The organism is Ancylobacter pratisalsi (genome assembly GCF_010669125.1).
GTDB lineage: Bacteria > Pseudomonadota > Alphaproteobacteria > Rhizobiales > Xanthobacteraceae > Ancylobacter > Ancylobacter pratisalsi.
The window spans coordinates 3,785,953-3,842,878 of the sequence record NZ_CP048630.1; the positions used below are offsets into that span (position 1 = coordinate 3,785,953).

At 64.8% G+C, this 56,926-nt stretch carries 52 protein-coding genes, 1 tRNA gene and 1 pseudogene (2 of these 54 running past the window's edge); 42 read left to right on the forward strand and 12 right to left on the reverse strand.

Annotation, left to right across the window (positions count from 1 at the left end; translation table 11 throughout):
* The 3 genes from pqqE to G3A50_RS17750 form a co-directional block, all read left to right on the forward strand.
* Nucleotides 1-37, forward strand: the 3' portion of a protein-coding gene (pqqE, locus tag G3A50_RS17740) for a pyrroloquinoline quinone biosynthesis protein PqqE (protein ID WP_425483480.1). 1,082 nt of this gene lie to the left of the window's left edge; 37 of the gene's 1,119 nt are visible here — the last part of the coding sequence; its start codon lies off the left edge, out of view; it ends in the stop codon at nt 35-37.
* 92 nt (nt 38-129) lie between these two features.
* A complete protein-coding gene (locus G3A50_RS17745; RefSeq protein ID WP_163076486.1) occupies nt 130-846 on the forward strand; it encodes a hypothetical protein in 717 nt (238 codons plus the stop codon).
* Nucleotides 843-1,289, forward strand: a complete 447-nt coding sequence (locus G3A50_RS17750; protein ID WP_170308647.1) for a hypothetical protein — start codon at nt 843-845, stop codon at nt 1,287-1,289. The genes G3A50_RS17745 and G3A50_RS17750 overlap by 4 nt, the downstream gene beginning before the upstream one ends.
* A 102-nt stretch (nt 1,290-1,391) precedes the next feature.
* Here G3A50_RS17750 and G3A50_RS17755 read toward each other — a convergent pair whose 3' ends face one another.
* The gene (locus G3A50_RS17755; protein WP_246251835.1) at nt 1,392-2,252 is read right to left on the reverse strand and encodes a quinoprotein dehydrogenase-associated SoxYZ-like carrier; all 861 of its coding nucleotides are present in this window, start codon (nt 2,250-2,252) and stop codon (nt 1,392-1,394) included.
* Nucleotides 2,253-2,532: 280 nt separating this feature from the next.
* Between G3A50_RS17755 and gltS the strand changes: the two genes are divergently transcribed.
* From gltS to G3A50_RS17840, 17 genes are all read left to right on the forward strand, one after another.
* Nucleotides 2,533-3,738 (forward strand): sodium/glutamate symporter, encoded by a 1,206-nt coding sequence (gltS, locus tag G3A50_RS17760; RefSeq protein ID WP_163076487.1) that lies wholly within the window; start codon nt 2,533-2,535, stop codon nt 3,736-3,738.
* 37 nt (nt 3,739-3,775) lie between these two features.
* Nucleotides 3,776-4,090: a YXWGXW repeat-containing protein gene (locus G3A50_RS17765; protein WP_163076488.1), complete on the forward strand. Its 315-nt coding sequence runs from the start codon at nt 3,776-3,778 to the stop codon at nt 4,088-4,090.
* A 226-nt stretch (nt 4,091-4,316) separates the two neighbouring features.
* Nucleotides 4,317-5,321 carry a glucose-6-phosphate dehydrogenase (coenzyme-F420) gene (gene fgd, locus G3A50_RS17770; RefSeq protein ID WP_163076489.1) on the forward strand — a complete coding sequence of 335 codons (1,005 nt, stop codon included), beginning with the start codon at nt 4,317-4,319 and terminating at the stop codon, nt 5,319-5,321.
* Between the two features lie 3 nt (nt 5,322-5,324).
* Entirely contained in the window at nt 5,325-6,080 is a 756-nt protein-coding gene (cofE, locus tag G3A50_RS17775; protein WP_163076490.1) for a coenzyme F420-0:L-glutamate ligase, read from the forward strand.
* Nucleotides 6,077-7,009: a 2-phospho-L-lactate transferase gene (cofD, locus tag G3A50_RS17780; RefSeq protein WP_163076491.1), complete on the forward strand. Its 933-nt coding sequence runs from the start codon at nt 6,077-6,079 to the stop codon at nt 7,007-7,009. Before cofE ends, cofD begins: the two co-directional genes overlap by 4 nt.
* Entirely contained in the window at nt 7,006-7,704 is a 699-nt protein-coding gene (gene cofC, locus G3A50_RS17785) for a 2-phospho-L-lactate guanylyltransferase (protein WP_163076492.1), read from the forward strand. Before cofD ends, cofC begins: the two co-directional genes overlap by 4 nt.
* Nucleotides 7,705-7,720: 16 nt before the next feature.
* On the forward strand, nt 7,721-8,461 hold the full coding sequence (locus G3A50_RS17790) for an alpha/beta fold hydrolase (protein WP_163076493.1): 741 nt from the start codon (nt 7,721-7,723) through the stop codon (nt 8,459-8,461).
* 164 nt (nt 8,462-8,625) lie between these two features.
* Complete coding sequence (locus G3A50_RS17795; protein WP_163076494.1) at nt 8,626-9,726, forward strand: ABC transporter ATP-binding protein; 1,101 nt, start codon at nt 8,626-8,628, stop codon at nt 9,724-9,726.
* Complete coding sequence (locus tag G3A50_RS17800) at nt 9,723-10,859, forward strand: ABC transporter ATP-binding protein (protein ID WP_163076495.1); 1,137 nt, start codon at nt 9,723-9,725, stop codon at nt 10,857-10,859. The genes G3A50_RS17795 and G3A50_RS17800 overlap by 4 nt, the downstream gene beginning before the upstream one ends.
* Before the next feature lie 39 nt (nt 10,860-10,898).
* Entirely contained in the window at nt 10,899-12,320 is a 1,422-nt protein-coding gene (locus G3A50_RS17805; protein ID WP_163076496.1) for an extracellular solute-binding protein, read from the forward strand.
* Between the two features lie 102 nt (nt 12,321-12,422).
* Complete coding sequence (locus tag G3A50_RS17810) at nt 12,423-13,346, forward strand: carbohydrate ABC transporter permease (RefSeq protein ID WP_246251838.1); 924 nt, start codon at nt 12,423-12,425, stop codon at nt 13,344-13,346.
* Between the two features lie 13 nt (nt 13,347-13,359).
* The gene (locus G3A50_RS17815; RefSeq protein WP_163076497.1) at nt 13,360-14,196 is read left to right on the forward strand and encodes a carbohydrate ABC transporter permease; all 837 of its coding nucleotides are present in this window, start codon (nt 13,360-13,362) and stop codon (nt 14,194-14,196) included.
* A gap of 9 nt (nt 14,197-14,205) precedes the next feature.
* Nucleotides 14,206-15,153: an acetamidase/formamidase family protein gene (locus G3A50_RS17820; protein WP_163076498.1), complete on the forward strand. Its 948-nt coding sequence runs from the start codon at nt 14,206-14,208 to the stop codon at nt 15,151-15,153.
* Nucleotides 15,154-15,165: 12 nt separating this feature from the next.
* Complete coding sequence (locus G3A50_RS17825; RefSeq protein WP_163076499.1) at nt 15,166-16,335, forward strand: LLM class flavin-dependent oxidoreductase; 1,170 nt, start codon at nt 15,166-15,168, stop codon at nt 16,333-16,335.
* A 15-nt stretch (nt 16,336-16,350) separates the two neighbouring features.
* Complete coding sequence (locus G3A50_RS17830) at nt 16,351-16,848, forward strand: hypothetical protein (RefSeq protein WP_163076500.1); 498 nt, start codon at nt 16,351-16,353, stop codon at nt 16,846-16,848.
* Between the two features lie 39 nt (nt 16,849-16,887).
* A complete protein-coding gene (locus G3A50_RS17835; RefSeq protein ID WP_163076501.1) occupies nt 16,888-18,450 on the forward strand; it encodes a GMC family oxidoreductase in 1,563 nt (520 codons plus the stop codon).
* Between the two features lie 87 nt (nt 18,451-18,537).
* The gene (locus tag G3A50_RS17840; protein WP_246251841.1) at nt 18,538-19,260 is read left to right on the forward strand and encodes a phosphoribosyltransferase; all 723 of its coding nucleotides are present in this window, start codon (nt 18,538-18,540) and stop codon (nt 19,258-19,260) included.
* On the opposite strand, the gene G3A50_RS17845 is transcribed toward G3A50_RS17840, so the two are convergent.
* Complete coding sequence (locus G3A50_RS17845; protein ID WP_163076502.1) at nt 19,257-21,545, reverse strand: xanthine dehydrogenase family protein molybdopterin-binding subunit; 2,289 nt, start codon at nt 21,543-21,545, stop codon at nt 19,257-19,259. The two genes, G3A50_RS17840 and G3A50_RS17845, sit on opposite strands and share 4 nt — an antisense overlap.
* Nucleotides 21,546-21,698: 153 nt before the next feature.
* Here G3A50_RS17845 and G3A50_RS17850 point away from each other — a divergent pair, with 153 nt between their 5' ends.
* Genes G3A50_RS17850 through G3A50_RS17860 form a run of 3 tightly spaced genes read left to right on the forward strand, consistent with a single transcriptional unit; the run spans nt 21,699 to nt 26,091 of the window.
* Entirely contained in the window at nt 21,699-24,104 is a 2,406-nt protein-coding gene (locus G3A50_RS17850) for a xanthine dehydrogenase family protein molybdopterin-binding subunit (RefSeq protein WP_163076503.1), read from the forward strand.
* Nucleotides 24,101-24,916: an FAD binding domain-containing protein gene (locus G3A50_RS17855; protein WP_163076504.1), complete on the forward strand. Its 816-nt coding sequence runs from the start codon at nt 24,101-24,103 to the stop codon at nt 24,914-24,916. Before G3A50_RS17850 ends, G3A50_RS17855 begins: the two co-directional genes overlap by 4 nt.
* On the forward strand, nt 24,913-26,091 hold the full coding sequence (locus tag G3A50_RS17860; protein ID WP_163076505.1) for a xanthine dehydrogenase family Fe-S subunit: 1,179 nt from the start codon (nt 24,913-24,915) through the stop codon (nt 26,089-26,091). Before G3A50_RS17855 ends, G3A50_RS17860 begins: the two co-directional genes overlap by 4 nt.
* A gap of 336 nt (nt 26,092-26,427) precedes the next feature.
* Here the strand turns inward: G3A50_RS17860 and G3A50_RS17865 are convergent, their stop codons facing one another.
* Entirely contained in the window at nt 26,428-27,249 is an 822-nt protein-coding gene (locus tag G3A50_RS17865) for an MBL fold metallo-hydrolase (RefSeq protein WP_163076506.1), read from the reverse strand.
* A 97-nt stretch (nt 27,250-27,346) separates the two neighbouring features.
* On the reverse strand, nt 27,347-27,982 hold the full coding sequence (locus G3A50_RS17870) for an MBL fold metallo-hydrolase (RefSeq protein ID WP_163077804.1): 636 nt from the start codon (nt 27,980-27,982) through the stop codon (nt 27,347-27,349).
* A 115-nt stretch (nt 27,983-28,097) separates the two neighbouring features.
* Here G3A50_RS17870 and lepA point away from each other — a divergent pair, with 115 nt between their 5' ends.
* Nucleotides 28,098-29,903: a translation elongation factor 4 gene (lepA, locus tag G3A50_RS17875; RefSeq protein WP_163076507.1), complete on the forward strand. Its 1,806-nt coding sequence runs from the start codon at nt 28,098-28,100 to the stop codon at nt 29,901-29,903.
* A gap of 73 nt (nt 29,904-29,976) precedes the next feature.
* On the forward strand, nt 29,977-30,165 hold the full coding sequence (locus G3A50_RS17880) for a YegP family protein (RefSeq protein WP_163076508.1): 189 nt from the start codon (nt 29,977-29,979) through the stop codon (nt 30,163-30,165).
* A 64-nt stretch (nt 30,166-30,229) separates the two neighbouring features.
* On the opposite strand, the gene G3A50_RS17885 is transcribed toward G3A50_RS17880, so the two are convergent.
* Nucleotides 30,230-30,613, reverse strand: coding sequence for a PRC-barrel domain-containing protein (locus G3A50_RS17885; protein ID WP_163076509.1), 384 nt, complete (start codon nt 30,611-30,613; stop codon nt 30,230-30,232).
* 161 nt (nt 30,614-30,774) lie between these two features.
* On the opposite strand from G3A50_RS17885, the gene G3A50_RS17890 reads away from it, so the two are divergent.
* The gene (locus G3A50_RS17890) at nt 30,775-31,863 is read left to right on the forward strand and encodes a L,D-transpeptidase (protein ID WP_246251844.1); all 1,089 of its coding nucleotides are present in this window, start codon (nt 30,775-30,777) and stop codon (nt 31,861-31,863) included.
* 67 nt (nt 31,864-31,930) lie between these two features.
* Nucleotides 31,931-32,812, forward strand: coding sequence for a penicillin-insensitive murein endopeptidase (mepA, locus tag G3A50_RS17895; RefSeq protein ID WP_163076510.1), 882 nt, complete (start codon nt 31,931-31,933; stop codon nt 32,810-32,812).
* 90 nt (nt 32,813-32,902) lie between these two features.
* Here mepA and G3A50_RS17900 read toward each other — a convergent pair whose 3' ends face one another.
* The 3 genes from G3A50_RS17900 to G3A50_RS17910 all read right to left on the reverse strand — a co-directional run bounded on the left by G3A50_RS17900 (nt 32,903) and on the right by G3A50_RS17910 (nt 36,464).
* Entirely contained in the window at nt 32,903-34,525 is a 1,623-nt protein-coding gene (locus G3A50_RS17900; RefSeq protein WP_163076511.1) for a GMC family oxidoreductase, read from the reverse strand.
* Between the two features lie 141 nt (nt 34,526-34,666).
* Nucleotides 34,667-35,524 (reverse strand): lytic murein transglycosylase, encoded by an 858-nt coding sequence (locus tag G3A50_RS17905; RefSeq protein WP_425483416.1) that lies wholly within the window; start codon nt 35,522-35,524, stop codon nt 34,667-34,669.
* Nucleotides 35,525-35,600: 76 nt separating this feature from the next.
* On the reverse strand, nt 35,601-36,464 hold the full coding sequence (locus G3A50_RS17910) for a DUF3750 domain-containing protein (protein ID WP_425483417.1): 864 nt from the start codon (nt 36,462-36,464) through the stop codon (nt 35,601-35,603).
* Nucleotides 36,465-36,499: 35 nt separating this feature from the next.
* Here G3A50_RS17910 and G3A50_RS17915 point away from each other — a divergent pair, with 35 nt between their 5' ends.
* The 4 genes from G3A50_RS17915 to G3A50_RS17930 all read left to right on the forward strand — a co-directional run bounded on the left by G3A50_RS17915 (nt 36,500) and on the right by G3A50_RS17930 (nt 41,841).
* A complete protein-coding gene (locus tag G3A50_RS17915; protein WP_163076512.1) occupies nt 36,500-37,846 on the forward strand; it encodes an Nramp family divalent metal transporter in 1,347 nt (448 codons plus the stop codon).
* A 97-nt stretch (nt 37,847-37,943) separates the two neighbouring features.
* Complete coding sequence (locus G3A50_RS17920; protein WP_163076513.1) at nt 37,944-39,326, forward strand: malonyl-CoA decarboxylase; 1,383 nt, start codon at nt 37,944-37,946, stop codon at nt 39,324-39,326.
* Between the two features lie 43 nt (nt 39,327-39,369).
* On the forward strand, nt 39,370-40,518 hold the full coding sequence (locus G3A50_RS17925) for a sensor domain-containing diguanylate cyclase (protein ID WP_163076514.1): 1,149 nt from the start codon (nt 39,370-39,372) through the stop codon (nt 40,516-40,518).
* Between the two features lie 87 nt (nt 40,519-40,605).
* On the forward strand, nt 40,606-41,841 hold the full coding sequence (locus G3A50_RS17930; protein WP_163076515.1) for an SAM-dependent methyltransferase: 1,236 nt from the start codon (nt 40,606-40,608) through the stop codon (nt 41,839-41,841).
* A gap of 56 nt (nt 41,842-41,897) precedes the next feature.
* Here the strand turns inward: G3A50_RS17930 and G3A50_RS17935 are convergent, their stop codons facing one another.
* Nucleotides 41,898-42,557, reverse strand: coding sequence for a TetR/AcrR family transcriptional regulator (locus G3A50_RS17935; RefSeq protein ID WP_163076516.1), 660 nt, complete (start codon nt 42,555-42,557; stop codon nt 41,898-41,900).
* 126 nt (nt 42,558-42,683) lie between these two features.
* Here G3A50_RS17935 and G3A50_RS17940 point away from each other — a divergent pair, with 126 nt between their 5' ends.
* From G3A50_RS17940 to G3A50_RS22705, 4 genes are all read left to right on the forward strand, one after another.
* Nucleotides 42,684-43,868, forward strand: coding sequence for an HlyD family secretion protein (locus G3A50_RS17940; protein ID WP_163076517.1), 1,185 nt, complete (start codon nt 42,684-42,686; stop codon nt 43,866-43,868).
* Between the two features lie 17 nt (nt 43,869-43,885).
* Nucleotides 43,886-45,451, forward strand: coding sequence for a DHA2 family efflux MFS transporter permease subunit (locus G3A50_RS17945; protein WP_163076518.1), 1,566 nt, complete (start codon nt 43,886-43,888; stop codon nt 45,449-45,451).
* Between the two features lie 403 nt (nt 45,452-45,854).
* The gene (locus G3A50_RS17950; protein WP_163076519.1) at nt 45,855-47,441 is read left to right on the forward strand and encodes a 2-isopropylmalate synthase; all 1,587 of its coding nucleotides are present in this window, start codon (nt 45,855-45,857) and stop codon (nt 47,439-47,441) included.
* 224 nt (nt 47,442-47,665) lie between these two features.
* On the forward strand, nt 47,666-48,421 hold the full coding sequence (locus tag G3A50_RS22705; protein WP_246251847.1) for a DUF930 domain-containing protein: 756 nt from the start codon (nt 47,666-47,668) through the stop codon (nt 48,419-48,421).
* Nucleotides 48,422-48,423: 2 nt separating this feature from the next.
* Here the strand turns inward: G3A50_RS22705 and G3A50_RS17960 are convergent, their stop codons facing one another.
* The 3 genes and pseudogenes from G3A50_RS17960 to pabB form a co-directional block, all read right to left on the reverse strand.
* Nucleotides 48,424-49,233 (reverse strand): aminotransferase class IV, encoded by an 810-nt coding sequence (locus G3A50_RS17960; RefSeq protein WP_163076520.1) that lies wholly within the window; start codon nt 49,231-49,233, stop codon nt 48,424-48,426.
* 134 nt (nt 49,234-49,367) lie between these two features.
* Nucleotides 49,368-49,934: pseudogene (locus G3A50_RS17965) on the reverse strand (anthranilate synthase component II); the annotation flags it as partial.
* 11 nt (nt 49,935-49,945) lie between these two features.
* On the reverse strand, nt 49,946-51,346 hold the full coding sequence (pabB, locus tag G3A50_RS17970) for an aminodeoxychorismate synthase component I (protein WP_163076522.1): 1,401 nt from the start codon (nt 51,344-51,346) through the stop codon (nt 49,946-49,948).
* Between the two features lie 200 nt (nt 51,347-51,546).
* Here pabB and G3A50_RS17975 point away from each other — a divergent pair, with 200 nt between their 5' ends.
* From G3A50_RS17975 to G3A50_RS18005, 7 genes are all read left to right on the forward strand, one after another.
* Complete coding sequence (locus G3A50_RS17975) at nt 51,547-52,533, forward strand: tripartite tricarboxylate transporter substrate binding protein BugD (RefSeq protein WP_163076523.1); 987 nt, start codon at nt 51,547-51,549, stop codon at nt 52,531-52,533.
* A 110-nt stretch (nt 52,534-52,643) separates the two neighbouring features.
* Entirely contained in the window at nt 52,644-53,123 is a 480-nt protein-coding gene (locus G3A50_RS17980; RefSeq protein ID WP_163076524.1) for a tripartite tricarboxylate transporter TctB family protein, read from the forward strand.
* Nucleotides 53,124-53,138: 15 nt separating this feature from the next.
* Nucleotides 53,139-54,638, forward strand: coding sequence for a tripartite tricarboxylate transporter permease (locus tag G3A50_RS17985; protein ID WP_163076525.1), 1,500 nt, complete (start codon nt 53,139-53,141; stop codon nt 54,636-54,638).
* A gap of 88 nt (nt 54,639-54,726) precedes the next feature.
* A tRNA-Lys gene (locus G3A50_RS17990) sits at nt 54,727-54,802 on the forward strand.
* Between the two features lie 471 nt (nt 54,803-55,273).
* Nucleotides 55,274-55,630, forward strand: coding sequence for a hypothetical protein (locus G3A50_RS17995; RefSeq protein WP_163076526.1), 357 nt, complete (start codon nt 55,274-55,276; stop codon nt 55,628-55,630).
* Between the two features lie 63 nt (nt 55,631-55,693).
* Entirely contained in the window at nt 55,694-56,584 is an 891-nt protein-coding gene (locus G3A50_RS18000; protein ID WP_163076527.1) for a transglutaminase family protein, read from the forward strand.
* Nucleotides 56,585-56,637: 53 nt separating this feature from the next.
* Nucleotides 56,638-56,926, forward strand: partial view of an HXXEE domain-containing protein gene (locus G3A50_RS18005; RefSeq protein ID WP_163076528.1) — the 5' portion only. Its footprint extends 185 nt past the window's final position; only the first 289 of its 474 coding nucleotides appear in the window; its start codon is at nt 56,638-56,640; its stop codon lies beyond the right edge, outside the window.

The window sequence follows — 56,926 nt, forward strand, 5'->3', positions numbered from 1 at the left end:
TGATTATCGGCGCTATCTGACGGAGCGGGACGGATGACAGCTGCCCGCCCGCCGAGCCGGCGTTCCCGCTCTTCCGCCCGTGCGTACCTGCCGTCGCGGATTACAGAAGTCTTGAGAGTCAGGTGTTCCATGCTGCGTGTTCCCGCCCGTTTTACCGCGGGTTTCTCGGCCGGTGTTCTGGCCCTCGCCCTTGCCGCCATGCCCGCTGTCGCGGCGCCCAGTGCCAAGGCTCTTTTCTTCGACGCTCCCTATCTGTCGAGCGTCGCGCCCGGCACCACGCTGAACTACACGTACAAGCACATGGCCAGCGAAGAGCGCCTCGGGCAGAGCTTCGATGAAACCATGGCGATGGATGTCGAGGCCGCGCCGGAAGACGCCGCCGGACGCGTCGTTGATGTGGCCATCACGCGGGGTACTCAGGAAAGCGAGGCTGGCCCGTTCCCCACCATGAACGGCAATCCGATCGCGCTGGTTCTGCTGGAGCGCGAAGTGCGCGAGATGGCGCAGCTCACAAAGGGCAGCCCGTTCTACCTGCGCAACCGGCTGCGCGAGCATCTCGCCAGCGGCAAGGTGGAACCGGCGAGCTTTGAATATGACGGCAAGAAGGTGGAGGGCTGGCGCATGACCATGGTTCCCTTCGCCGACGATCCGAACAAGGACAAGCTCGCCGAATTGGCCGGGCGGCATTACGAGTTTCTTTTCTCCGATGCTGTGCCGGGCGGGCTTTATTCCATCAATGTCGTCACGCCCAAGGCGGATGGAGCGGGCAACATCATCGAAACAAGCCTCACTCTGACCGGCACGACGGTGTCGGCCGCAAAGCAGGCGGGAGGAAAAGCCCCATGAGCGACGTTAAACCCCACGTCATGCACCTGATTGCGGGCGCCATGCTCGCCCTCTCTCTGGCCGCGGGACCCGCGCTGGCGCAGGACGCCTCTTCCGGTACGACATTGGCGCCGGTGCCGGCGGGGGCGAGCAAACCCGCCCCCAAGGCGCCCTCGGCGGGGCTGGTGAACGACTACCCAACCGTTGCACGCGCGGACTATGTGTTTGGCTGCATGGCCGCGAACGGCCAGACGCGCCAGGCGCTGGAAAAATGTTCCTGCTCCATCGACACCATCGCGACGATCCTGCCCTACAAGAAATATGAGGATGCGGAGACGATCCTCAGTGTCGGTCAGGTTGCGGGGCAGCAGTCGGAAATCTTCCGTTCCACCGCGATGTTCCGCGATATCGTCGCCGATCTGCGCCGCGCGCAGGCCGAGGCCGAAGTCACCTGTTTTTACTGACGATACCTGCTTCGGCGGACGCAGCATCCTCGCCGCGAGGCCGGCGGGGGGCGGCCTCGTCCCGCTCGGCCGCAAGCGAGCGGGACTTGGCAAATGTCGGGGTCAGCTCGCCGGCTTCAAAGCACCTTCGAACTTGCGTCCGTCGGTATCTCCGGCGTCGACGTGGATCGCCTTGCCCGAAGGTTCGTAAGAGAACTGGATCGCGGGATCCTCGCTCAGCGAAATGCCGCCGACCATGGAAAACACCAGATCATCGCCCTGCTTGACCTCGATATTGTCGACGAATTTCGCGGGAATATAGAGCCGCGTCACCTGGTCCATCTGCAGCCCCGAATAGTTGGGGTGCCGGATCATGAGCTGAAGCTGTGAAAACCGGCTCGCCTTGGTCGCGTCACCCTGCTTGGTGGGTTCGAGAACCCTCAGCTTCATCTTGCCGATGTTCTGCAGTGCGACCTCTTCGTCCTTCAGCGCCGGAGCCGAGCAGCCGCCCGAGGCCTTGACGAAGCGCTCGCTCATGTGGAGCCCACCATCGCTCAACTCGGCGATGGCGCGGATATACGAATAGGAATTGACCCTGAGCCGGGTGCCGAGTGTCACATCGTGGCGCTCGCCGCCGAAGGTGAAGGTCGCGGCGACAGGGGCGGGGTTCTCGTCGACGATCAGGGTGAGCTTCTTTACGGTCCGAGGGTCGCCCTCGGGCAGGGCAACCTCGATCGTGATCGGCACCATCGCCGCATCCTCGGCCCGGGTCGGGGCATCCAGACGCACCAACGGGCTACTGTCGGCGATCGGCCGTTCACCGAACACGTCGGGCTTCAGCGCGTTCCAGCTTTCTTCGGCGTTCGCCTCTTGCGCTCCGGCCGCGGAAACGGTGAGCGCGGAGAACAGGGCGACGGCGAGGACGAGGCGCAACCGATTGCGCAGGGTGCGCGGCGGGGTGATGTGCGTGGCTTGGCGACGCATGGCTTGGCTCCCGGAAATTCGCCAGGTCGATTTAGCTATCGTCTTCCGCCCGGCTGTTGGGCTCGATCATACGCTTGAACGGCGTGAAATACAGGCACAATGACGCGAGCCGCAAAAGACGCGCGCAGAGGTGCGCGAGCGCGCGCCGTCAAAGCGTGGGTGACTTTGCGGCCGGACTGCGGCAAAAGCGTTTTGACGAGATATCTCGATCTCGTTCGGGGCCGCGGGCCCGGGCTGTGTGGCCCGGCCGGTCGCGGTTCGTGAAACCGCGCGAGGCACAATGACGACGCTTCAGACACCGGCCCTTCTGAGCTTCACCATAGCGATCCTTGTGTTCTTCGCGGGGGCGGGCATTAACCGGGCGATCCCGGTACTGCGTGCCTTCAACATTCCGGAAGCGGTGACAGGCGGCCTTCTGGCGGCGCTGGTCACTCTCATTGCCTATCGCTTCTTCGGCATGGAGATCAGCTTTGCGCTGGAAGCGCGCGACATGCTGCTGCTGTATTTTTTCACCGGCATCGGCCTCAATGCGAAGCTGGACGATCTCATTTCCGGGGGGCGTCCGCTTATCATTCTCCTCGCCCTGACGCTGGTCTATCTGCTGGTTCAGAATCTCATCGCGGCCGCCAGCGTCGCGGTCCTCAGCCTGCCCCAGGGCCTGGCCGTATTTCTCGGTTCCGCATCGCTCATTGGCGGGCACGGCACCACCATCGCCTGGGCGCCGCTGATCTCGGAGCGTTTCAATCTCTCCAATGCGCTGGAGGTTGGCATCGCCACGGCAACACTCGGCCTCGTGGTGGCCAGCCTGGTCGGTGGCCCGATCGCGCGTTATCTGATCACGCGCTACAAGCTCAAGGGGCCGCGCACCGAGGTCGACGTCATCGGCCTGCAGCAGCGGGATAACGAGGCGGCGCACAACGATGTCAGCCATGTGAGCCTGCTGCGCACGGTGCTGGTGCTCAATGTGGCGATTCTGATTGGTTACGCGGTTGACGAGCTGATGGCGGAAGTCGCGCTGAAGCTACCGCTTTTCGTGGTCTGCCTGCTGGTGGCGATCGTGCTGACCAACACGCTGCCGCGTCTCTTCCCGCGCATGGCCTGGCCGACGCGCACCCGCGCCCTGGCGCTGGTCTCCGACCTGTCGCTGAACGTCTTTCTGTCGATGTCGCTCATGAGCATGCAGCTCTGGACGCTGGGTGGGCTGGGCCTGGCGCTGGCGCTGGTTCTGGCGGTGCAGACGGTGGTGGCCGTCGTCTACATCCTTTTCATCGTGTTCCCGGCCATGGGCAGGACCTACGAAGCCGCCGTGATCTCTGCGGGTTTCACCGGTATCAGCCTGGGGGCCACACCGACCGCGATCGCCAACATGACGGCGGTGACGAAAACGCATGGAGCAGCGCCGAGGGCGTTCATTATTTTGCCGCTGGTTTCCGCCTTCTTTATCGATATCGCCAACGCGGCAGTCATTGGCTACCTCGCCCGTTGAGCGGATTTCTGCGTCGATTCGGTCAAGGAACCCGACCATGCTGACACGCCGTTCGCTCCTCTCCTTGCTTGCAACCGCCGTCGCCGCCGTTCCCCTGGGCCTTGCCGCCACCGATGAGGTGGAGGCGCAGGTCGTCATGATGGCGCCGCCGCCGCTCCGGCGCGAACCCCGTCCGGCCGCCCGGCGCGGCTGGGTATGGGTGCCGGGCTACTGGACATGGTCGCGTGGGCGATGGGTGTGGGAGCCCGGCCGTTGGGTTCGCGCCCGTCCGGGCTTCCGCTATGCCGGCCCGAGCTGGGTGCGCCGTCGTGGCGGCTGGGTCTATGTGCCCGGACGCTGGGTGCGCATCTGACCCTGCGGACCTTCGTGGAGCGTGGCGTGTTCCCCGTTCCCACGAGGAGATATCAACGCCTCTCCGGCCGGCGCTGTGTCCGGCCGGAGGGGGCATTCACACGGGGGCGGCGCCGTAAACGCGTTGCGGCGGCGTTGATATGACGTTGTCATAAAAACATAAATCGCCATATTGTGCTGCACATATATATCACTCTATCATGCCGTTGCAGCGGTGGAGGAATGATGTGCTGAAACTGGGTTACAAGGCGTCGGCCGAGCAGTTCGACGCGCGTCAACTGATCGACTTCACCGTTTCGGCGGAGCGCTACGGCTTCGATTCGGTGTTCATCAGCGACCATTTTCAGCCCTGGCGGCATACCGGCGGCCATGCTCCGGCGGCGCTCGCCTGGTTGGGGGCGGCGGGGGCCTCGACCTCGCGCATCGCACTCGGCACCAGCGTTCTCACGCCGACTTTCCGCCACCATCCCTCCATGGTCGCGCAGGCTTTCGGCACGCTCGGCCAGCTTTTTCCGGGGCGGATCATTCTCGGCGTCGGGTCGGGTGAATCTCTGAACGAGGTTCCCGCGACCGGCGCGGCTTGGCCGGAGATGAAGGAACGCTTCGCCCGGCTTCGTGAGGCGGTGCGCCTGATCCGGCAGCTCTGGACCGAGGAGCGTGTGACCTTCGAAGGCGAGTACTACCGCACCGAGCGCGCGACCATCTATGACCGTCCCGAGCAGCCGGTTCCGATCTACATCGCTGGCGCGGGCCCGATGGTGGCGAAGTTCGCCGGGCGGCTCGGCGACGGCTTCATCTGCACCAGCGGCAAGCCGATGGAGCTGTATAGCGAGACCTTGCTGCCTAATGTCGCCGCGGGACTTGAAGCTTCGGAGCGCGCGTCTGACACTTACGATCGCATGATCGAGATGAAGGTTTCCTTCGACACTGACAAGGCGCGCGCTCTGGCGGACACGCGCCTGTGGGCGGCGCTTGCGCTGTCGCCGGAAGAGAAGATGTCGGTGGAAGACCCGCTGCAGATGGAGGCGCTGGCCGATGCGCTGCCGGTGGACCGCGCGGCGCGGCGTTGGATCGTCTCGGACGATCCCGACGAGCATGTCGAGAAGATCCGTCCCTATGTGGAACTGGGTTTCCGCCATCTCGTCTTTCACGCCCCGGGTGAGGATCAGGAGCGCTTCCTGAAGCTCTATTCCGAACAGGTCCTGCCGCGTCTGCGCGCCGCGTTCGGCTGAGCGATGGCCTCGCCCGCCCGCCTCGAACTGATCGCCTTGCCTGGCCTGCCCCTGGTTCGTCCGGGCGACGATCTGGCGGTGCTGGTCAAGGTCGCGCTCGCCCAGGCGGAACTGCAGCTTGTCGCGGGCGACGTGCTGGTCCTGGCGCAGAAGATCGTCTCCAAGGCCGAAGGGCGGCTTGTGCGGCTCGACACCGTCTCGCCCTCGGCGCACGCGAAGGCCGTGGCCGAGGCGGTCGGCAAGGACCCGGCGCTGGTGGAACTGATCCTGTCCGAGAGCCGGCGCGTCGTGCGCCAGCGGCCGGGCGTGCTGATCGTCGAGCACCGGCTCGGTTTCATCATGGCCAATGCGGGCATCGACCAGTCCAATGTCGGGGAGGGGATGGCCCTGCTGCTGCCGGAAGATCCCGACGCCAGCGCCGAGCGTCTGCGCGCATCGCTTGCCTCGTCTGCCGAGATTGGGGTGGTCATCAATGACAGTTTCGGGCGACCTTGGCGGCTGGGCACGGCGGGTGTCGCGATCGGCGCCGCTGGCCTTCCCGCGATTGTGGACCGGCGTGGGGAGGTGGATCTTTTCGGCCGGCCACTTGAAGTGACCATGATCGCCTTCGCCGACGAAATCGCCGCTGCCGCTTCCCTGCTCATGGGCCCGGCTGCAGAAGGCCAGCCGGCGGTGCTGGTGCGGGGCCTCTCCTGGACCGCGCCGGCACACCCCGCGCGTGCGCTGATCCGCGCCGAAGGCGAGGATCTCTTTCGATGAAGGTGGTGGCGATCTCCGGCGGAATCGGCGGGGCGAAGCTTGCCCTTGGCCTCGACCGGGTGCTGCCACCGGGCGCGCTGACGGTGATCGCCAATACCGGAGACGATTTCCGTCATCTGGGCCTGCACATTTCGCCTGATATCGATACGCTGCTCTACACGCTTGCTGGTCTCGACGATCCGGTGCGTGGCTGGGGGCGGCGGGATGAGACCTGGACGTTCATGCAGGCGCTGGAGCGGCTGGGCGGGGAGACATGGTTCCGGCTCGGCGATGGCGATCTCGCCACCCATGTTGAGCGCACCCGCTCGCTGGATGGAGGGGCAACGCTGAGTGCGGTCACGGCGGAACTCGCCGCGCGGCTTGGCATCGGCTCGGCCATTGTGCCGATGAGTGACGCTCCGGTGCGCACGCGGGTTGAAACCGACGAAGGCTGGCTCGATTTCCAGCATTATTTCGTGCGTCGGCAGTGCCAGCCCCGTGTGGTCGCGCTCGCCTTCGAGGGGGCGGCCTCCGCGCGGCCTGCGGCGGCCGCGCTGGCGGCGCTGGCCGATCCTGAACTGGCCGCCATCGTGATCTGCCCGTCCAATCCCTATCTCAGCGTCGACCCCATTCTTTCCGTCCCGGGTATGGCCGAGGCTCTGAGGGCGAGCCCGGCACCGGTGATCGCGGTGTCACCGATCATCAAGGGGCAGGCGGTGAAGGGGCCGACGGCCAAGCTGATGGACGAGATCGGGCTCGTTCCCTCGGCCGCGACGGTGGCGGCGCATTACGGAAGTCTCGTCGATCTTTTCGTCCTGGATGAAGCCGACGCCGGGCTCGATCTCGGCACGCAGATGGCGTGTGTGAGCGCACCCACGCTGATGCGCACCCTCGACGACAAGGTGAACCTCGCGCGCCGCGTGCTGAAGCTTGCGGAACGGGCGACATGAGCGCCGCCGAACCATCGGGTATCTGGGCGGTGGTTCCGGTAAAAAGTTTCGCCGCCGCCAAGCAGCGTCTGGCGGGCGCTTTCTCGCCCCGGCAGCGGCATGCGCTGGTGCGGGCGATGATGCGGGACGTGCTGGTGGCCCTGCGCGCCACGCGCGGGCTGGACGGCATTGTTGTCGTTACCGCCGATCCGGAGGCGGGACTGCTGGCGCGCGAGCATGGGGCGCAGCTTATTTTCGAGCGGGATGTGCTTGGGCTGAACACGGCCGTAGCGGAAGCTGCAGGTCGCCTCGCGGCACAGCGTGTCGGAGGCATGCTGGTGGTGCCCGGCGATGTTCCCATGGCGACGCCGGTTGAGATTTCGGCACTCGTCTCCTCGCATCCGCCGGGGGTTGCCGTGAGCCTGGTGCCCGCGCATGACGGGCAGGGGACCAACGCGCTTCTGGTGTCGCCGCCGGACGTGATGGCCTTCTCCTACGGCCCGCTCAGCTGCGCGCTCCACGTGGCGACCGCCGAGATGCTGACGATCGAGCCGATGGTCCATGATCCTGCGGGCTTCCCTGGCCTGGCGCTCGATATCGATCTGCCGGCGGACATCGAGCGGCTCGGTCGGCTTGCACCCGCCTCCCATACGCGCAGGCTGTTGGAAGCCGAGGGATTGCTGGGCGTGGCGTCCGGGGCGCGGTCGACCGGTTGAATGGAGGAGGCGGCCAATGGCCCATTTTGTTCTGGTCCACGGATCATTCCACGGGTCGTGGTGCTGGCAGCGCCTGATTCCTCTGCTGCGGGCAGGCGGGCATGAGGTGACCGCGCCGGATTTTCCCGGCAGCGGGAAGGATACCGCGCCGCCGGAGAATGCCGACCTCGCAAGCTATGCGACGCGTATCGCGGGAGCGATCGACGAGGTGCGCGGGCCGGTGATCCTCGCCGGCCACAGCATGGGCGGCATTGTCGCCTCGCAGGTGGCCGAGTGGCGCCCGCACCGGATCGCGGCGACGGTGTATATCAACGGGCTAATGCTGCGCCCCGGCGAGAGCCTCGTGAGCTTCCTGGCGGCCCACGCGCATCTGGGCGTCGAGGATCTGGTGCTGAAGAACATGCAGGTGTCGCCGGATGGCGCGACCGCGAGCTTTCCGGCGGCGGCCGCGGGCGAGGTTTTCTACAATTGCTGCCCCCCCGAGGACGCCGCCTGGGCGACGGCGCAATTGCGTCCGCAGCGGCTGAAGATCTACTCCGATCCGCTGGCGCTCACGCCCGCCCGCTTCGGCTCGGTGCGCCGCTTCTATGTCGAAGGGCTGAAGGACAATGCGGTCTCGCTTGCCTATCAGCGATCTATGGCTGACTATACAGCCTGCGAGGAAGTCTTCTCCCTCGACGGCGATCATTCGCCCTTCCTGTCGGCGCCGCAGACGCTCGCCGATCGGCTGGAAGAGGTGGCGCGGCGCACCGTCTGACGGGGGTGGTCGCAAAGCAGGCAGAAAGGTCCGATCTGCCGTGAATATAGGCAAAAATGCGCTCGTGTGACGTATCGAGAGCGACGTTATCCTGAGTTTCTATAAACCAGCACAATTTGGCACAGAACTTGGATTGTTCATCAGCATAGCTTTTGGAGTGCCTGATGTCGTCAATCGCTTTCGTGTCCGTTTTCAAACGCTATGGGGAGGTCGATGCGGTTAAGCAGCTCGACCTGACCTGCGATGCCGGCGAGATGCTCGCGCTGCTCGGCCCCTCGGGCTGTGGCAAGAGCACGACGCTCAAGATGGCGGCGGGCATCGAGGCCGTGTCTTCCGGTGAAATCTATTTCGGCGACCGCCCGGTGTCGCGTCTGGCGCCGGGCGAGCGCAACATCGCCATGGTGTTCGAGGACTACGCTCTCTACCCGAACATGACCGTGTGGGAGAACGTGGCCTTTCCGTTGAAGGTCCGCGGCATCACCGGCCAGCCGGCTTCCGAACGCATTGGCGAGGTGCTTCAGCTTCTCGGTCTGCGGCAGATGGCCGATAGCCCGGTGCGCGGTCTCTCCGGCGGCGCGATGCAGCGCGTCTCCATCGGTCGGGCGCTGGTGCGCGACCCGGAAGTGATCCTGTTCGACGAGCCGCTCTCGCATCTTGATGCCGACCAGAAGGTTCAGCTCCGCGCCGAGATCAAGCGGCTGCAGAAGCTGCGGCAGGTCACCTCCATTCTCGTCACCCATGACCAGACCGAGGCCATCGCCATGGCGGATCGGGTGGCGGTGATGAACCATGGCGTGCTCCAGCAGGTCGGCGCGCCACAGGAACTGTATGAGCGCCCGGCCAACCTTTTCGTGGCGAACTTCATTGGCGAACCGCCGATGAACCTGATGAAGGCCGCGTTCACCGGCGGCGGCCAGGTTGCCGGAGCCGGCTGGGCGGCGACGCTGGAGGCGGCGCGCCTGCCGGTTCTCGACGTGGGCAACGGCGCCATCGTTGCCGGCATCCGCCCGGAGAACATCGCGGTGCAGGCGCCGGACATCGCCGGCGAGGGGCGCGGGACCATCGTCTATCGCGAGCCGCGCGGCGATGCGGACGTGCTCACCGTGGCTCTGGAAGGTCCGGCCGGCGCGGCTGACCGCATCATCGCCGAGGTGCCTGGTCCGTCGCCTTGGCGCGCGGGGGACCGTGTCAGCCTGGGTATCGATGTGGGCAAGCTGCTCATCTTCGATGCAACGAGTGGCCGCAACCGGGAGGCGCTGCAATGAACGGCGCCAGCAACAAGGGCCTCGTGGCCCGTGGCATCGCCAAGAGCTTCGCGCACAAGGTGCTGCACGAGGTCGGCATAGAGGTCGCTCCCGGCGAATTGCTCGCCATCACAGGCCCCTCGGGGGCAGGCAAGACAACATTGGCGCGCATCCTCGCCGGGCTTGAGCGTCCGGACGCGGGCAGCGTCTCGCTGGGCGGGCGGGACCTCGCCGGCGTGCCGCCGGGGCAGCGGCGCGTGGCGCTGATGTTCGAATCCTACGCGCTTTATCCCCACCTCACCGTGCGCGGCAACGCGCTTTCGCCGCTTCAGGCGCCGGGTGGCCGGCTCGATCCGGTCGCCGCGAACCTCCGGGTCGACGAGGTGCTGGAACTGCTGGAGATCAAGCATCTCGGCGAGCGGCTTCCCGGCGCGCTGTCGGGCGGGCAGAAGCAGCGCGTGGCGCTGGCGCGCCTGCTGGTACAGGCGCCCGACCTTTATATGCTCGACGAGCCGATCTCCCATCTCGACGCCAAGCTTCGCCACAAGCTGCGCGGCGAGATCCGCCGCCGCCTGTCGGCGCAGAGCGCCCCCACCATCTGGCTCACGCCGGACGGCATGGAAGCACTTTCGGTCGGCGACCGGGTGGTGGTTCTGGATCAGGGGCGTGTCGAGCAGGTCGGGACGCCCGAGGAAATCTGGCTGAAGCCCGCCAGCGCCCGCGTCGCCAAGCTCCTCGGCGATCCGCCGATGAATCTCATCGACGGCAGCCTGCTGCGCGAGGGCGACACGCTTTATTTCACCCGGCGCGCCATGCGCCTCGCCCTTCCGCCGGCTCTCGCCGCTGCAGCTCTTGGCGCGACGAGCGACGCGCTCATCCTCGGCGTGCGCCCGGAAGTCATCGCCTTCACCGCAACGGACGCGCCGGGAGCGGTGAGCGCGGAGATCTATTCAAACGAGCCTTTCGGCAAGCACGTCATCGTCACGCTCGATCTGGGCGCCCTGCTGGTCAAGGCCAAGACCTCCATGGCTACGGCGTCGGCGCTGGGCGAGGGCGAAGACGAGGGTATCGGCCGAGAGATCGGTATCACCATTCCGGGAGAGGGGCTGGTCCTTTTCGACGGAGCAACGGGCCGGGCGCTGTCCGGCAACTGACGGGCGCATGCTGCGGGCAAATAACAGAGGGAAAGAGCGATGAAGCGTAGATTCTGGTGTTTCGCCGCCGCCTTGGCGGCAACTACGGCACTCACGGCGCCGATGTTCGCCACTCCTGCCACGGCGCAGGATACGAGCTTCTATGCGACGGCGGCGGTGCCCTACAAGGGCACGACCATCCGCGTGCTCGACGAGATCACGCCGCTGCAGGAGACGCTCTCCAAGATCGTGCCGGAGTTCGAGAAGGAAACCGGCATCAAGGTGGAGTGGGAGCTGCTGAACCACTTCGAGGTCATCAACAAGGGCCAGGCCGACATGCTGTCGGGTCGTGGCCACTATGACGCGATCATGCTGCACGGCGCCCAGCTCGGCCCGATGCTGTCCGCCGAAGCGATCATGCCGCTCGACAAGTTCGTGGCCGATCCGAAGCTGAGCGATCCCGGCCTCAACGCCGCGGACTTCATCGCCACGCCCTACAAGACCACCGCCTTCTTCGATGGCAAGCAGTACGGCTTCATCAACTGGAACTACAACCACGTCTACTGGGCCCGCGAAGACCTTCTGAGCAACCCGGAAGAGATGAAGGCGTTCAAGGCCAAGTATGGCTACGATCTCGGCCCGGCCAAGACGATCGAGCAGATGCGCGACATCGCCGAGTTCTTCACCCGCAAGAAGGGTGAGAAGCTGGCCGGCAAGCCGCTCGAAAGCGATTTCTACGGGATCGTGCTCGAAGGCATCAAGGGTGGTTCGACCTTCTCGAACCTCTGGGTGAACTTCATCGAGAACTACGGCGGCGAACTGATCGACGACAAGGGCATGCCGGCCTTCGACAGCCCCGAGACCGTGGCCGCGCTCAAGATGTGGCGTGAACTGTGGACCTTCGCCCCGCCCGGCATCGCCGAGTACTCGCTGGTCGACGTGCCCACCGTCATGGGCAACGGCATTGCCGCCCAGTCCCTCGCCTGGTCGGACTTCGTTCTCGGCATCGACAAGCCGGGCGTGTCGCCTTACGCGGGCAAATTCATCTACGCCCCGATCCCGGCCAAGGCCGGCAATGAGGCGCATCGCCACGCCGACGCCGAGCCGTCGGTGACCGTGATCAACGCGGCCAGCGAGCATCCCGAAGCGACCTTCCTGTTCCTGGAGTGGCTCGCCTCGAAGAAGCAGCAGGACAAGCTGATCGAGATGGGTCAGGGCGGCGTTCCGATCCGCGAGAGCTCCTGGGCACTTCCCGCGATCAAGGACAGCAGCAACCCGACGCTGTTCGCTGCGATGAAGTCGTCGCTCGACGTCGCGACGGCCCGTCCGAAGATGGAGAAGTATCCGGAGATCATCGACGCCATGAGCGGCATCGCTCAGGAGGTCGGTCTCGGCCAGATGACGCCCGAAGAGGGCGCCAAGGCCGGTCAGGCCGCGCTCGAAAAGCTCTGCGGCGGCAAGTCCTGCACGCTCGCCGAGTGATGTCCGGCACCTGACGGGGCGTTCGCGCCCCGTCCACATCATATCCGCCGGCCGGTTTCCCATCGGCTGGCGGCCCTCTCGAACCGTCACGGAGAGACACCAATGTCGGCGACGACGGAGGCGGCCCCCGCACATGCGCCCAAGGCGTCTGCGCTACGCGAGAGCGCCTGGTATCCCTATATCCTGATCGCTCCGTCGATGATCACGCTGGTGGTCGTCTCGCTGGTGCCGTTCATCTACGCCATCTATCTGAGCTTCCATCAGGCGAAGTTCGGCCGGGTGCGTGACTTCATCTGGTTCGACAATTACGCGACCCTCTTGTCCGACGAGCGGTTCTGGAACTCGATCGGGGTCGCCGCGACCTTCGTGTTCATCGCCGTACCGATCGAGTTCATGCTCGGCCTGGTCGGGGCGCTGGTGCTGAACCAGAACGTGCGCGGGCGTTCGGTGCTGGTGCCGCTTCTGTTCATGCCGACCATGATGGCGCCGATCGTCGTCGGGCTGTTGTGGAAGATCATGCTCGCCGGTTCGTGGGGGTTCTTCTCCTACAACGTGCTCGAGCGCTTCAACATCCTGACCGACACCTCGATCTTCGCTTCGCCCGACCTCGCGCTCTACGCGCTGATCTTCGTCGATATCTGGCAGTGGACGCCGTTCATGATGCTGGCCTTCTTCGCCGGTCTTCAGGCGCTCCCGCTCGGACCCTATCGCGCGGCGGCGGTGGATGGGGCGAACCCGCTGCAGATCTTCTTCCACATCACCCTGCCGATGATGACGCCGCTTCTCGCCGTGATCGGCCTGCTGCGCTTCATCGACGCCTTCAAGGTGTTCGACACCATCTACATCCTGACCAATGGCGGGCCGGGCACGACGACCGAGACGCCCTCGATCCTCGCCAACAAGATGACCTTCGAATTCTGGAACATCGGCGAGGCGTCGGCGCTGGCCGTCCTGGTCTGGATCGCCTTTTTCGCCTTCTGCACAATTTTCTATCAGGTCGCCAAGAAGCGCCTGAACGCCTTCTGAGGGGAGGATAACCATGGCCGAAGCTGTGAGCCGTCCCGAAGGGTCGCGCGGCCTGTTCTGGACCTCGATCGTCGTGGTCTACGCCGCCATCGTGCTGTTCCCCATCTTCTGGATGGCGACCATGATGGTGAAACCCAACGACGCCATGTTCGCGCGCCCGACGCAGTGGCTGTTCGTGCCCACGCTCGATCACTTCAGCTATGTGATCGAACAGGGTTTCCACTGGAGCCTGCTGACCTCGTTCGTGCTGTGCTCGATCTCCACCCTGCTGGTGGTGATCATCGGCACGCCGGCGGCCTATGCCTTCGCGCGCTTCGAGATGAAGGGGAAGGACGATCTGTTCCTGTTCATCCTCGGCTCGCGCATGGCGCCGCCGGTCTGTCTGGTGATCCCGTTCTACCTCATCTATTCCAAGGTCGGCCTGCTCGACAGCTTCCTCGGCCTGACGCTGGCCTACATGACCTTCAACCTCTCCTTCTATGTGTGGGTGCTGCGCTCCTTCTGCCGCGACCTGCCGGTGGAACTGGAGGAGGCCGCCGCGCTTGAGGGCTGGTCGAAGGTTCAGGTGTTCCGCCGTGTGGTGTTCCCGCTGCTGCGCAATGGCATCGTGGCGACCAGCGTGTTGTGCTTCATCTTCGCGTGGAACGAATTCCTGTTCGCCTTCATGCTCGGCGGCAATTCGGTGACGACGCTGCCGGTCTCGATCCCCAAGCTCATCACCAGCCAGGGCGTGCGCTGGGGCGAGATGGCGGTGGTCGGCATGACCGCGCTGGTGCCGGTGCTGATTGTCGTCTTCATCCTGCAACGCCATATCGTGCGCGGGCTCACGCTCGGCGCGGTCAAGGGCTGAGGGCGCGTGATGAGCGAGCATTACCTGCCGGCCGAACCGGGCACCGTGAACTGGGGCCAGTGGGACGCGAGCCTCAAGCCCGCGCTCACCATCCGCTCCGGCGACACCGTCGTCATCGACACGCTGTCGGGCGAGCCGGAGGACATACCCGACCCCGCACTCGGCTTCACCCTCGTGCCGGGCCAGCAGGAGGTGTTTGACGCCACCTTCCGCGGACCCGGACCGCATCTGCTCACCGGCCCGATCTTCGTCGAGGGCGCGGAGCCGGGCGATGTGCTGGAGGTGCGGCTGAAGGCCATCTCGTTCCGCGCCGATTGGGGCTGGAACATCCAGATGCCTTTTCTCGGCACGCTTCCCGAGGACTTCCCGAACCTGCGGCGCATCCATATCGGCGTGGATGGCGCACGCGGCGTGGCGAGGATGCCCTGGGGGCAGGAACTGCCGCTCGACCCGTTCTTCGGCAATTTCGGCGTGGCACCGGCACCCGAATGGGGCCGGCTCTCCTCCACCGAGCCGCGTGTCTTCGGCGGCAACATGGACAACAAGGAACTGGGTGTCGGCACCACGACCTATTTCCCGGTCTTCGCGCCCGGCGCGCTGTTCTCGGTCGGTGACGGACACGGGCGGCAGGGCGACGGCGAGGTCTGCCTCACCGCCATCGAGACGGCGCTCACCGGGACGTTCGAGTTTCACCTGCGCAAGGACATGACACTCACCACGCCGCGCGCCGAAAAGCCCGATGCGTGGATCACCATGGGCTTCGATCCCGACCTCGACGATGCCGCCAAGCTGGCGCTGCGCGACATGATCGTGCTGGTTCGCGAACAGTCGGGCCTCTCGGCGCAGGATGCCTACACGCTGTGCTCGCTGTGTGCGGATCTGCGCGTGACCCAGACCGTCGACGGCAACAAGGGCATACATTGCGTGCTGCCGAAACAGTTCCTTCCCTTGCGCTGAAAGGCCTCTGCCATGAGCAAGACCCGTTTCGGCATCTTCATGCCGCCATGGAACTCGCCGCCGACGCAGAACATCACGACCTCGCTGCAGCGAAATCTGGAGACCATCCAGTGGGTCGACGCGCTTGGCTATGACGAGGCCTGGGTGGGCGAGCATCACTCGGCGGGCAGCGAGATCATCGCCGACCCGATGGTGTTCCTCGCCTATGTCGCGGCGCAGACCCGCTCCATCAAGCTCGGCACCGGCATCGTGCCGCTGCCCTACCACAATCCCTACCACGTCGCGGATCGGATGATCCTGCTGGATCACCTGATGCGCGGTCGCTTCATGGCGGGCTTCGGCCCCGGCGGCCTGCCCAGCGATGCGGCGATGTTCGGGCTGGAGCCGGCAGCGCTGCGCCCCGCGCTCGACCATGATCTCGGCGTGCTGATGAAGCTGCTCACCACCACCGAGCCGGTGAGCGCCAAGACCGACCGCTACGAGCTGGTCAACGCCTTCTGCCAGGTCGCGCCCTACACCGACCCGGTGTTCGACGTCTGCGTCGCCGCGACCCGCTCGGAGGCCGGCCCGCGCATCGCCGGCAAGCACGGCCTCGGTCTGCTCTCCACCGGCGTCATCTCGCCCAAGGTGGGTAGCCCCGCACCCCCGCTGCACTGGGACGCCTACGCCGAGGAAGCGCTCAAGGCCGGCCACACGCCGGACCCCAGCCGCTGGCGCCTTGTGGTCAACGTGCATGTCGCCGAGACCCGCGAGCAGGCGATCGAGGACATGCGCCACGGCTTCGATGCCTTCTGCGAATACACCCAGAAGACCATCGCCATGCCTTCCATCACCGCGGTGGGGGAGACTTTCGAGGAGCGCATCGCCTGGATGAACGAGACCGGCATCGGCGTCATCGGCACGCCGGACGATGCGGTGGCGTTTCTCCAGCGGCTCGCCGACCGCGCGGGCGAATTTGGCTGCTTCCTTATGCTGGCGCATGATTGGGCCAACAGGGAAGCCACCATGCGGCACTACGAGCTGTTCGCCCGCCATGTCGTCCCGCATTTCCAGCCGACGCGGGCGCGTCTGCTCGCCGCCGAGCGCCACGCCCGCGAACGCCACACCACCGATCTCGCCAAGCATACGGTGGCGATCAACGCCTGGCTGCCGCCCGAGCAGCAGCTTCCGCCGCAGAACTGAGTACCGGAGCGACCGATGTCCGCCATCACGGCCCACAAGGATCCCAAGCTTCCGCCCGCGGTCCAGCTCCCGGAGGGGCCGGACTGGGTGAATTCCCTCACGCTGTTCGATGCCCATGTCGCCGAGACGCTGGTCGCGGTGGTGCGCACGCTCTATCCCCATGAAGGGCTGCCAGAGCGGGTCTACCGCCGCACCGTGTTCCAGTTCGACACCATGGCGGCGAAGGCGCCGGGCGCGGCGCAGACCTTCGCCGAGCTGATCGACCTTCTGGACGGGGCGACCTCGCTGCCATTCATCGAGCTGACCGAAAGCTACCGGGTGCGGGCACTGAAGGGCATCGAGGAGAGCACGGCCTTCCGGCTGGTGCAGCGCTCGGCCGTGCGCTTCCTCTATGACGACATCGAGGTGTGGCAGGCCTTCGGCTATGAGGGCGCCTCGGTCCAGCTCGGCGGTTACGTCAATCGCGGCTTCAACGATCTCGACTGGCTGCCCGATCCGCCGCCCGGCGTCTGATCGAGCAAAGCCAGCCTACCGAATGCGGAGCGACCACTCATGACGTCCTATCAACTCGACGACGACGGCGTCGTCGTCATCATCGGTTCCGGCGCGGGCGGGGGAACGCTCGCCAACGAACTGGCCCAGCGCGGCATCGAAGTGGTGCTGCTGGAGGCGGGCAAGCACCTGACCGCTGACGATTTCGTCAATGACGAGTGGGGCGGCTACGAAATGCTGTCCTGGCTCGACAAGCGCACCTCGTCGGGCACTTGGCGCGTCGCCAAGGATCACCCGCTCACCCCGAGCTGGAGCTGCCAGGTCGTCGGCGGCACCACGACCCACTGGTCGGCCTGCTGCTATCGTTTCATCGAGGACGAGCTGCGCGCCCGCACGGTCTATGGCGAGGTGCCCGGCACCAGCCTGATCGATTGGCCCATCACGCTGGCGGATCTCGATCCCTATTACGACCTCGCCGAGGCCAAGATGGGCGTGACCCGCACCAACGGGCTGCCCGGCCTGCCGGCGAACAACAATTTCAAGGTGATGTATGCCGGCGCCAAGGCGCTGGGGCTTAACGTCTCCACCGGCCGGCATGCCATCAATTCGGTGCCCTATGACGGTCGCCCGGCGACGATCCAGGACGGCTTCACCATCACCGGCGACAAGACCGGCTCGCGCTGGTCGACGCTGAATGTGGAAATCCCGCGCGGCCTTGCCACCGGCAAGCTGGAGCTGCGTTCGAGCGCGCGTGCGGTGCAGATCGAGCATGACGGCGCTGGCAAGGCGTCGGCGGTTGTGTATGTCGACGCCGCTGGGGTGACGCATCGCCAGAAGGCGCGCGCGGTGGTGCTGGCCGGCAACTGCGTGGAATCCTCCCGCCTGCTGCTGCATTCCAAGAGCGGGCGCTTCCCCGACGGCCTCGCCAATGGCTACGGCCATGTCGGCCGGCATTATCTGCGCCACCTTATCCAGACCGTGTGGTCGGTGTTCGACAAGCCGGTCCACATGCATCGCGGCGAGATCATGGGCGGCATGATCGATGATTTCGTGCGCCACGATCCCGCGCGCGGCTTCGCCGGCGGCTACTACATCGAGATGAACTCGATGGGCCTGCCCACCACCGCCGCCTTCATGGATCCGGGCTGGTGGGGCCGCGACTTCGCCTCGGTGATCGAGCAATACGCCAACATGGCGGGCATCTTCATGTCTGGCGAGGACATGCCCCAGGCCGGCAACCGGGTGACGCTGACCGACGAGGTCGATGCCTATGGCGTGCCGGTCGCCAACATTCACTACGACGACCACCCCAATGACCTGAAGATGCGGGTGCACGGCTACAAGACGCTGACCTCGATCCACAAGGCCGCCGGGGCCAAGCGTTCGGTGGAGGCGCCGGCCTATCCCGCCAGCCACAATCTCGGCTCGAACCGCATGAGCGCCCGGCCCGAGGACGGTGTGCTCGACGGGAACGCGCGGGCGTGGGAGGTGCCGAACCTGTTCATCGCCGACGGTTCCAACTTCGCCACCGGCGGCGCCTGCAACCCGACGCTGACCATCGTCGCGCTGGCGATCCGCCAGGCCGACTTCATCGCCGGGCAAATGAGCGCGGGCGAACTCTGAACGTCGTCGCGACAGGCTTGCCAGTCGGTCCGAGTGCGAATACCCGATCGGCCCCGGTTCATGCCGGGGCCTTTCTCATGAGGTGCGATGGTGCGTGACGGCTTTACCGAACCGACGCTGGATTACTGGCAGGAACTGACCGACGCCGTGCCGGCGCGCTTCTCCGCCACCGCACCGCATCGCTTTGGCTATCCGGTGCGGCTGCCGGACGGGCGCGTGCTGGTGCTGCCGCTGCGTGCCCTGCCGGACGGCACCCACGCCGTTGCCTCGCTGATCGCCAATCAGGCCTCCCACGTCGTCGTCGCCGCGCTCGCCGATGCGATGGCCCATGAGGCGGGAGAGCTTGGCGGGGATGTCGTGGTCGGGCTGCCGACGCTCGGCCTGTCCTTCGCCGCGCTGGTGGCGGAGCGGCTGGGCCAGCGGCGCTATGTGCCGCTCGGCTACTCGAAGAAGTTCTGGTACGCGGACGCGCTTTCCGAGCCGGTTTCCTCCATCACCTCGCCGGAAGCCGGCAAGCGGTTGCAGCTGGATCCGAACCTGCTGCCGCTCATCGAGGGGCGGCGCGTGGTGCTGGTCGACGATGCCATTTCCAGCGGCGCGACCGCGCTCGCCTCCTGCCGGCTCATGCAGCGCGCGGGGGCCGAGGTCGCTGGCATGGTGGTGGCGATGAAGCAGACCAGTCGCTGGGCGTCCGGCATGGCCGGCGTGCTGGCGCCGGAACGGGTCCGCGCCGTCTATGGTTGCCCGCGCTTCACCCTGCTCGCGGATGGCTGGTGGCCGGACGAGGCCACCCTGCCGGCCATTCCCTAACCCCTCGCTGCCGAGATCGCCTCCCACACCCGCGCCGGAGTGAGGGGCATGTCGAGATGATCGATGCCGAGCGAACTCAACGCGTCCACCACCGCGTTGACGAAGGCCGGCGGCGCGCCGATCGCGCCGGCCTCTCCCGCCCCCTTGATTCCGAGCGGGTTGGTGGTGCACGGCGTGTTCTGCGTCGCGACATCGAAGAAGGGCAGGTCGTCCGCGCGCGGCAGGCCGTAATCCATGAACGAGCCCGACAGCATCTGCCCGGTCTCGGGATCGTATACCGTGCGCTCCATCATCGCCTGGCCGATGCCCTGCGCGATGCCGCCATGGATCTGTCCGCTGAGCACCAGCGGGTTGAGTGTGCGGCCGAAATCGTCGACCACGGTATAGCGTTCGACCTTGATCATGCCGGTGTCGGGGTCGATGGCGACCTCGCAGACATGGGCGCCGTTCGGGAATGTGCCGGCAAGCTGCTCGAAATCGCCGACCCCCTCCAGCCCGCCCAGCTTCGCCGCGAGGTCAAGCAGGCCGACATGGCGGTTGGTGCCCGGCACGCGGAACACGCCGTCATCGAAGGCCAGCTCGCGCGTGTCGACCTCCAGCATCTGCGCCGCCGCCTCGCTCGCCTTGGCGAGCACGGCGCGGTTGGCGAGGCGGATCGCGCCGCCGCCATGGACCATGGAACGCGAGGCGACCGTGCCGCCGGCGGAGGGGATCGGCTGGTCGGTGTCGCCGGTCTTCACCACGATGCGCGAGGGATCGATGCCGAGCGTTTCGGCGGTCATCTGAACATAAGTGGTCTCGTGGCCCTGTCCGGTGGACTGGGTGCCGACATGCACCGTCACCCGCCCGTCGGCGCTGATCTCAACCGCCGCGCCTTCCTTGCCGGGCACGCCGGTGCGCTCGATGTAATAGGCGAGGCCGATGCCGCGCAGCTTGCCGTCGTCCTGCGCGCGGCGGGCGGCGAAGCCGTCCCAGTCGGCGGCCTTCATGCCGGCATGCATCACATTGGCGAAGTCGCCGGAATCATAGACGACGCCGGTCGCGGTGGTGTGGGGCATCTCCTGCGGCGTGATCATGTTGATCTCGCGCAGAACGGCCGGCGTCATGCCGAGCTCGCGCGCCGCCTTGTCCACCAGCCGCTCGATGAGATAGGCGGCCTCGGGCCGGCCAGCGCCGCGATAGGCGTCCATCGGCGCGTTGTTGGTGTAGGCGATGCGCACATCGGTGGCGACCACCGGGATGCGGTAGACGCCGGGCGCCATCGGCGGGCCGGAAAGGGTGGGGCAGTACACGCCGAAGGCCGACAGCGCGCCACCCGAACTCGCCAGCGTCTCGATCTTCAGCGCGGTGAAGCGGCCCTTGCCGTCGAGGCCGAGCTTGGCGGTGGAGTAATTGTCGCGCCCCTGCGTGTCGGACAGGAATGCCTCGGCGCGGCTGGACTGCCAGCGCACCGGCCGTTCCAGCTTGCGCGCGGCATAGAGCACCAGCGCCTGCTCGGGGTAGGGCACCGCCTTCATGCCGAAGCCGCCCCCGACATCGGGGGTGATGACGCGCAGCTTGGCCGCCGGCAGCCCGAACACGGCCTCGAACAGCCAGTCGCGCAGCATGTGGCTGCCCTGGGTGCCGGAAACCAGCGTGAACTGCCCATCCGCCGCGTCATACAGGCCAATGGCGTTGCGCGGTTCCATGGAGGCGACCACGATGCGGTTATTGACGAGCTGAAGTTCGACGATGCGTTCGGCGGCCGCGAGCGCGGCATCCGCCTCGTCGAGATCGCCGAGGGTCCAATGCAGGGCGAGATTGCCTGGCGCTTCCTCGAACAGCTGCGGTGCGCCGTCGGCCAGCGCCGCGGCGGGCTCCACCACGGCCGGCAGGTCCTCTATGTCGAGCATCACCTGTTCGGCCGCCTCAAGGGCGGCGAGGGCGGAAGTCGCGACCACCAGGGCGACGGGCTCGCCGAGATAGCGCACCTTGCCGCGCGCGAGCAGCGTGTGGTCGGGCAGCGGCATTTGTCCGCCTTCCGCGTGGTCGAGCACGATGACAACGGGCAGGCTGCCAATGCCATCGGCCGCGAGATCGTCCGCGGTGTAGACCGCGAGCACGTCTTCCCGCGCCCGCGCATCCTCGGTGTCGATGCCTCTGATCACGCCATGGGCGACCGGTGCGCGCACGATGGCGGCGTGAAGCTCGCCCTCGTAGCGATGGTCGTCGGTATAGGTTCCGGTACCGGTGATGAACCTCAGGTCTTCCACGCGGCGGAAGGGCTGTCCGAGACCGAACTTCATCGCTTGCACTCCTGGCCCGAACCGGGGTCGCAGACCCTGCGATAGCCCGCGCCCTTGCGAATGTTTCTATTTGTGCAAAGATCAGCACATATCGTTTGATAAGCTCGATAATCGAATAAGATAGTGTCTGACACAAGTGGTTCCGTCGGGGGAATGATGGCTGTTCAGCAGGGGATCAGCGAGCGGCGCGAGGGGCATCGTGGTGTTGGTGCTTCGGTACCCCGCAAAGAAGATGCCCGTCTCCTCCAGGGGCGTGGGCGGTTCATCGGCGACATGCGATTTCCGGGCCAGCTCGAAGCCGCTTTTGTGCGCTCGACCCTCGCCCATGCGCGCATCAAGGCCATCCACATTCCGCCCGAGTTGAAAGGCCGCGCCTTCACCCATGTCGACATGATGGGCGTGAAGGACATTCTAGCCAAGACAGGCCTGCCGGGTTTCCGGGTTTCCGCCCAGCCCTCGCTCGCCAGTGACAAGGTGCGCTTTGTCGGCGAGCCCGTTGCGATGGTGCTGGCCGAAACCCGCGCCGAGGCGGAGGATCTCGCCGAGCTGGTCGTGGTGGACTACGACGAGCTCGGCGCCAATTTCGACATGCTGCGCGCGGTGACGTCCGAGGCGGCCCGTATCCACGAGGATTGGCCGGACAATATCTTCCTCACCTCGCAGGCCGAGCGCGATTTCCATCCCGCGCTGGCGGACGCGCCGATCAAGGTGACGCGCGAGGTGCGCACCAGCCGGCAGTGCATGGCGCCGATGGAAGGCAAGGGCTGCATCGCGGTGCATGAGCGCCATATCGAGCAGCTCAGCCTGTGGACCTCCACCCAGATGCCGCACATCGTGCGCACGGGTCTTGCTGAATGCCTGGGCCTCGATGAGCGCAAGATCCGCGTCGTGGCGCCGGATGTGGGCGGCGGCTTTGGCTGGAAGGGGCTGCTTCAGCCCGAGGAAGTGTGCTGTGCCTGGGCGGCGCTGACCCTCGACCGGCCGATCAAGTGGCTGGAGGACCGCCGCGAACACCTGATCGCCGCCGCAAATTGCCGCGAGCACCACTATATCATGACCGCCTATGCGGATTCGGACGGCACGCTGCTCGGCTTCGAGGCGGTGTCGCATGTCGATGCCGGGGCCTATTCGGTCTACCCGTTCTCGGCTTGTCTGGAAGGGGCCCAGGTGGTTTCCAACCTTCCCGGCCCCTACAATCTTCCGGCCTATCGCTGCCGTGCCTATTCGGTGTGCTCCAACAAGCCTCCGATCGTGCCCTATCGCGGCGTCGCGCGCACTGGCGTGTGCACGGCGATGGAGCTGATGATCGATGCGGTCGCCCGCGCTGCCGGGATCGAGCCCTATGAGGTGCGGATGCGCAATCTGGTGCGGCCGGACCAGATGCCGTTCACATCCATCACCGGCAAGAATTTCGACATGGGCGACTATCCCGACAGCCTTCGCCGGGCCCATGAGATGATCAACCACTCCGCGGTGCGCGAGCGCCAGAAACGCGGGGAGGCGGACGGGCGGCGCATCGGTATTGGCTACGCCACCTATTGCGAGCAGGGCGCCCATGGCACCTCGGTCTATCATGGCTGGGGCATCCCCATGGTGCCGGGTTTCGAGCAGTGCGGCGCGCGCCTGACCCCGGACGGCACGCTGGAGGTGCGGGTCGGCAACCAGAGCCACGGCCAGTCCATGGAGACCACGCTGGCGCAGATTGCCTGCGAGGTTCTCGGCATCGATCCCGAGCTGGTGAACGTCGTTCACGGCGATACCGCGCTGACGCCCTATTCCACCGGCACCTGGGGTTCGCGTTCGGCGGTGATGGCGGGCGGAGCGGTGGCCAGCGCCTGCGAGACGCTGGCCGGCCGCATTACGGCGATTGGTGCGCATCTGCTGCAGGCGCCGGTCGATGCCGTCCGGATCGAGGAGGCGAAGGTGGTGGGGCCCTCCGGCTCGGTCACCTTCAAGGAGGTGGCCCACACCTTCTACCGCGCCCCGCAGAATCTGCCCGCCGACGCCAACCCGGACGGGCTGGACCTTGTCGCCGGTTATCGGCCGACGGTGGACACCGGCACCTTCTCCTATGCCAGCCATGCCTGCGTGGTGGCGGTCGAACCGGAGACCGGCGAGGTCGAGATCCTCGACTACGTGATCGTCGAGGATGGCGGCGTGCTGATCAATCCGCAGGTGGTCGACGGCCAGATCTACGGTGGCACGGCGCAGGGCATCGGCACCGCGCTCTATGAGGAGATGGCCTACGACGAGAACGGCCAGCCGCTGGCTTCGACGCTTGCCGACTATCTGCTGCCGGGCGCCAACGAGATGCCGCAGGTGCGTATCGCGCATATGGAAACACCCTCGCCCAATACCCGCTTCGGTCAGAAGGGTATCGGCGAGGGAGGCGCCATCGCGCCGCCGGCGGCGATCGGCAATGCGATCAATGATGCGTTGGCCGATCTCGGCGTCGAGCTGACCATGTCGCCCATGACCCCGCGCCGCGTGCGCGAGGCGGTGGAGGCGGCGAGAACCGCGCGGGAAGCCGCGGCGCGTCCGGCGGAGGTGGCGTCGTGAAGGCCGCACGTTTCGATTATGAGCGCCCTGAGAACATCGCGGCGGCCCTCTCTGCGCTGGGGAGGGGCGGGAGCAAGCCGCTCTCGGGCGGCCAGAGCCTCGGCCCGATGCTGAACCTGCGCCTCGCCCGTCCGCCGCTGCTGGTCGATGTCGGCCGCTTGCCGGAGCTTAGACGGGTCGAGGAGCGCGCCGATGGCATTCTCTTCGGCGCTGGCATCACCCATGCCGAATTCGAAGACGGCGCGGTGCCCGATCCGACACCCGGATTTCTCGCGCGGATCGCGCGCGGCATCGCCTACCGCGCCGTGCGCAATCGAGGCACGATGGGCGGCAGTCTCGCCCATGCCGACCCGGCGGCGGATTGGCCGGCCACACTGGCCACACTAGGCGCCATCGTCCACCTCATCGCACCCACCGGCCAGCGGGAAATGTCCGTGCGCGACTTCATCGTCGGCGCCTTTGAAACGGCGCTGGCGCCGGACGAGATCGTCGCCGGGATCTTCATTCCGCGCTGCACGCCGCAGGCCCGCTTCGGCTATCGCAAATCCTGTCGCAAGGTCGGCGAGTTCGCGGAAGCGATGTGCGCCGTTCTCGCCGATCCCGCCCGCGGCGTGCATCGCCTTGTCATAGGGGCGACGGAAGCGCGCCAGATCGTGGTCGACGACGCGGCGGATGCGATCCGAAATCCCGATATTCTTGAGGATGTTATGCGCGAGGCTGGCCTTGCCGCCGACCCCGCCAGCCTGCGGCTGCGCCGTGCCGTGATCCGCCAGGCGATCGCCGCGCTGGAAGATGAGAGCCTCCCTGCATGAAGCCCGTCCGTATCGAGATCAATGGTCGGCCGATCACGGCCGAGGTTGAGCCGCGCCAGCATCTGGCTGATTTCATGCGCGAGGAGCTGCTGCTCACCGGCACGCATCTGGGGTGCGAGCACGGCGTGTGCGGCGCCTGCACGGTGCTGATCGATGGCGCTCCGGCGCGCTCCTGCATTGCCTATCCCGTAGCGCTGGATGGCGCAAAAATCACGACGATAGAAGGGCTTATCGACGATCCCGTGATGGTTTGCCTGCGTGAGGCGTTCACCCGTGAGCATGGATTGCAGTGCGGCTTCTGCACGCCGGGCATGCTGATCATGGCGCGGGACATCGTCCTGCGCCGGCCGGGCCTCGATGAGGAGGCGATCCGCCATGAACTGGCCGGCAATCTCTGCCGCTGCACCGGCTATGTCGGCATCGTGCGGGCGATCCAGAGCGTCGCGCAGGAGCGTGTCGACGCGGCGCCCGTGGTAACGCGCGGAAGCGAGGTCAACGCTCCACATTATGCCTCGCCTCTCGCCTTGCCGGTGACGCCAGCAAGGATCGCGGCCGCCGATCCCGTTATCGCGCCCGGCGCAGCACCTGCGGATGAGGCCGCGTTTGTCGTCGAGCCTCTGCGCAATCCTGTTGAAATCGTTCAAGAATTCAACGTCTCCGCCCCCCGCGCACAGGTATGGGAGCTGTTTCAGGATCCCGCGCGCGTCATCGCCTGCCTGCCGGGCGCGCGCCTCACCCAGCCTTGCGATGGGCGGAACGTCGTTGCTGAGATGGCCGTCAAGCTCGGTCCGATTCAGGCGGCTTTCGGTGGTGTCGGCATGATCGCCTCCAACCCGGCCAACTGGTCCGGCACCATTGATGGACGCGGGGTCGACAGCCGCAGCGCGACACGTATCCAGGCTCGTCTGAATTATGTCCTCACCGAAATCGAGGCGGGCGCGGCGACACGGGTGCGGGTAGATGTCGCCTACGTACTTCAGGGGCCGCTCGCACAGATGAGCCGCGGTGCGCTGGCTCGTGACCTCGCCGCACGGATGACGGCGGCGTTCGCAGCCAATCTCGATGCCGCTATCAAAGGCAACGGAACCGCCTCCGCGGCCGCGCCGCTGGATGCCGGTTCACTGTTTTTCGCTGTGGTGAAGGCTTGGCTGGCGCGGTTGTTCGGGCGCGGCTGAACGGCTGGTCCGGGACGGCCGTGCGAAACTGATTCAAGTTCGGCTCTTGTCGCGCATATCTGATCTTAGGTCACTTTAAGCGCGACCAGAAGTGCGAGTCCAAACAGGTGGTTGCGTGAGAGTCTGCGCAGACTGAATCGCCAACTTAGTGGGGTTTTCTCAGAAATTGAATCCGTCACTTGTCCCGTGTTGTGGCCGGATTGATTCAGGTGCTTGGGGCGTTTTCCTGAGAGATTGAGTCGGGAACCTGGCGGCGGTTGCGCACAAATTGATTCAATCACGGGTCCGCACGTTTTGCGCTGGCCGTCAGTTTAGCCGTCCTTGATTAAGAGGGCGTCAACGGCCGGGCAGGACGATAACCGTTGGCTTGATCGGCAGCGTCTCGCGCGAGAAGACAAGCGTTGGGAATTCCTCGCGGCGTATCTCGTACTGGCTGCTGGAAAAGCGCTCGAGAAAGCGGTTGAGCGTGCCCTGATTGAAGTAGTGCATGGGGATCACGACCGGCGACTCGAGGGCCTTCAGCACTTCCACCATACCGTCGACATCCAACGTGTAGCTGCCGTCAACCGGCGCCAGCACAATGTCGATACGACCCAGTGCCCCGAGATCCTGCTTGGTCAGGAGATGATGCAGGTGGCCGAGATGGGCGATGCACAGGTCCGCGGCGCGGAAGATGAAAATTGAATTGCCGTTCCGTATCGTGCCGCCTTCCCAGTCGCGGATATTGGTCTGCAGGTTGCCGATCCAGAGATCACCGACCTCCATGTCGTAGCGCACGGGGTCCCGGTCGTCGCGCCAGCCCTTGAGCACATGCTCGATGCCGGGGTCCGGATGCAGCGAGTAATGGGTCATGTGCGCCCGGTTCATCGTCGCGACGCGCGGGACGATGTCGGGCCGGACATAGTCATTGTAGTCGGTCGCTACCGTGACGCCGCCCGTCGTCTCGATCAGGAAGGTCGAGTGTCCAATATAGGTCAGGCCGACCTGTCGGGGTTGAAGATAGGCTGCGGGAAGCGCGCGCGTCTCTAGAGACTGCAGGAACGGGTTCTTCGCCACCAGCTTGGGGCAGCGGTCGGCCTGGGCGAGGGCCGGGGCCGTCCATGCCACACTCGCAAGGCATGGCAGGACAAGCAGGCACACGGTCACGAAGCGCATCATCGCGGGACTCCGAGGCTGGTGTACCGCCATAATCAGATGCGCGCGGCATCCGCGCGAGTAACTATTTCGTGGCGCCTCTCTTAGGCAAATTCCACAGTCAACGCAGGAATGGATTGGTCCGCTTCTCCAACGCGATGTTGGAAGCTGCGCCATGGCCGGGCAGGATGGTGAAAGCGTCCCCGAGAGGCAGGATCTTGGTTTTGATGCCGTTAATCAGCAATTCGGAATCCCCATAGGGAAAATCCGTGCGGCCGACGGAGCGCTGGAACAGAGTGTCGCCGACGATGGCGATGTTGTTGGCGCGGTTCACCAGCACGATATGGCCGGGCGTATGGCCGGGTACGTGCAGCACCTCGAAGGCGACGCCGCCGATGTCCACCGTGTCTCCCTCGTCGAGCCAGCGGCCCGGTGTGACCGCGCGGCCGGGGATGCCGGTGCGCTCGCCGGCAGCCGGGAGATCATCCAACAGGAACTTGTCCGCCTGATGCGGGCCTTCGATTGGGATCTTCAGCGTCTCGGCCAGCTCGGCGGCGCCGGCTGCATGATCAATATGTCCGTGGGTGAGGACGATTTTTTCCGGTGTGACTTCCAGCTCCTCCAGCGCCGCCAGGATGCGCGGCAGGTCACCGCCAGGATCGATCACCGCGCCCTTCTTGGTGGCCTCGTCCCAGACGATGGAACAGTTCTGCTGGAACGGAGTGACGGGTACGACGGCAATCTTCAGCTCGGGCATGATGGCTCCTTGGGGCAGGCGGCCGGAATGTGGGCGATGGTTTCGCGCGGCGCAAGCCGGTTCGCCGGTTGCCGTGCCTTGTGGCGCCTTGGCGGCAGTGCTATCTCGCGGCGCCATGAGCACAGCGCCCTTCAACAACATCCGCAACTTCTCCATCGTCGCCCATATCGATCATGGGAAGTCGACTTTGGCCGACCGTCTCATCCAGATGACGGGTGGCCTGTCCGCGCGCGAGATGACCGAGCAAGTGCTCGACAGCATGGATATCGAGCGCGAGCGCGGCATTACGATCAAGGCGCAGACCGTCCGGCTTACCTACAAGGCCAAGGACGGCAAGGAATACACGCTCAATCTCATCGATACCCCTGGCCACGTCGATTTCGCCTATGAGGTGAACCGATCGCTCGCCGCCGTGGAAGGCTCGCTCCTGGTGGTCGACGCTTCGCAGGGCGTTGAGGCTCAGACGCTGGCCAATGTCTATCAGGCGATCGACAATAATCACGAGATCGTGCCGGTCCTCAACAAGGTGGACCTCCCGGCGGCCGAGCCGGAAAAGGTGAAGCAGCAGATCGAGGACGTGATCGGTCTAGATGCATCCGACGCGGTAATGATCTCGGCGAAGACGGGTTTCGGCGTCGCGGACGTGCTCGAAGCCATCGTCACGCGCCTGCCGCCGCCGAAGGGAGACCGCGAGGCACCGCTCAAGGCGCTGCTGGTCGATAGCTGGTACGACGTTTATCTCGGCGTCGTCGTCCTCGTGCGCATTATCGATGGCGTGCTCAAGAAAGGGCAGCGCATCAAGATGATGGGCACGGGCGCGGCCTATGATGTCGACCGCGTCGGCGTGTTTACGCCGAAGATGGTGGTGATGAGCGAACTCGGCCCGGGCGAGATCGGCTTCCTCAACGGCTCGATCAAGGAGGTCGCCGATACGCGCGTCGGCGATACCATCACCGAAGAAAAGCGGCCAACCACGGAAGCCCTGACGGGCTTCAAGCCGGCGCAGCCGGTTGTGTTCTGCGGCCTGTTTCCGGTGGACGCGGCCGACTTCGAGGATCTGCGCGCAGCGATGGGCAAGCTTCGCCTCAACGATGCGAGTTTCTCCTACGAGATGGAAACCTCGGCAGCGCTGGGTTTCGGCTTCCGCTGCGGCTTCCTGGGCCTGCTGCATCTGGAGATCATTCAGGAGCGCCTGGAGCGCGAGTTCAACCTCGATCTGATCGCAACAGCCCCGTCTGTTATCTACCAGATCGAGATGAACGACGGTTCTATGATCGACCTTCACAATCCCGCCGATATGCCGGATGTGGTGAAGATCAAGGAGATCCGCGAGCCTTGGATTCGCGCGACCATCATGACGCCGGACGATTATCTAGGCGCGGTCTTGAAGCTCTGCCAGGATCGCCGCGGTAACCAGATCGAGCTCACCTATGTCGGCGCGCGTGCGATGGTGACCTACGACCTGCCACTGAACGAGGTGGTGTTCGACTTCTACGACCGGCTCAAATCGATCTCGAAGGGCTACGCATCCTTCGACTACCAGATCACCGATTATCGCCCCGGCGATCTCGTGAAGATGTCGATCCTTGTCAACGCGGAACCGGTCGATGCGCTTTCAATGCTGGTGCATCGTACTCGTGCCGAATATCGCGGCCGCGCGATGTGCGAGAAGTTGAAGGATCTGATCCCGCAGCATCTGTTCCAGATTCCGATCCAGGCAGCGATCGGGGCCAAGATCATCGCCCGCGAGACCATCCGAGCGCTACGCAAGGACGTCACCGCCAAGTGCTATGGCGGCGACATCACCCGTAAGCGCAAGCTTCTGGAGAAGCAGAAGGAGGGCAAGAAAAAGATGCGCCAGTTCGGTCGGGTTGAGATTCCGCAGGAAGCCTTCATCGCCGCCCTGAAGGTCGACGACTGACGGGTCTCGCTACCCAGATTCCCTTTTTCGTGCTCACATTGGCGTCCCTGATTGTAATGGGAGGCATGGGGCCATGTACAAGTTCGAAGTCTACAAGGACAAAGCTGGCGAATTTCGCTTTCGCTTCAAGGCATCCAACGGGGAGAGCATGTTCTCATCCGAAGGTTACAAGGCAAAGGCCTCGGCCCTGAGCGCCATCGAATCGATCAAGAAAAACTGCCCGGGTGCTGCGGTTGTCGACCTCACCAAAGAAGAGGCCTGAGCCGTCGGTCCAATTGAAAAGGCCGGGCTCGCGCCCGGCCTCGCCGTTTCACGTGTCGTGCGCGTCAGATGACGTAGGGTGGCACATGATAGAAGTCGTTGACCTTTCGGTCCCAGTCCCGCTCGCCCCAGGAGCCCTCGTCGGGACTTGAATGGCGGGGGGCGGTACGGAGCTGTTCCTCGGTGAGGTCCACAACGTACCCGTCCAGCGATTCGTCGTATTTCAACAGCGACCAGGGCAGAGGGTAATAGTCCTCGCCGAACCCGAGAAATCCGCCGAAGCTCATCACCGCATAGGCAGTTTGGCCGCTCAGCTTGTCGATCATGACGCGGGCAATGGAGCCGATGCGTTCACCGTCGGGACGATAGACCGCTGTGCCCTCGACCTTATCGCTTCCAATCAGTGTCAATGTTTCGCGCGCTTCGAGGTTCTGTTGGGTGCTATGCATCTCTCGCCTCCTTGTCTGTTAAGCACTTCGATAATTGCAGAACGTCATTTCTCGCGCAGAGTTCCGAAACGGCACGGAATTACATGTTAAATATTCGTCGTGATTGAGAAATGGAACGCGATATATAGGGGTATCATTTAACTCCCGAGGGATGATCTGTCGTGAAAGCGGCGCTGGCGTACCGCAGCCTCGGAAGATATCTTCTGCGTCCGTTCAAAGTGGAGAATCACGGCGTGGGACAGGTTCTGAAGGGGGCGGCTGTGAACAGACGCCAGATCCTGTGCCTGCTTGGTGGGGCATCGGTCTTCGGCCTCGGCGGGATCAGGAATGCTGCTGCGCAGGAGGAGAGCATCGTCGACGTCGACGCGCTCAAGCCCGGTGAGTTCACATGGTACCCGGACCGAGCCCCTGAGGGGTTCGTCGCCATCATTGTCACTCTGCCGGACCAGCGCTGCTATGTGTACCGGAACGGTGTGCGCATCGGCGTGTCCACCTGTTCGACTGGCAAGCCCGGCCATGAGACCCCGGTGGGGGTTTTTACCATCCTGCTGAAGGATGTGGACCACCATTCCTCACTCTATAACGATGCTTCGATGCCCTATACGGAGCTGCTGACGTGGTCCGGCGTGGCTTTGCACGCGGGTGGCTTGCCGGGTTATCCGACCTCGCATGGTTGCGTGCATCTGCCGTTGGCTTTTTCGAAGTTGTTGTTCAGCGTTACGCATTATGGAACGCCGGTAATCATTGCCGATGTGCACTCCCAGCCGATGGACGTGTTGCATCCTGGGCTTGTTCTGCCCTCCGATGCCACCAAGGTGATCTTGGATGATGCGCCGAACAGCCCGGAGGCCAAGGCCGCCGATGCCGTTGCCCCGAATGTGGCTACCGTGCCGGTTGCCATGGTTGTCAGCGGAGCTGACCGGCAGCTGATCGTGTTGAAAAACGGGGAAGAGGTCCTGACAGCGCCGGTCACTGTCCGGGATCCGCAAGCCCCTCTTGGCAACGTAGTCTACGTGTTGAAGAAGGTCGGTGGCGAGGTCGCGTGGACGGCCCTCGCATTCGAAGGTAACGGCGTGCAAGGCGGGAAGCCGGCCACGGCGATTGATCGAATCACCGTGGCCGCAGAGGCCAACCAAAAGCTTGCTGCGCTTCTGGTTCCCGGGTCGACCATGCTGATCACCGACCTCTCGGCAGGCGCGGATACACGCTCGCAGAAGGATTTCGTCGTTCTGACTCAAGCGATGAGCTGAGGAAGTCATGAGGAAGTGGCCTTGCGATCGGCCGAATGCGATCCTGCCAAGGGCCTGGCTCGCAGCGATGTGGGCCATCGCCTTCCTGTGCTGTGGACTGCTGTTGCTGCCCGCTGTCGCGCAGGATGTGGCCTCGGCGCGGTTGGGCGAGACGCCGGCCAAACAGCTGTTCGGTGTGGCCAAGTCGCCGGCGCCGATGGCAGCGCAGGCCATAGGTTTTTACTCGAGGGGATGCCTTGCCGGCGCGTTGGCGCTGCCTGTCAACGGTGAGACCTGGCAGGCGATGCGGCTCTCGCGCAATCGCAATTGGGGTCACCCGGCTCTCATTGCCTTTCTTGAACGGTTCGCGGCAAAAGTCGCACAGGTCTCCGACTGGTCCGGCATCCTCGTGGGCGACATGGCGCAGCCACGCGGAGGCCCGATGTCGAGTGGTCATGCGTCACATCAGATCGGTCTCGACGCCGATATCTGGTTGACGCCGATGCCAAAACGCGAGTTCTCCCGCGAAGAGCGCGAGAAAGTGTCGGCGACCATGATCGTCAGGCCTGACCGGCTCGATGTCGATGCCAAGGTGTGGACGCCTTCCCATGTCGCGGTGATCAAGGCCGCGGCACAAGACCCGGAGGTCGAGCGCGTGCTGGTGAATGCGGCCATCAAGAAGGCCTTGTGCCGCGACGCTTCCGGTGACCGTTCCTGGCTGCAGAAGGTGCGCCCGTACTGGGGCCACGACTATCACATGCATGTGCGTATCGGCTGTCCCGCCGGGAGTCCGGATTGCCAGCCGCAGGATCCGGTGGTGCCTGGCGAGGGGTGCGGCAAGGTGCTGGATTGGTGGTTTTCGGAAGGCAACATTCACCCCAAGCCACCCAAAGTTCCGCCGAAACCCAAACCGCCGATCCTGCTGAAAGACCTGCCTGCGGCCTGCCGCGACGTCGTACTGGCGAAGTGAGGCCTGGCCCCTTGTCTACGCAGTCATTGGGCGCGACCGGTCCTGTCGTGTGCTGTTCTTCGTCCCATAGCGGGAGCCGCCGGGGAGGCGCTATCTGCCGGGTGCATCCCGTAGGATCATGGCAGCGGCTTTCTCGGCGATCATGATGGTGGGCGAGTTGGTGTTGCCAGAAGGGATAGTGGGCATGATGGAGGCGTCGGCGACACGCAGCCCGTCGATACCGAAAACCCGCAAACGCTCATCGACGACAGCCATGCAATCGGAGGCAAGCCCCATCTTCGCCGTGCCCACGGGGTGAAAGATCGTCGTGCCGATATTGCCGGCCGCCTCGGCAAGCGCCTCCTGCGTGTCATCGACCGTGGGGCCGGGTAGCATCTCGTCGGGTCGATAGGGCGCGAGGGCGGGTTGGGAGACGATGCGCCGGGCCACGCGGATACTGTCGGCAGCGACGCGTCTGTCCTCTTCGGTTGAAAGATAGTTTGGCTGGATGCGCGGAGGGGAAGTGCTGTCTCGGTTGCCCAGCGTGAGGCTGCCTCTGCTGGTAGGGCGCAGGTTGCACACGCTCATGGTGAAGGCTGGGAATGTGTGAAGCGGCTCGCCGAACGCGCCCAGTGAGAGTGGCTGGACGTGAAATTCGAGGTCGGCGCGGTCCTTGCCGGGGCGCGAGCGTGTGAAAATGCCAAGCTGGGAGGGAGCCATGGTGAGCGGACCGCGCTGGAACAGCGCGTAATCCAGCCCCATCTTCACGCGGCCGAAGAGCGAGTGATATTGCTCATTGAGTGTTGGCACGCCGTGGATCTTGTAGATGGTCCGCAGCTGCAAATGGTCCTGGAGATTTTCACCAACGCCGGGTTTATCGAGTGCGACGGGGATGCCGTGGCGGGAGAGTTCTTCGCCCGGGCCGATCCCTGAGAGCTTGAGAAGGTGCGGTGAGCCAATGGCGCCGGCGGCGAGAATGACCTCTCCACGTGCCCGTGCAGTGTGTACCTCGCCGTTCTGGCGATAGACGACGCCCGTTGCGCGCCCGTCTTCCAGAAGGACGCGATCGGTATGGCAGGATGTCTCCAGCCGAAGGTTGGGGCGGGAGAGGGCGGGCTTGAGAAAGCCGCGTGCGGCGCTCCAGCGGAAGCCTCGCTTCTGGTTCACCTGAAAGTAGGATGAACCTTCATTGTCACCGGCGTTGAAGTCCGAGATGGCGGCGATGCCAGCCTGCGTGGCGGCTTCGCGAACCTTGTCGAGTAGCTTCCAGGTCAGGCGCGGAAACTCCACCCGCCATTCACCACCCGCCCCATGGAATTCACTGGCGCCGAGATAATGGTCCTCATGGGATTTGAAGACCGGCAGCACGTCTTCCCACCCCCAGCCGGACAGCCCAAGCTGGCGCCAATGATCGTAGTCCGCAGCCTGACCGCGCATGTAGATCATGGCGTTAATCGCGGAAGAGCCGCCGATGGTCTTGCCGCGCGGATAGCTGAGAGAGCGTCCGTTCAGCCCCGGCTCGGGCTCTGTTCTGAAGCACCAATCGGCGCGGGGGTTGCCTATTGCAAAGAGATAGCCCACCGGGATGTGGAACCAGATCCAATTGTCACGTCCGCCGGCCTCGAGCAGGAGAACGCGATTGCTGGAATGGGCGGAAAGCCGATTTGCCAGCACGCAGCCCGCTGAGCCCGCGCCAACGACGATGTAGTCGTAGATATCGGCGTCGGACGTCACGACGGGAACTCCCTACAACTTCAGCTCACTACAGGCTGCCGCAGGACACAGGAACGGCAGCCGCGGTTGCCGCCCGAGCGTCATTCGCAAAGCTGGCTATACCGCAAAGAACGGTCGCCCGACTGACCCGGCAAGCTGGGGCTAGTTACTAAGCTTGCTTGCGAACACCGCGATGGTCCTCGCATAGACTTCGGCCTTGTTCCAGCCGAGCAGCGCCTGGTAGTTGGAGCTTCCCGGTGCCCAACCGCCGCCGGCGCGCCAGCCATATCCACGCAGATAGTTTGCGGTCGAGGCGAGCACGTCGGGTGCGCTACGGATCAGGTCGGCACGGCCATTGCCGTCGAAGTCGACGGCAAAGCGCACATAGGAGCTGGCGAGGAACTGGGTTTGGCCGAGCTCGCCGGCCCAGGCGCCACGCATCTCTCCGACGGAGAGATCGCCATGCTGAACTATGCGCAGGGCATCAAGTAGCTGCCCGGTGAAGAAGGCAGAGCGCCGGCAGTCATAGGCCAGCGTGGCCAGGGAGCGAAAGACCGGCATCTTGCCTTGGTTGACGCCGTAATCGGTCTCAAGCCCCCATATCGCAACGACGACCTCGCCCGGAACGCCATAGCGTTGCTCGATGCGTCCAAGCGTCGACGCGTATTTTTGCATCATCTGCCGGCCCTTGGCGATGCGTCCCTTGCTGATGCGGCTGGCGGAGAACTGCTCGAAGCTCTGCTTGAAGTGCTTCTGGTTTCGGTCGAGGCGAATGACCTTTGTGTCGTAGGTCAGTCCATCGAGTGCACGAAGAGCACTTGATGATATGCCGTTCGCGCTGGCTTGGCCTCGAAAGTCGCGCAGCCAGGCGTTGAAGCCGGCGCCATCGTTGCCGCAGGAGGCCGCGAGAGCGGGCATTGCGCCGAACGGCGCCAGCAACACGGTAGCAAGCAGGGCTGCCGCAAGCCGCATGGCTGTTTGACTGACTAATTGTGAGGGAATGGGAAGGTTCGGCATCATGGCTCTTGGCTCCCGCGCGCGCCGTGGCATGCTCCAACCGAGAATAAACGATCGGAAGTGAACGGTCTGTATCTTGTCAGATGCCGATGCGTCCGAAGCCAGGAAGCTTGATGCCGGGGCGCCGGATATCAAGGCCGGCAACCGCGCCAAGGATGTTGAGTTCCACTCCCTCTACCCACGCAAGAGTGAGCCCGGCATATCCCTCTATGGTCACCCTGACGCCCGTCCGGGAGGGAGCCAGACCGATCCAGCCGCCTTCGACCGGGAAGTCCTTTCCGATCGCCGTGGGCGGAAGGGTGGCGCCCATTTCCGGCACACGCCCCAGAACGAAAGCTATGAAACTGTTCGAATTCGGTCCAGGCCAGACCTGATAATCTCCGCTGTGCGAATAGGGATATGCCTCGATCGCGGCGCGAAGATCGGGAATGAGCCGGGATGCCTCTTCTCCCTTTAGCTCAGCGACAACCTCAGGATCGTTGCCGTACCAGCGCCCGTCCGGAGGGTAGCTGTTGCGTCGCAAGGGTGTGCCCCAGCCAACCTTGTCGAAGCGCTCATAGGAAGATGCACCGGCCTCTTTCAGCAGGATCCAGGTATGGACGGCGAAAATGCCGCGCCAGCGGCCTACGCGGGCCGCGTACACGCGCACCATCGCCTTTGGATGGGCCTCGGCCACCGGCAAGGTGCCCGTGCTGGACCAGTCCGCATTGTGCCGGGATTGAGTGAGATCCGCGTCCTGCCACAGCACGAGGGCATGCGCCCCTAGCGGCAGAGCGAACAGAAGCAGGAAGCCTAAAAGCGAGAAACGAGCCGTGCGCAACATTGCGACTACTGTGCCGAAGGCAGCGCGCAACGCTAGCTGTTTGAACGAAATGCGCGAAAAAGTGTCCAGCAGTTGCGAGTGGTTCGCAAACCCATTGACACTGACGTTGCACTGCCACATGCTTGTTGCAACTAATTTGCAATTGCGAGAAATCCATGTTGGACAAGCTTCAAGGGCGGTCAACGTCATTCGACTGGCGACGTGAGCGTGGCGAACCGGCGCTGTCGGACGTGCATGGCAGCATCGCGGTGCCGAAGAAGTCCACTATTTGGCGCTTCCTTGCCTTCATGGGGCCGGGTTATCTGGTGGCGACCGGCTACATGGACCCGGGCAACTGGGCGACATCGCTCGCAGGTGGCTCACGCTTTGGTTACAGCCTGCTGACCGTGGCGCTGCTCTCCAACATGATCGCCATATTGCTGCAAGCGCTCTGCTCGCGCCTCGGTGTCGCCTCGGGGCGCGATCTTGCGCAGGCTTGTCGTGACGCATTTCCGCGCCCCGTGGGTTTCGTGCTTTGGCTGCTCGCCGAGGCCGCGATCTGCGCGACCGACCTTGCGGAGGTTATCGGTACCGCAATCGGTCTTAACCTGCTGTTTGGCATCCCGCTCGAGATTGGCGTGGTGATCACGGCATTGGACGTCTTCCTGATTCTTCTGCTGCAGAACCTCGGCTTCCGGTGGGTCGAGGCACTGGTCGTCGCGCTGCTCGCCGTGATAGCGGCATGTTTCGGCATCCAGATCGCGCTGGCTGACCCCAATTGGGGCGAGGTGATCCGAGGCTTCGCGCCGACGACGGAGATCGTGCGGAACCCCGACATGCTCTACCTCGCCCTGGGCATCCTTGGGGCAACCGTGATGCCGCATAATCTGTATCTGCACTCGGCCATCGTGCAGACGCGGCGTCACGACAACACGCTTGAAGGCAAAAAAGATGCGATTCGCCTCGCGACCTGGGATTCCACGCTGGCATTGATGCTGGCCTTGACCATCAACGCTTCCATCCTGATCCTGGCCGCCTCCACATTCCATGTCGGCGGGACCGGTGAAATCGCGGATCTCGGCAAGGCGCATGAATTGCTGAACCCCTTGCTCGGCAGCACATTGGCACCCACGCTTTTCGCCATCGCCTTGCTGTGCTGCGGCCTCAATTCCACCGTTACGGCCACCATCGCCGGACAGGCGGTCATGGAGGGCTTCCTGGACATCAGGCTTGCCCCGTGGCTGCGCCGCCTCATTACCCGCTTCATCGCGATCGTGCCGGCGGCGGCCGTGACCATTGCCTATGGGGAGAGTGGGGCAGGGGCCCTCCTGATCATGAGCCAGGTGGTGCTCAGCCTGCAGTTGCCCTTCGCTGTGGTGCCGTTGATCATGTTTACCGCCGACAAGCGCAAACTAGGTGCGCTGGTGGCGCCACGCTGGCAGATTGTGCTCGCTTCGCTCGCTGCGGTCCTGATCATCGTTCTCAATATCAAGCTGATATACGACGTCATCACCGGTGCGTGACGGCTCCGCATGGAGTGTTGACCAGAGATCGGGTTGCCTTCGCGCGTAGACCGGGTTCTCCTTCCCGAAGGCTAATGATCAGCCTTTGGGACAAGCCATGACGGACGGTTCGAGCTTTTTCGGCGATCTGCTGGGCACCGTTGCTGAACGCGGGCGTTCGCTGCTGGATATTGGGCGAGAACGCCGGCCTTCAGGCGCCATGCGGGCCGCCGGGATAGCCACGCTTTGCGAGCGCTTGCTTTCAGGGCGAGGCGAGGCTTCGGGAGTCGCATTGGCACGCGAGATTCTCCTAGTCTATCGCGAGCTCAAGATTGGTGAACGCATCGCTTTCTTCGAGGCGCTGGGCCGCGACTTTGGTCCCGATGAGGCTCGTCTCGCAGCGGCGATTGCGGCGGCGGCTGCCGAGCCGGAAAGCGGCGTAATCGCGGAGTTGCACGCAGCAAGCGAGCCCAGGCGGCAGGAGTTGATCCGCCGGCTCAATCTCGCGCCTGGCGCTACGGCTGAACTTGTTGCGATGCGTGCTGATCTTCTTGACGTTCTCTCTCGCCGTCGCGACCTTGCCGAGGTAGACCGCGACTTCACGCATTTATTCGCCTCCTGGTTCAATCGAGGGTTCCTCGTGCTACGCAGGATCGACTGGTCGACGCCCGCCAACGTTCTGGAGAAGATCATCCGTTACGAGGCGGTGCATGAGATACGGGACTGGAATGACCTGCGCGCGCGTGTCGATAGTCCCGACCGGCGTTGCTATGCTTTTTTCCATCCGGCCATGGTCGACGAGCCGCTGATCTTCGTCGAGGTCGCCCTGACCCGCGATCTGCCGGATGCCATCGCTCCGATCCTGAGCACCGCGCGCGTGCCGCTCGATCCGCGTAAGGCGAAAACGGCAGTATTCTACTCCATCTCGAATTGCCAGCGTGGCCTTGGTGGAGTCAGTTTCGGCAACTTCCTGATCAAACAGGTGGTCGAAGAGATTTCCCGCGAGTTCCCGGGTCTCACCCATTTTGTGACGCTATCGCCCGTGCCGACTTTCCGGGCCTGGCTTGAGGAGGAACAGGCCAATCTGGAGTCATCCGTGCTGACCGGTGACGACAGGAAAGTTCTCATGCTCCTCGATGAGGATGCGCCCCCGGATGCCGAAAAGCAGGCAAAGCTCCTCCCGGTCATCAACGCGCTCGCCGCGCGGTTCCTTCTCACCGTACGCACGTCGAAGGGGCGACCCGTCGATCCGGTGGCGCGCTTTCATCTTGGTAATGGCGCGCGCCTCGAGCGCATCAATCCATTCGGGGACGTCTCTCCCCGTGGTATTAAACAGGCCGCTGGGTTGATGGTGAACTATCGTTATGTGCTCGAAGACATAGAGCGCAATCATGAGGTCTTCTTCGATAAGGGCGAGATCGTCGCGAGCCAACCGGTGCGCAAGCTGCTGCGGGCAGCACCTCGTCCCCGCCCCGTGTCGGTAGAAGAGGTGTCTGGATAGTATCGGCGGTGTATTGCTTTCAGTCTATGGTGCTGGGGTCAAGATGACCGCGATGAGTCGGGCGGGCGGTCATTGGGCAGGCAATAATGTGATGCAGGAAGACGCGAAATTCTCGCTCCCGGACGAAGAATTGGTCCTGTTGGAACAATTTTACAGCGCCCTGCAATTTCCAGATGCCGTCGTTTTACGTCGCTTGGCGACGCGCATTGGCGCTCTCCTGATTGAGCGGACTCGCGGGCTTCGCGAACGCGAATCCGAACTTGCGCGCTACAAGAAGATGTATGAGCGCTCGTCTTCGCTTGCCAAGATCGGAGTGTGGGAGTGCGATCTCGCAACCGAGGCGCTGACGTGGACCGATAGTGTCTATGATATTTTCGAGCTACCGCTTCGGACGCCGGTCACGCGCGAACTCATTCTCTCCTTGTACACCGATCACTCACGCGCCGAGTTGGATGCACTGCGCGAACGGGCTGTCCGCGAGGCGAGCGGATTTACTCTCGACATCGAGGTGCGCACAGCCAAGGGGAAGCCGCGTTGGGTTCGCATCTCTGCCGATGTGGAATGCGAACAGGGGCGGGCGGTGCGCCTGTTCGGGACCAAGCAGGACATCACCTACGAGAAGCAGCTCTGGGAAAAGATGCGACTGCTCGCCGAATGCGACCCGCTGACCGGCTGCGCAAATCGGGGTGTGTTTGAGAAACGTCTTGCCGCCGCGCTTATCGCAAAGACATGCGAAGAAAGGCTGGCTGCGCTCGTGCTGCTGGATGTGGATGGATTCAAGCAGGTCAATGACACGCTTGGCCATGCCGCCGGGGACGAGTGCCTGCGGCAAACGGCGAGACAGTTGCGCGACGTCTTTGGCCCAGGCAGTTTGGTTGCTCGCATCGGCGGTGACGAGTTCGGCGTCCTTATCCTTGGCCAGCACGAGGCGCAGCGCGTGGAGGCGCAGGTGGCCGATGCGGTGGTGAGGATCCGCACCCCCGTCAAATGGTCCGAGAACGTCGTTTCGGTGAGCGCGTCCATAGGTTTCGCTCTGACAGCAGACTCAGATGCCGGGCCCACCAAGCTGTTCGCGGATGCGGATGATGCGCTTTATGCAGCGAAGGCGGCCGGGCGCGACACCTATCGTCGTTATATCTCCGGGAAGCGTCTCCGACGCCCAAGGACAGGTCGGCGCGCGGCGCTTGCCTGAGGCGTGAGTTCGCCTCCAGCCTTGACAGCACCTATGTGCTTATGCCCGATGCAGCGCAGTTTCCGGTCCCCGAAGGCAGCTTACCCGATGCGTTTCCTCCCTCATCTCCTGAAGCGCTTCGTTCGCAAGGGCAGTCTTACCGTCATCGAGCCGAATGGTCAGCGAACGGTGTTCGGTACCGGTGTCGATGGTCCGGCGGTGCTGATGCGTCTCCATGACGACAAGCTGGACCGGGAGCTGTTCTTTAATCCCGAACTCGTCTCGGCTGAAGCTTATATGGACGGGCGCCTCACATTCGAGGACGGCTCCAGCGTCTATGATTTTCTCTATCTGTTCTCGATCAACCGAACGGGCCTTGCCTCGCATCCCGTGCAGCAGGCGCTACGCAAGGGATGGCGCACGCTGAAGCGTTGGCACCAATCGAACCCGCTCAAGCGGGCGGCGAGTAACGCCCAGAGCCATTACGACCACCCACCGGAATTCTATCGGCTGTGGCTCGACTCGCAGATGATCTACTCCTGCGCCTATTTCCCCACGCCCGACGCTTCGCTTGAGGAGGCGCAGCAGGCAAAGCTGAGGCACATAGCGGCCAAGCTGAAGCTGGAGCCTGGGATGCGTGTCGCAGAGATCGGCTCTGGATGGGGCGCTCTTGCGATTTACCTCGCCAAACTGGGTGTCCATGTCACGGCAATCAATGTTGCCACCGAGCAACTAGCCGAATCGAAGAAGCGCGCCGAGGCGGCGGGCGTGCTGGACCGTATTACGTTCTTCGAGCGCGACTATCGCGAGTTGACGGGGACGTTTGATCGCGTGGTGTCCGTGGGCATGATGGAGCATGTCGGCGTCAACCATTTCGACGAGTACTTCAATACGATCAAGCGGCTGCTGGGGCCCGGCGGATTCGCCATGATCCACGCCATCGGTCGTATGTCGCCGCCGGGAACCACGGCGCCTTTCATCCGCAAGCACATCTTTCCGGGCGGCTATGTCCCGGCGATGTCCGAGGTCTTCACCTCGCTGGAGCGAACGGGTCTATGGGCCGCTGATTGTGAAGTGCTGCGCCTGCACTACTACTGGACCATCCGCCATTGGCGCCTCAACTTCGAGGTGAAGCGGCCGGAAGTGGTCGAGATGATGGGGGAGCGCTTTGCGAGGATGTGGGAGTTCTATCTGGTCGCGGTAGAACTCGGCTTCCTCCATGGCTCGAACATGGTGTTCCAGCTGCTGCTGGCGAATGAGCGCGACGACGTGCCGGTAATCCGCGACTACATCGTCGATGAGGAACGTGCGTTGGCGGTGCGCACGGATATGGCCATTTCCTGAAGCGCTGATATTACGCCGGTGGATCCTTGCGCGGCCCGGAAGGGCTCCGCTGTTTTTCAGGCGCGCCTGCCGGCTGTGCCGTAGGCGGCCAGGAACACCTTCACCGCGTCGTCCACGGTCTTTTCGATCAGTTCGGGGGTCAGGATCTGTTCGCCACCGAACATCAACCCCTTCACGATATTGCCCTGGCAGAGATTCAGGAACTGGAACGCGGCGGCCTCGTGGTCGTCAATGGCCAGCGCCCCCGCTGCCGATTGGCGTTGCAGGAGTTCGGCAAGCCGACGTCCGCCAAGGCATGGACCATCGTTGAAGAATGTCTGCCCAATGTGGGGGAATTTCTCGGCAACGCCGATGACCATCCGTACCAGCCGGATATGATCGGGACGCACCATCATGCTCATGAAGGAGATACCGATGCGACGCAGCACGCTGGCGGCGTCTGCATCGCCTTCGCCAACCTCGAAGAGGTGCTCGGCCGAACGGGCTCGATCAAGTTCCACAAGGGCGGCGAACAGGTCTTCCTTGCTGTCGAAGTAGACGTAGATCGTCGCCTTCGACACGCCGGCCACGCGGGCCACTTCGTCCATGCTGGCGCCGTCAAAGCCCTTGTCAAAGAAGACGCGGCGAGCGCCGTCGATGATTTCGCGACGCTTCGCGGGCTCGGCTTCGGAACGGCCCGGGGCATTGGCGGGCATGCTGCGCACGGTGCTGTTCATAATCCCCTCGTTTGAAGCTGCATAAGTCGCGGAGATGTCGTTTGTCAAAGGAATTGACTAAACGGTTCAGTTTGATATACGTGAAACTGAACAGTCCAGTCATATTTTCTCTTGGAGTGACGGCGCATGGCACAGGCCACCAATGCGACGAGTGCAACGGATCGAGCCGAAGACGGCAGCGCCGGCCCCGTGCCGCTCACGCTTCTCAAAAAGCCCGACGTGGAGAATGCCGAGGCGCAGACCAAGGGTGGGGCAGAGGTGGAGCCCAGCCGCCGTCGGTCGCGCCGGCCGCTGGTGTTCGGCGCGTTGCTCGCGGCCGCCGTCGCGGCGGGCGGCTATTATGGGCTCCACTGGTGGCAGGTCGGGCGTTTCGAGATATCGACCGACGATGCCTATGTGGGCGCGGACACCTCTGTCCTTGCTGCCAAGATCGGTGGCTATGTGGTCAGCGTCGACGTGGAGGCGAACCAGCCGGTCAAGACCGGGGATGTCATCGCTCGCATCGACGAGGGTGACTACACTCTTGCCCTGCGCGCGGCCGAGAACAAGATCGCGACGCAGGAGGCGGTGCTTTCAAGCTATGATCAGCAGATCAACGCGGCAGAGCGATCCGTTGATCAGTCAAAGGCCCAGCTCTCCGCGAGCGCGGCGGAATTGTCCCGTTCGGGACTTGAGTTAGATCGTCAGGACAAGCTCTCAAAGTCGAACTTCGCCAGCCAGGCGACGGTGGACAACGCGCGTGCTGATCACGACAAGGCGCAGGCCAATGTCGAGGCGGGCCGCGCTGCGGTGGCGTCGGCCCAGGCCAATGTCGCCGTTCTGCAGGCCCAGCGCACCGAAGCCAGCCGCGTTCTCGACGAATATCGGACGGCGCGTGACCTGGCCCAGCGCAATCTCGATTTCGCGGTCATCCGCGCGCCCATCGATGGCGTTGTCGGCAACCGTGCGGTGCAGGTGGGCCAGCTCGTCCAGGAAGGCACGCGTCTCGCCGCCGTGGTTCCGGTCAATTCGGTCTACGTCGATGCCAACTTCAAGGAAACCCAGCTCGGCCGCCTGAAGCCCGGCCAGCGGGTGCATATCGAGGTTGATGCATATCCGGACGAGGACTTCGAGGGCACGGTTGCCAGCGTCGCTCCCGCCTCGGGTTCCGTCTTCAGTTTGCTGCCGCCGGAGAATGCCACCGGCAACTTTACCAAGATTGTGCAGCGCGTGCCGGTACGCGTGACTCTCGACCCCGCGGCGCTTGCCAAAGCGGAGCTGCGCCCGGGCATGTCTGTGACGGCCGTGGTCGACACCCGCACCGGCGGCTGAATGGAGGATGGTCGGCCATGGCCGAGATCACAGGCGCGGGCGCGACCTCGCATGCCGTGGAGCGAAGGCGAATGTTCGCCTTTCTTTGCATGGTGTTCGGCATGTTCATGGCGATCCTGGACATCCAGATCGTCTCCGCCTCGCTTTCCGAGATTCAGGCGGGACTGGCTGCTTCTTCCGATGAGATTTCCTGGGTACAGACCAGCTACCTCATCGCTGAAGTGGTGATGATCCCACTGTCGGGCTTCCTGTCGCGGGCGCTGTCGACGCGCTGGCTCTTCGTCGCTTCAGCGACGGGCTTCACCTTCATGAGCTTCATGTGCGCGACCGCGACGAACATCGAGCAGATGATTGTCTATCGCGCGCTGCAGGGCTTTCTTGGCGGCGGCATGATCCCGACGGTCTTTGCCTCGGCCTATGCGGTATTCCCCCGCGAGAAGCAGCCCATCGTGACCCCGATGATCGGCCTTGTGGCAACGCTCGCCCCGACGGTAGGGCCGACCATTGGCGGCTACCTCACAGACCTGTTCTCCTGGCATTGGTTGTTTCTCGTCAATATCGTGCCGGGCATCTTCGTCATCATTACATCGCTGACGCTGATTGATTTCGACGAGCCCGATCTTGGCCTCCTTGACCGCTTTGACTGGTGGGGGCTGCTGTTCATGGCGGGTTTCCTCGGCAGTCTCGAATTCGTGCTGGAGGAGGGGCCGACCAATGACTGGTTTGATGACCAGACGATTTTCACTTTCGCCATTGTTGGCGTGGTCTCTGGGCTGGCGTTCTTCCTGCGCGTGCTGAAGGCGCGCGAGCCTGTCGTGGATATTCGTGCCTTCCAGAACCGTAACTTCGCGACCGGCTCCGCCTTCAGCTTCGTGCTTGGCATCGGTCTCTATGGATTGACCTATCTCTACCCGATCTATCTCAGCAGGGTTCGCGGGTACTCGGCGTTGATGATCGGTGAGACCATGTTCGTCACCGGCATCGCGATGTTTTTGACAGCGCCATTGGCGGGGCGGTTGATGACGAGGCTCGATCCAAGGGTCATGATCGGTATCGCCTTCGCCGGGTTTGCGCTCGGCACGTGGTGGGTCACCGGTTTGACCAAGGATTGGGATTTCTGGGAACTGCTGGTTCCGCAGATTCTGCGCGGTACCTCGCTGATGCTGGCGATGATCCCGATTACCAACCTCTCGCTTGGCACGCTTCCTCCGCAGCAGATCAAGAACGCCTCGGGCTTGTTCAATCTGATGCGCAATCTGGGTGGTGCTGTTGGGCTCGCTGTCATCAATACCGTGCTCAACGACCGCTGGGACCTCCACCTGGCGCGCCTGCACGAGCATGTACAGTGGGCGAACGCGGCTGCGCTGGAAAGGCTTGATGCCATGAGCGGGGCCTTGTCTCGCTTCGGCTCCGACGCCGACATCGCTGCGCTCAAGCAGATGGCATCGCTGGTCCGACGTGAGGCGCTGGTCATGTCCTTCGCGGACGTATTCTACCTGCTCACCTTCCTGTTCCTCGCGCTGGTTGCATTCGCGCCCCTGATGCGGCGGCCCGGGCATGTCAGCGGTGGAGGGGGGCACTGATGATGCGGGCCGCTCGTGACATAACGGTTCGCTGACGAGGGCACCGGCTGTGCCGCGCCGCTGAGGCGATTTCGGGGCGTTGGTTTGACCGTGGAGACGCGCCAGGGCTTGCCAGCACGTGCCCGTATCCGGTAAGAGAGGCTGCAGAGCAACTCTCGCGAGAGCCGAGCCGTGACGCATTCGTCCGCCCGCTGCTATTCCGCGACCCTGGCCGCGAAGCGGTTTTCAGGGAACGCTCTCCTTCTGTCCGGACTGCTTCTTCTTAGCCGCCCCTGAGGGCCGGCCGGGCTGCGTGCCTGGGCGCTCAGGGGATGACGCCCGAACAAACTTCGCGATACGACATTCCGAGCCGATGAAATCGCCCAAACGAGGCGCCGGCTCACGCGCCAGAAGGAAAATACCCATGTCCGCGCCTTCCTCCGCCGCATCCTCCACCAATGACCGCGTCATCATTTTCGACACCACGCTCCGCGATGGGGAGCAGTGCCCTGGCGCATCGATGACCTTTGAGGAGAAGCTGGAAGTTGCTGAGCTGCTCGACACGATGGGTGTCGATGTCATCGAGGCCGGCTTTCCCATCGCCTCCGTCGGTGATTTCGAATCGGTCGCCGAAATTGCCCGGCGTACCAAGCGGGCGGTGATCGCCGGACTCGCGCGGGCCATCCCGGCGGATATCGCGCGGGCCGGTGAGGCGGTGAAGCACGCCCGGCGGCCGCGTATTCACACCTTCGTGTCAACCTCGCCGATCCATCTCGAATACCAGATGCGCAAGACGCAGGACCAGGTGATCGACATCATCACCGCGACCGTCGCCCAGGCCCGCAATCTGGTCGAGGACGTGGAATGGTCGGCGATGGACGCCACCCGCACACCGATCGACTATCTCGCACAGTGCGTTATGACCGCGATCAACGCCGGTGCCACGACCATCAATCTCCCGGACACGGTAGGTTACGCCACGCCTTCCGAATATGAGGCGATGTTCCGGCAGGTGCGCGAGCGCGTGCTGGATCGCGTTTCCAATCCCGAGTCGATCGTGTTCTCGACCCATTGTCACAATGATCTCGGTCTGGCGGTGGCGAATTCGCTGGCGGGCGTTGCCGGCGGCGCGCGGCAAATCGAATGCACGATCAATGGCTTGGGCGAGCGCGCGGGCAACGCCGCACTGGAAGAGATCGTGATGGCGATCAATGTCCGCCGTGATGTGTTGCCCTACGATACCGGCATTGACGCCAGCATGCTGACGCGGGGCTCCAAGCTGGTCTCGGCGGTGACGTCTTTCCCGGTTCAATACAATAAGGCGATCGTCGGTCGGAACGCCTTTGCTCACGAGAGCGGCATCCACCAGGACGGGATGCTGAAGAATAATACCACTTATGAGATCATGACTCCCGAGAGTGTCGGCGTGAACAAGACCTCGCTGGTGATGGGCAAGCACTCCGGTCGCGCCGCCTTCCGCGACAAGCTGAAGGCCCTCGGCTACGAGCTGGGCGAGAACGCGCTGAACGATGCTTTCACCCGTTTCAAGGATTTGGCCGACCGCAAGAAAATCGTTTACGATGAAGACATTGAGGCACTTGTCGATCACGAGATCGCCGTCGCTCACGACCGGATGAAACTGGTGTCGCTCACTGTTATCGCCGGAAGTCATGGGCCGCAGCGGGCTACTATGAAGATGGAGGTCGATGGGGTGATCGTTACCGAGGAGGCGGAAGGTAACGGGCCGGTGGACGCGGTGTTCAACTGCATCCAGGCCATCGTGCCCCATGCCGCCCGCCTGGCGCTGTACCAGGTGCATGCCGTCACCGAGGGGACGGATGCGCAGGCTGAGGTGTCGGTCCGGCTGGAGGATGGCGACAAGGCGGTGACCGGTCGCGGGTCGGATCCGGACACACTGGTGGCTTCCGCGCAGGCCTATATCATCGCGCTCAATAAACTGCAGGCCAAGCGTAACAGCTTGAATGCACAGTCACAATCGGCGGCCGAATAGGCCGGGGGGCGTTCATTGCCCCAACTGTCACGAGTGCGGCGCCGTCCCGTTGATCTGCGGGGCGGCGTTTTCATTTCGGGCATTTGCGGGGCGGGGGAAGCCATATTGATGTCGGGCCGGTAGGCGACACAGGGGGCTCCCGCCCGCCCGAATGAGCTTGCGATGCCGCGCGCCAGTACCTGTCTTCCCGCATGACGGACGCGTGGAGCGTGTGGCTTCCTCAGGTGAGCGATGAGGACGGTGCGGCGCGTGTGACCGCGCTTTTGCCGGCGCGTGAGGCGCGTGTGGATCTCCTCGCCTCGTTCGCGCTCCACGGGGCGCTGCTGGCGCTGCTGATACTGGCCGCTCGCCCGGTACTGACGCCGCCGGATGTGCCGGGGATCCAGACCGAGGTGATCAGCGAGCGCGATTTCGAGGCGCTGCGCGGCGGGGTGGCATCGCCCCCCGCGCCGACGGCTTCAGAACCGGCGCTCCAAGAGCCAGCCCTCCAAGAGCCGGCGCTCCATCCGCCCGTTCCTGCGTCGCCGCCGGCTGTCCCGCCCGGCTCGCCGTCCGCGGCGGTGCGCCATGGCCGTGCGGCGACGCCGCAGCCGGAGATGATCCGCGCGACGCGGATGCTGTCGGAGCAGGCGCTGGACAGCCCGCGCAGCCGTGGCCTGCGCCGTTCCCTGGCCACCCTCGCCGGCGATGAGCGCATGGCCCAGCTTTGCGATCTGGAGGCGATGGAGCAGGTGCAGGCGTGGAACGCGAGCTTCCAGCCCGATCGGCTGGTGGACTATGCGCTGTCCGATACCCGGATGGAGGGCGACACGCTCGTCGCCCATGGCGGCGCTTTCCGCAGCCGGCGCCAATGGTACGAAATCTCGTTTCGTTGCGAGCTGGACCCCAGCCAGCGCAAGGTCATCGGATTCGCCTTCCACGTCGGTGAGGCGATCCCCCGCGACGAATGGGCGATCGATAATCTCGCCGCCAGCCGGTGATCTCAGCGCACCGGCAGCGCCACGCCGCTCTCGCCCGTGAGGCGGGACAGGAGGGCGGCCTGCACCCGGTCGAACACGTCCTCGTCCCGCGCCAGTTCGGTGCCGTCCAGCGCGGTCACCGGGCGCAGGAAGCGCACGCTGTTGGTGAGCAGGACCATGTCGGCGCCGAACAGGGCCTCGGGCACGACGGGGCGTTCCTCGATCGCCAGGCCGAGCGCGGGGGCCACCTCGATCACCAGCGCCCGCATGATGCCGGGCAGGCAGCCTTCCGACAGGCAGGGCGTGATGAGCCGGCCCGCGATCAGGACAAACACATTGGCGATGGTCGAGCAGGCGACGCGCCCGTCGGTGTTGAGGATCAGCGCGTCGTCCGCCCCCGCCATCGCGGCCTCGCGCGCGGCGAGGATGTGATCGAGATAGCCGAGGGTCTTCAGATTGGCCGAGGGGGAAAACGCGTTGCGCCGCCCGGTGGCGGTGATCAGCCGTGCGGGCTGGCCCATGAGCGAGGCGGTCCAAGGGGCGGTGGTGACAAGGAGCGTCGGCTCGCCGGCCTGTGCCGGCCACAGGCCCCGCCCCGCAGGTCCGCGCGTCACGGTGGTGCGCAGGATGGCCGGTTCAGGCGTCAGCGCGGCGTCGAGCGCGGCATCGAGGCGGGCGGGATCGAGGGCGATGCCGATGGCGTGCGCGGCGTCGAGCAGGCGTGCGACGTGGCGTTGGCGCGCCAGCATCTGCCCGCCCAGCGCCAGCGCGGTGTCGAAAAGCCCGTCGCCGAGGGTGAAGCCGCGATCCTGGGTGCTGATGGTCTCGCTCACGCGGGCTGCTCCTGGTCCCGGCCGTCCCGTGGGCGGGCGGCGGGGTTCGGGGCGGTCGGGTTGGGGGCTGCCACGTCTCGGGCTGTCACGTCCTGGGCCGTCACGTCCTGGGCGGCGTCCCGCAGCGTCCCGAAGGATCTCGCCAGGGAGAGAAAATTCGCCAGCAGGTCGTAGCCGTGGTCGGTGAGCACCGATTCAGGGTGGAACTGGACGCCATAGGTCGGGTGCTGGCGATGGGCGAGGCCCATGATCTCGCCATCCTCGCTCCAGGCGGTGGGTCGAAGCGCCGTGGTGTCTTCCAGCTCGACGGCCAGCGAGTGGTAGCGCGCGGCGGGGAAGGGGGTCGGCAGGCCGGCGAAGACGTCGCTGCCCAGATGGTGGACCTGCGAGGCGCGCCCGTGCATCGGCTCTCCCGCGCGCACCACACGGCCGCCAAAGGCCTGCCCAATGCACTGGTGGCCGAGGCAGATGCCGAGAATGGGCAGGCGGCCGGAAAGCGCGGCGACGGCGGCGAGCGAGACGCCGGCCTCGTTGGGCGAGCAGGGACCGGGGGAGATGACGAGGGCGTCCGGCCGCAGCGCCTCGATGGCGCCAAGGTCCAGCGCGTCATTGCGCGCCACGTCCACCTCGGCGCCCAGCTCCGTGAGGTAGCGGGCCACGTTGAAGACGAAGCTGTCGTAATTGTCGATGAGCAGGATCATGGCGCGGCCGCTCACACAGGGGCCCGGAAGGCACGGAACAGCCGTTCGGCCTTGGTGAGGCTTTCCTCATGTTCGGCCGCCGGCTCGGAAAGGGTGGTGATACCCCCGCCGACGCCGAAGCTGGCCTCGCCCTTCTCCACCGTCACGGTGCGGATGGCGATGTTGAAGTCCATGGCCCCGTCGAAGCCGATATAGCCGATCGAGCCGCAATAGACCCCCCGCGGGCGCCCCTCCAGCTCATGGATGATCTCCATGGCGCGGATCTTGGGGGCGCCGGTGATGGAGCCGCCCGGAAACGAGGCCGCGAGCAGGTCCAGCCCGTCGCGGCCGGCGGTCAGTTCGCCGGTCACCACCGACACCAGATGATGCACATTGGCGTAGGTCTCCAGCCCGCACAGGCGCGGCACCTTCACCGTGCCCGGCCGGCAGACCCGCGAGAGATCGTTGCGCAGCAGGTCGACGATCATCACGTTCTCGGCGCGGTCCTTTTCGCTCGCGCTCAGCTCCCGCCCGCGATGGGCGTCCAGCGTGGGCTCGACCGACCGTGGCACCGTGCCCTTGATCGGGCGGGTTTCCACCTCGCGGCCACTGAGACGGACGAAGCGCTCGGGCGAGGAGGAGGCGATGAGGCGGTCGGTGTTGACGATCAGCGCGGCGAAGGTCGCGGGATTGGCGCGGCGCAACTGGTCATAGAGCGCGAAGGCGTCGACCTCGCCGATCTCGGCGGTGAAAAGCTGGGTGAAGTTGGCCTGAAAGATATCGCCGGCGCGAATATAGTCGATCACACGGGCCACGGCCGCGCGGTAGGACGCCGCGTCGAAATTCGAATGCCAGTCGCGGGCCACGGCGGCGGGGCCGAGCGCGGGAAGCGGGCCGGCAAGCCGGGCCGAGGCTTCCTCCAGCCGCTCGCGGGCGCGGCGGGCGCGGCGCGTGGGCTCGCTTTCCGGCCAGCCGGTCGAGATGACGAACGCCCTCTTCGCCAGAGTGTCGAAGGCCAGGACCAGATCGTAGAAGCCGAGATCGATCTCCGCGCCCTCGCCGGGCTCCGGCACCGGGGTGGGGAAGCGGTCGAACAGGCGGCCGGCCTCATAGGCGAAATAGCCGGCGGCGCCGGCCTGGAAGCTCATGGCGCCGGGCAGGCGGGGCTGGGCGAAGGCGGCGAGCCGGGCGCGCAGCGCGTCCAGCGGGCGCCCGTTCTCGCGGGTGCCGTTCCAGCGCGCCTGCCCGCCCTCGACGCGGAAGCGGGCGAACGGATCGGCCATGACATAGGACCAGCGCCCCAGCAGGGGGTGCGTCATGGCGCTGTCGAGGAAGGTCAGCCCCTCGCCATCAGCGGGCGCGATGCGGCGCGCCGCTTCCCAGGGCTCCTGGTAGGCGATTTCCACGACGAGGGGCGGCGGTTCGTGAATCATCCAGCAAATATGGAGCCTGCGTTCGCGTCTTCCTAGATCGCCCTTCAGTCAAAGAAGCAACGGGAGGGCGGAAAACTGTGGCGTCTAGTTCGAAAGAGCAGCTTGACGCTTCGTAAGACCAGTGCTCGCTTGTCGGGCTGCAAACGACGCCGGAAGAGCGCCGTCGCGCATACGTCATAGCGACATTCTGGGAGGAGTGCATGAAGAGCCTTAAAGCAGCCGCCGTCGCGCTGACGGCGCTGGTCGCTGGCGCGATGCCGTTCGGCGCCGCGACGGCGCAGGACTACCCGGACCGGACCGTGACCATGGTGGTCCCGTTCTCGGCCGGCGGTCCCACCGACACCGTCGCGCGCCTCATCGCGGAATCGATGTCCCGTTCGCTCGGCCAGCAGGTGATCGTGGAGAATGTCGGCGGCGCCGGCGGCACCCGGGGCGCGGGCCAGGTCGCCAAGGCGACCCCCGATGGCTACACCGTGCTGCTGCACCATATCGGCATGGCGACCGCGCCGACGCTGTATCGCAAGCTGCCCTACAACGTGCTGAACGACTTCGAGGAAGTCGGGCTCGTGACCGACGTGCCGATGACGATGATCGCGAAGGCCGATCTCGAACCGACGGACGCCGCCGCGCTGCTGGCCTTCGTGAAGGACAAGAAGGACGCGGTGATCTACGGCAATGCGGGCGTCGGCTCGGCCTCGCATCTGTGCGGCATGCTGTTCATGTCGGCTGTCGGGGCGCAGATGACCACGGTTCCCTATCAGGGCACCGGCCCGGCGATGAACGACCTGATCGGCGGCCAGATCGACCTGATGTGCGACCAGACCACCAATACCACGGGCCAGATCAAGGCCGGCAAGGTGAAGGCCTATGGCGTCACCACTAAGCAGCGGCTGAAGTCGCTGCCGGATCTGCCGACCTTCGAGGAAGGCGGGCTGCCCGGCTTCGAGATCGCGGTGTGGCACGGCATCTACGCGCCCAAGGGCACGCCGAAGCCGGCGATCGACAAGCTCAACGCGGCGCTGGTGGCGGCGCTGCAGGACCCGAAGGTGATCGCACGCTTCGCCGATCTCGGCACCGAGCCGGTCGCGCTCGATCGCGCCACGCCGGAGGTGCACCGGCAGTTCCTGGAGGCCGAGGTCAAGAAGTGGAAGCCGGTGATCCAGGAAGCCGGCGTGTTCGCCGACTGACGCCGCGCGGCTGGCCTCCTCCTGCCGCCCGTCCACCCGCCCGGCCCGGTGCCGGTGGGCGGGCCGGCGCGCGGCGATCGACCTTGGCTTTCTGACCGGGAACCCCCCGCATGACGCGATTCGTGAAGTCGCCGAAGGATGTCGCCACCGGCCTCCTTCTGATCGTGACGGCCGCCTTCTTCGCCTGGCAGGGCGCGGACCTGCCGATGGGCCGCGCCATCAAGATGGGGCCGGGCTATTTCCCGATGGTATTGGCCGGGCTGCTGGCCTTCTTCGGCCTCATCGTGCTGGTGGGCGGCCTGACCTCCGGCGCCGCGCAGGGCGAGCCGATCAATGTGCGGCGGTGGCCGTGGCGGGCGCTGATCCTGGTGTCGGTGGCGGTGACGGTGTTCGGCGTGGGGATCCGTCCGTTCGGCCTCGGCCCGGCCATGGGGCTGGCGGTGTTCATCTCCTCGCTGGCCAGCCACCGCTTCACCTTCGGCAGCGGCGTCGCCATGGCGCTGGTCATGGTGGCGTTCTCGTGGGCGGTGTTCATCAAGGGGCTCGGGCTGCCGCTGCCCATGCTCGGTCCCTGGCTCGGCGGCTACTGAACCGGAGCGCATGCGGTGGAAATTTTCGACAATCTCGCGCTCGGGTTTTCGGTCGCCTTCAGCTTCCAGAACCTCATCTACTGCTTCATCGGCGTGCTGCTGGGCACGCTGATCGGGGTGTTGCCGGGCCTCGGGCCGGTGCCGACCATCGCCATGCTTCTGCCGATCACTTTCGGCCTGCCGCCGGTGGCGGCGCTGATCATGCTCGCGGGCATCTATTACGGCGCGCAATACGGGGGATCGACGACGGCGATCCTGATCAACCTGCCGGGCGAGAGTTCCTCGGTCGTCACCGCGATCGACGGCTACCAGATGGCGCGGCAGGGGCGGGCAGGGGCCGCGCTGGCCACGGCGGCGCTGGGCTCGTTCTTCGCCGGCTCGGTCGCGACTTTCCTGCTGGCGGTGTTCGCGCCGCCGCTGTCGGATCTCGCGCTGAAATTCGGACCGCCGGAATATTTCGCGCTGATGGTGCTGGGCCTCGTCGCCTCGGTGGCGCTGGCCTCGGGTTCGGTGATCAAGGCGCTGGCGATGGTGGTGCTGGGCATCCTGCTCGGCCTCTCGGGGCAGGATGTCTACACCGGCACGCCCCGCTTCACCTTCGACATACTGGAGTTGGCCGACGGCATCGAATTCGTCGCGCTGGCCATGGGCGTGTTCGGCATCGGCGAGATCATCCGCAACCTGGAGGACGAGCACAGCCGCACGGTGATGGTGCAGAAGGTCAAGGGCCTTTTGCTGTCCAAGGACGATATCAAGCGAATCATCGGGCCGGTGGTTCGCGGCACCTTCCTCGGCTCGTTCCTCGGCATCCTGCCGGGCGGCGGGGCGGTGCTCTCGTCCTTCGCCGCCTATTCGATCGAGAAGCGGATATCGCGCTATCCCGCGCGCTTCGGCAAGGGCGCCATCGAGGGCGTGGCGGCACCCGAATCAGCCAACAATGCGGGTGCGCAGACCTCCTTCATCCCCATGCTGACGCTCGGCATCCCGTCCAACCCGGTGATGGCGCTGATGATCGGCGCGCTCATCATCCAGGGCATCGTGCCCGGCCCGAACGTGGTGAGCGAGCAGCCCGACCTGTTCTGGGGCATCGTCGCCTCGATGTGGATCGGCAATTTCATGCTGGTGGTGCTGAACCTGCCGCTGATCGGGGTCTGGGTCCGGCTGCTCACCGTGCCCTATCACATCCTGTTCCCGCTGATCGTCGGCTTCTGCTGCATCGGCGTCTACAGCGTGAACAACAACGAGTTCTCGGTCTACACGATGGCCCTGTTCGGGTTCATCGGCTACGTGCTGGTGAAGCTGGACTGCGAGCCGGCGCCGCTGCTGCTTGGCTTCATCATCGGGCCGATGCTGGAGGAATATCTGCGCCGGGCGATGCTGATCTCGCGCGGCGATCCAACGGTGTTCTTCACCCGTCCGATTTCCGCGACAATGCTGGGTTTGGCGGTGTTCGCGCTGGCCGTGGTGCTGCTCCCCTCGGTGCGCCGGAAGCGGGAAGAAGCGTTTAAAGAGTGAAGAAGGTGAGCGGCGGGTATGGACACGCCCTAACAGCTTTGCTAAACGACCGCGGCTCGCGGGGCTCAACCCCGCGTCGATCGGTTCCGGGCGCATAGCTCAGTTGGTAGAGCAGCTGACTCTTAATCAGCGGGTCCTAGGTTCGAGCCCTAGTGCGCCCACCACCTAACCTTCAGGACAGGTTAGGTCTTCCTGGAACCGATCTTCACTCTTCCACACGATTTCATCATCCGGCCGAAATTTCTTGTCGCTGTCCGCCCCAGTGGGCGTCGCGCCGCGCGGGCGTTGCTTTCGGCCGCCGCCATACCCATCTATCGTGCCCCGGTCGAACCTTTCTCGATCGCGTGGGAAGGAGTTCCTGCCATCGACTCGACATCCATGATCTGCGCGCATTGCGAGCGTTGCGGCCGTCGTTCGGCTCTCGCGCCCGGTAATTCCGCGTTTCTCGCGGCGCCGGACGAAGAGGCACCGCGTGTGCGTTGCGACATGTGTGGCTGCCGGCGGGTGCGGCTGTTCCGCGCCAACAGCCCCGTGGAGATGCTGGCCTTTCTCAACGGGCGCATCTGACGCCGCCGTTTGAACAAACCGCGTGCTGGCGCGTTGAGAGACGCACGTCAGGCACAAGGAGGCGCATCATGGCCGAAGGTAGCAAGCAACCCGAAGGCACGGGCTCGAACGGCACCAATCCCAAGGGCACTCGCCCGAGCGAAGCGGCCAAGGCCGTTTCAGGGGCGAGCGACACGGGCGCGAAGGCCGCCTCTTCCAAGACGGCAGCTTCCAACCCGACAGCTTCCAACCCGGCAGCTTCGAACCCGGCTTCCGCCCGTTCCGCCGCGTCGCGCCCGGCAGCGGCCCGCACGGCCTCCGAATCGGCGGCGATGCGCAGTGCCGTATCCGCGCTGCCGGGGCTTCCCGCGCGCCGCTATTCATTCAATGCTCTGATCACCGTGGGCGTTCTAGGATTCATCGTCGGTCGCCTGTGCGCCCGGTAGAATCGCTGCTCTCGCCGATTCCGGCTGCTGGCGGTGGTCCCGGCACCTTTCTGGAAAACAAAAATGCAGACCCTTATCGTCCGGCACGTCACGCATTACAGCTACGCCAACCCGGTCGAATTCCAACCCCACCGACTGATGCTGCGGCCGCGCGACAGCCACGACCTGCGCCTCGTCGCCGCCGAACTCTCGATCTGGCCGCACGGTAACGTGCACTGGTTGCACGACGTGTTCGGCAACTCCGTCGCCACCGTCGATTTTCTCGAGCCCTCCAACGAGCTGAAGATCGAGAGCGTGCTGACGCTGGAGCGCTTCGGGCTCGGCTGGCCGGCGTTTGAGCTCGATGAGAGTGCGCGCGACTACCCCTTCGTCTATTCCTCCGACGACCGCATCGATCTCGGCCGCATGCGCGACTGCCATTACCCGGACCCGGCCGGGGAGCTGGAGAGCTGGGCCAAGGGGTTCATCGCCACGCGCCCGACGGACACGATGGCGCTGCTCACCGACATGAACAACAGCATCCATCGCGGCTTCGGCTACCAGATGCGCCACGAGCAGGGCACCCAGGCGCCGCTCGACACGCTGAGGCTGGGAACCGGCTCCTGCCGCGATTTCGCGCTGCTGCTGATCGAGGCGGCCCGCGCGCTCGGCTTCGGCGCCCGCTTCGTGACCGGCTATCTCTACGATCCGGCGCTGGATGGCGACGAGTCGAACGTCGTCGGGGCCGGGGCGACGCATGCCTGGGCCGACATCTACCTGCCGGGCGCGGGGTGGGTGGAGTTCGACCCGACCAACGGCACCATCGCGGCCGACAACCTCATCCGTGTCGCGGTGACGCGTGACCCGAGCCAGGCGGTGCCGGTCGCGGGCGGCTTCACCGGCATGATCGGCGATTATCTCGGTATGAGCGTCGACGTCTCTGTGCGCTCCCAGGCCGAGCCGCTGGCGGCCTGACCGGCTTCTCGGTTAAATCTCCCCGCCGGGCAGTTTCGGGCGGGGAGAGGGCAATGAGCTTTCAGGTCTGGGCCTGGCTGGCGCTGCTGGCCTACATGCTTCACATCATGGAGGAGTTCGCGTTCGACTGGCGCAACTGGGCGCGCGACGTGCTCAAGCTGCCGGTCGAGTGGGGGGATTTCCACGTCGCCAATGCGGCCGTGGTGGTGCTGGGCTTCGCGCAGGCGCAGATTTCCTATGCGCTGCCGGTCGCCGCGCTCGCCTTCGCCACGCTGATGCTGATCAACGCGACCTTCTTCCATGTGGTGCCGATGATGGCGGCGCGCGGGCGCTTCTCGCCGG

Coding starts and splice junctions, on each gene's coding strand:
- G3A50_RS17745 (WP_163076486.1), top strand. CDS start 130: ATGCTGCGTGTTCCCGCCCGTTTTACCGCGGGTTTCTCGGCCGGTGTT.
- G3A50_RS17750 (WP_170308647.1), top strand. CDS start 843: ATGAGCGACGTTAAACCCCACGTCATGCACCTGATTGCGGGCGCCATG.
- G3A50_RS17755 (WP_246251835.1), bottom strand. CDS start 2,252: ATGCGTCGCCAAGCCACGCACATCACCCCGCCGCGCACCCTGCGCAAT.
- gltS (WP_163076487.1), top strand. CDS start 2,533: ATGACGACGCTTCAGACACCGGCCCTTCTGAGCTTCACCATAGCGATC.
- G3A50_RS17765 (WP_163076488.1), top strand. CDS start 3,776: ATGCTGACACGCCGTTCGCTCCTCTCCTTGCTTGCAACCGCCGTCGCC.
- cofE (WP_163076490.1), top strand. CDS start 5,325: ATGGCCTCGCCCGCCCGCCTCGAACTGATCGCCTTGCCTGGCCTGCCC.
- cofD (WP_163076491.1), top strand. CDS start 6,077: ATGAAGGTGGTGGCGATCTCCGGCGGAATCGGCGGGGCGAAGCTTGCC.
- cofC (WP_163076492.1), top strand. CDS start 7,006: ATGAGCGCCGCCGAACCATCGGGTATCTGGGCGGTGGTTCCGGTAAAA.
- G3A50_RS17790 (WP_163076493.1), top strand. CDS start 7,721: ATGGCCCATTTTGTTCTGGTCCACGGATCATTCCACGGGTCGTGGTGC.
- G3A50_RS17795 (WP_163076494.1), top strand. CDS start 8,626: ATGTCGTCAATCGCTTTCGTGTCCGTTTTCAAACGCTATGGGGAGGTC.
- G3A50_RS17800 (WP_163076495.1), top strand. CDS start 9,723: ATGAACGGCGCCAGCAACAAGGGCCTCGTGGCCCGTGGCATCGCCAAG.
- G3A50_RS17805 (WP_163076496.1), top strand. CDS start 10,899: ATGAAGCGTAGATTCTGGTGTTTCGCCGCCGCCTTGGCGGCAACTACG.
- G3A50_RS17810 (WP_246251838.1), top strand. CDS start 12,423: ATGTCGGCGACGACGGAGGCGGCCCCCGCACATGCGCCCAAGGCGTCT.
- G3A50_RS17815 (WP_163076497.1), top strand. CDS start 13,360: ATGGCCGAAGCTGTGAGCCGTCCCGAAGGGTCGCGCGGCCTGTTCTGG.
- G3A50_RS17820 (WP_163076498.1), top strand. CDS start 14,206: ATGAGCGAGCATTACCTGCCGGCCGAACCGGGCACCGTGAACTGGGGC.
- G3A50_RS17825 (WP_163076499.1), top strand. CDS start 15,166: ATGAGCAAGACCCGTTTCGGCATCTTCATGCCGCCATGGAACTCGCCG.
- G3A50_RS17830 (WP_163076500.1), top strand. CDS start 16,351: ATGTCCGCCATCACGGCCCACAAGGATCCCAAGCTTCCGCCCGCGGTC.
- G3A50_RS17835 (WP_163076501.1), top strand. CDS start 16,888: ATGACGTCCTATCAACTCGACGACGACGGCGTCGTCGTCATCATCGGT.
- G3A50_RS17840 (WP_246251841.1), top strand. CDS start 18,538: ATGGTGCGTGACGGCTTTACCGAACCGACGCTGGATTACTGGCAGGAA.
- G3A50_RS17845 (WP_163076502.1), bottom strand. CDS start 21,545: ATGAAGTTCGGTCTCGGACAGCCCTTCCGCCGCGTGGAAGACCTGAGG.
- G3A50_RS17850 (WP_163076503.1), top strand. CDS start 21,699: ATGATGGCTGTTCAGCAGGGGATCAGCGAGCGGCGCGAGGGGCATCGT.
- G3A50_RS17860 (WP_163076505.1), top strand. CDS start 24,913: ATGAAGCCCGTCCGTATCGAGATCAATGGTCGGCCGATCACGGCCGAG.
- G3A50_RS17865 (WP_163076506.1), bottom strand. CDS start 27,249: ATGATGCGCTTCGTGACCGTGTGCCTGCTTGTCCTGCCATGCCTTGCG.
- G3A50_RS17870 (WP_163077804.1), bottom strand. CDS start 27,982: ATGCCCGAGCTGAAGATTGCCGTCGTACCCGTCACTCCGTTCCAGCAG.
- lepA (WP_163076507.1), top strand. CDS start 28,098: ATGAGCACAGCGCCCTTCAACAACATCCGCAACTTCTCCATCGTCGCC.
- G3A50_RS17880 (WP_163076508.1), top strand. CDS start 29,977: ATGTACAAGTTCGAAGTCTACAAGGACAAAGCTGGCGAATTTCGCTTT.
- G3A50_RS17885 (WP_163076509.1), bottom strand. CDS start 30,613: ATGCATAGCACCCAACAGAACCTCGAAGCGCGCGAAACATTGACACTG.
- mepA (WP_163076510.1), top strand. CDS start 31,931: ATGTGGGCCATCGCCTTCCTGTGCTGTGGACTGCTGTTGCTGCCCGCT.
- G3A50_RS17905 (WP_425483416.1), bottom strand. CDS start 35,524: ATGATGCCGAACCTTCCCATTCCCTCACAATTAGTCAGTCAAACAGCC.
- G3A50_RS17910 (WP_425483417.1), bottom strand. CDS start 36,464: ATGTGGCAGTGCAACGTCAGTGTCAATGGGTTTGCGAACCACTCGCAA.
- G3A50_RS17915 (WP_163076512.1), top strand. CDS start 36,500: ATGTTGGACAAGCTTCAAGGGCGGTCAACGTCATTCGACTGGCGACGT.
- G3A50_RS17920 (WP_163076513.1), top strand. CDS start 37,944: ATGACGGACGGTTCGAGCTTTTTCGGCGATCTGCTGGGCACCGTTGCT.
- G3A50_RS17925 (WP_163076514.1), top strand. CDS start 39,370: ATGACCGCGATGAGTCGGGCGGGCGGTCATTGGGCAGGCAATAATGTG.
- G3A50_RS17930 (WP_163076515.1), top strand. CDS start 40,606: ATGCGTTTCCTCCCTCATCTCCTGAAGCGCTTCGTTCGCAAGGGCAGT.
- G3A50_RS17935 (WP_163076516.1), bottom strand. CDS start 42,557: ATGAACAGCACCGTGCGCAGCATGCCCGCCAATGCCCCGGGCCGTTCC.
- G3A50_RS17940 (WP_163076517.1), top strand. CDS start 42,684: ATGGCACAGGCCACCAATGCGACGAGTGCAACGGATCGAGCCGAAGAC.
- G3A50_RS17945 (WP_163076518.1), top strand. CDS start 43,886: ATGGCCGAGATCACAGGCGCGGGCGCGACCTCGCATGCCGTGGAGCGA.
- G3A50_RS17950 (WP_163076519.1), top strand. CDS start 45,855: ATGTCCGCGCCTTCCTCCGCCGCATCCTCCACCAATGACCGCGTCATC.
- pabB (WP_163076522.1), bottom strand. CDS start 51,346: ATGATTCACGAACCGCCGCCCCTCGTCGTGGAAATCGCCTACCAGGAG.
- G3A50_RS17975 (WP_163076523.1), top strand. CDS start 51,547: ATGAAGAGCCTTAAAGCAGCCGCCGTCGCGCTGACGGCGCTGGTCGCT.
- G3A50_RS17980 (WP_163076524.1), top strand. CDS start 52,644: ATGACGCGATTCGTGAAGTCGCCGAAGGATGTCGCCACCGGCCTCCTT.
- G3A50_RS17995 (WP_163076526.1), top strand. CDS start 55,274: ATGGCCGAAGGTAGCAAGCAACCCGAAGGCACGGGCTCGAACGGCACC.
- G3A50_RS18000 (WP_163076527.1), top strand. CDS start 55,694: ATGCAGACCCTTATCGTCCGGCACGTCACGCATTACAGCTACGCCAAC.